The sequence below is a fragment of the Mesorhizobium japonicum MAFF 303099 genome (genome assembly GCF_000009625.1).
Taxonomy (GTDB): Bacteria; Pseudomonadota; Alphaproteobacteria; order Rhizobiales; family Rhizobiaceae; genus Mesorhizobium; species Mesorhizobium japonicum.
The window spans coordinates 6,106,621-6,161,496 of sequence record NC_002678.2; the positions used below are offsets into that span (position 1 = coordinate 6,106,621).

At 63.8% G+C, this 54,876-nt stretch carries 60 protein-coding genes (2 of these 60 cut by a window edge); 38 read left to right on the forward strand and 22 right to left on the reverse strand.

All coding sequences use genetic code 11. The features are described from left to right. The 5 genes from MAFF_RS30100 to MAFF_RS30120 form a co-directional block, all read left to right on the forward strand. On the forward strand, positions 1-205 hold the 3' end of the coding sequence (locus MAFF_RS30100; protein ID WP_080512125.1) for an ABC transporter permease. 680 nt of this gene lie to the left of the window's left edge; only the last 205 of its 885 coding nucleotides appear in the window; its start codon lies off the left edge, out of view; it ends in the stop codon at positions 203-205. Further along, positions 202-1,023, forward strand: coding sequence for an ABC transporter permease (locus MAFF_RS30105; protein WP_010914806.1), 822 nt, complete (start codon positions 202-204; stop codon positions 1,021-1,023). Before MAFF_RS30100 ends, MAFF_RS30105 begins: the two co-directional genes overlap by 4 nt. Positions 1,024-1,048: 25 nt before the next feature. Next, on the forward strand, positions 1,049-2,119 hold the full coding sequence (locus MAFF_RS30110) for an ABC transporter substrate-binding protein (RefSeq protein ID WP_010914807.1): 1,071 nt from the start codon (positions 1,049-1,051) through the stop codon (positions 2,117-2,119). A gap of 262 nt (positions 2,120-2,381) precedes the next feature. After that, the gene (locus MAFF_RS30115; RefSeq protein WP_044551511.1) at positions 2,382-2,990 is read left to right on the forward strand and encodes a cupin domain-containing protein; all 609 of its coding nucleotides are present in this window, start codon (positions 2,382-2,384) and stop codon (positions 2,988-2,990) included. Continuing rightward, a complete protein-coding gene (locus MAFF_RS30120; RefSeq protein WP_010914809.1) occupies positions 2,980-4,065 on the forward strand; it encodes an ABC transporter ATP-binding protein in 1,086 nt (361 codons plus the stop codon). The genes MAFF_RS30115 and MAFF_RS30120 overlap by 11 nt, the downstream gene beginning before the upstream one ends. A 462-nt stretch (positions 4,066-4,527) precedes the next feature. On the opposite strand, the gene MAFF_RS30130 is transcribed toward MAFF_RS30120, so the two are convergent. Beyond that, positions 4,528-5,232: an SOS response-associated peptidase gene (locus MAFF_RS30130; RefSeq protein ID WP_010914811.1), complete on the reverse strand. Its 705-nt coding sequence runs from the start codon at positions 5,230-5,232 to the stop codon at positions 4,528-4,530. Between the two features lie 162 nt (positions 5,233-5,394). On the opposite strand from MAFF_RS30130, the gene MAFF_RS30135 reads away from it, so the two are divergent. Continuing rightward, positions 5,395-5,748, forward strand: a complete 354-nt coding sequence (locus MAFF_RS30135) for a SnoaL-like domain-containing protein (RefSeq protein ID WP_010914812.1) — start codon at positions 5,395-5,397, stop codon at positions 5,746-5,748. Between the two features lie 285 nt (positions 5,749-6,033). Continuing rightward, positions 6,034-6,381, forward strand: coding sequence for an ArsC family reductase (locus MAFF_RS30140; protein WP_010914813.1), 348 nt, complete (start codon positions 6,034-6,036; stop codon positions 6,379-6,381). Positions 6,382-6,537: 156 nt separating this feature from the next. Here MAFF_RS30140 and MAFF_RS30145 read toward each other — a convergent pair whose 3' ends face one another. The 3 genes from MAFF_RS30145 to MAFF_RS30155 form a co-directional block, all read right to left on the reverse strand. Beyond that, positions 6,538-6,900 (reverse strand): DUF488 domain-containing protein, encoded by a 363-nt coding sequence (locus MAFF_RS30145; RefSeq protein WP_010914814.1) that lies wholly within the window; start codon positions 6,898-6,900, stop codon positions 6,538-6,540. Positions 6,901-6,922: 22 nt separating this feature from the next. Then, on the reverse strand, positions 6,923-8,179 hold the full coding sequence (locus MAFF_RS30150) for an aminopeptidase (RefSeq protein ID WP_044551513.1): 1,257 nt from the start codon (positions 8,177-8,179) through the stop codon (positions 6,923-6,925). Positions 8,180-8,264: 85 nt separating this feature from the next. Further along, the gene (locus MAFF_RS30155; protein WP_044549708.1) at positions 8,265-9,179 is read right to left on the reverse strand and encodes a LysR substrate-binding domain-containing protein; all 915 of its coding nucleotides are present in this window, start codon (positions 9,177-9,179) and stop codon (positions 8,265-8,267) included. A gap of 96 nt (positions 9,180-9,275) precedes the next feature. On the opposite strand from MAFF_RS30155, the gene MAFF_RS30160 reads away from it, so the two are divergent. The 3 genes from MAFF_RS30160 (at position 9,276) to sbmA (ending at position 12,152) form a co-directional block, all read left to right on the forward strand. Further along, entirely contained in the window at positions 9,276-9,497 is a 222-nt protein-coding gene (locus MAFF_RS30160; protein ID WP_032929336.1) for a hypothetical protein, read from the forward strand. 121 nt (positions 9,498-9,618) lie between these two features. Continuing rightward, entirely contained in the window at positions 9,619-10,779 is a 1,161-nt protein-coding gene (locus MAFF_RS30165; RefSeq protein ID WP_044549711.1) for a YbfB/YjiJ family MFS transporter, read from the forward strand. A 113-nt stretch (positions 10,780-10,892) separates the two neighbouring features. After that, positions 10,893-12,152 carry a peptide antibiotic transporter SbmA gene (sbmA, locus tag MAFF_RS30170; protein WP_010914818.1) on the forward strand — a complete coding sequence of 420 codons (1,260 nt, stop codon included), beginning with the start codon at positions 10,893-10,895 and terminating at the stop codon, positions 12,150-12,152. A 30-nt stretch (positions 12,153-12,182) separates the two neighbouring features. Here the strand turns inward: sbmA and MAFF_RS30175 are convergent, their stop codons facing one another. Then, entirely contained in the window at positions 12,183-13,190 is a 1,008-nt protein-coding gene (locus MAFF_RS30175; RefSeq protein WP_010914819.1) for a polysaccharide deacetylase family protein, read from the reverse strand. Between the two features lie 238 nt (positions 13,191-13,428). Between MAFF_RS30175 and MAFF_RS30180 the strand changes: the two genes are divergently transcribed. Both MAFF_RS30180 and der read left to right on the forward strand, forming a co-directional pair. Continuing rightward, positions 13,429-14,094 (forward strand): tetratricopeptide repeat protein, encoded by a 666-nt coding sequence (locus MAFF_RS30180; RefSeq protein WP_010914820.1) that lies wholly within the window; start codon positions 13,429-13,431, stop codon positions 14,092-14,094. 63 nt (positions 14,095-14,157) lie between these two features. Continuing rightward, on the forward strand, positions 14,158-15,597 hold the full coding sequence (gene der, locus MAFF_RS30185) for a ribosome biogenesis GTPase Der (protein WP_010914821.1): 1,440 nt from the start codon (positions 14,158-14,160) through the stop codon (positions 15,595-15,597). A gap of 18 nt (positions 15,598-15,615) precedes the next feature. Here der and MAFF_RS30190 read toward each other — a convergent pair whose 3' ends face one another. Next, the gene (locus MAFF_RS30190) at positions 15,616-16,533 is read right to left on the reverse strand and encodes a LysR substrate-binding domain-containing protein (RefSeq protein ID WP_010914822.1); all 918 of its coding nucleotides are present in this window, start codon (positions 16,531-16,533) and stop codon (positions 15,616-15,618) included. A 119-nt stretch (positions 16,534-16,652) separates the two neighbouring features. Here MAFF_RS30190 and MAFF_RS30195 point away from each other — a divergent pair, with 119 nt between their 5' ends. From MAFF_RS30195 to MAFF_RS30225, 7 genes are all read left to right on the forward strand, one after another. Next, positions 16,653-17,945 carry an MFS transporter gene (locus MAFF_RS30195; protein WP_010914823.1) on the forward strand — a complete coding sequence of 431 codons (1,293 nt, stop codon included), beginning with the start codon at positions 16,653-16,655 and terminating at the stop codon, positions 17,943-17,945. Positions 17,946-18,090: 145 nt separating this feature from the next. After that, positions 18,091-19,275: a cell wall hydrolase gene (locus tag MAFF_RS30200; protein WP_010914824.1), complete on the forward strand. Its 1,185-nt coding sequence runs from the start codon at positions 18,091-18,093 to the stop codon at positions 19,273-19,275. 256 nt (positions 19,276-19,531) lie between these two features. Further along, positions 19,532-19,939 carry an AtpZ/AtpI family protein gene (locus MAFF_RS30205; protein ID WP_010914825.1) on the forward strand — a complete coding sequence of 136 codons (408 nt, stop codon included), beginning with the start codon at positions 19,532-19,534 and terminating at the stop codon, positions 19,937-19,939. Positions 19,940-20,023: 84 nt separating this feature from the next. Beyond that, positions 20,024-20,782 (forward strand): F0F1 ATP synthase subunit A, encoded by a 759-nt coding sequence (locus MAFF_RS30210; protein ID WP_010914826.1) that lies wholly within the window; start codon positions 20,024-20,026, stop codon positions 20,780-20,782. Positions 20,783-20,846: 64 nt separating this feature from the next. Then, positions 20,847-21,071, forward strand: coding sequence for a F0F1 ATP synthase subunit C (locus MAFF_RS30215; RefSeq protein ID WP_010914827.1), 225 nt, complete (start codon positions 20,847-20,849; stop codon positions 21,069-21,071). A 62-nt stretch (positions 21,072-21,133) separates the two neighbouring features. Then, positions 21,134-21,715: a F0F1 ATP synthase subunit B gene (locus MAFF_RS30220; protein ID WP_010914828.1), complete on the forward strand. Its 582-nt coding sequence runs from the start codon at positions 21,134-21,136 to the stop codon at positions 21,713-21,715. Between the two features lie 10 nt (positions 21,716-21,725). After that, a complete protein-coding gene (locus tag MAFF_RS30225; protein ID WP_010914829.1) occupies positions 21,726-22,217 on the forward strand; it encodes a F0F1 ATP synthase subunit B in 492 nt (163 codons plus the stop codon). A 306-nt stretch (positions 22,218-22,523) separates the two neighbouring features. On the opposite strand, the gene MAFF_RS30230 is transcribed toward MAFF_RS30225, so the two are convergent. Beyond that, complete coding sequence (locus MAFF_RS30230) at positions 22,524-23,219, reverse strand: ribonuclease HII (protein ID WP_010914830.1); 696 nt, start codon at positions 23,217-23,219, stop codon at positions 22,524-22,526. A 150-nt stretch (positions 23,220-23,369) separates the two neighbouring features. Then, on the reverse strand, positions 23,370-24,524 hold the full coding sequence (locus MAFF_RS30235; RefSeq protein ID WP_044551515.1) for a PA0069 family radical SAM protein: 1,155 nt from the start codon (positions 24,522-24,524) through the stop codon (positions 23,370-23,372). Positions 24,525-24,674: 150 nt separating this feature from the next. Between MAFF_RS30235 and MAFF_RS30240 the strand changes: the two genes are divergently transcribed. Together MAFF_RS30240 and MAFF_RS30245 are read left to right on the forward strand one after the other, a co-directional pair. After that, positions 24,675-25,202, forward strand: coding sequence for a glycosyltransferase (locus MAFF_RS30240; protein WP_044549717.1), 528 nt, complete (start codon positions 24,675-24,677; stop codon positions 25,200-25,202). Positions 25,203-25,347: 145 nt separating this feature from the next. Then, complete coding sequence (locus MAFF_RS30245; protein ID WP_044551517.1) at positions 25,348-26,322, forward strand: hypothetical protein; 975 nt, start codon at positions 25,348-25,350, stop codon at positions 26,320-26,322. A gap of 31 nt (positions 26,323-26,353) precedes the next feature. On the opposite strand, the gene moaB is transcribed toward MAFF_RS30245, so the two are convergent. The 6 genes from moaB to MAFF_RS30275 form a co-directional block, all read right to left on the reverse strand. Continuing rightward, positions 26,354-26,899: a molybdenum cofactor biosynthesis protein B gene (moaB, locus tag MAFF_RS30250; RefSeq protein ID WP_010914833.1), complete on the reverse strand. Its 546-nt coding sequence runs from the start codon at positions 26,897-26,899 to the stop codon at positions 26,354-26,356. 1 nt (position 26,900) lies between these two features. Beyond that, positions 26,901-27,788 (reverse strand): 4-(cytidine 5'-diphospho)-2-C-methyl-D-erythritol kinase, encoded by an 888-nt coding sequence (locus MAFF_RS30255; RefSeq protein ID WP_010914834.1) that lies wholly within the window; start codon positions 27,786-27,788, stop codon positions 26,901-26,903. 26 nt (positions 27,789-27,814) lie between these two features. Further along, positions 27,815-28,000 carry a membrane protein gene (locus MAFF_RS30260; RefSeq protein WP_027041406.1) on the reverse strand — a complete coding sequence of 62 codons (186 nt, stop codon included), beginning with the start codon at positions 27,998-28,000 and terminating at the stop codon, positions 27,815-27,817. Positions 28,001-28,140: 140 nt separating this feature from the next. After that, complete coding sequence (locus MAFF_RS30265) at positions 28,141-29,001, reverse strand: S49 family peptidase (protein ID WP_010914836.1); 861 nt, start codon at positions 28,999-29,001, stop codon at positions 28,141-28,143. A gap of 79 nt (positions 29,002-29,080) precedes the next feature. Beyond that, positions 29,081-29,896 carry a tRNA1(Val) (adenine(37)-N6)-methyltransferase gene (locus MAFF_RS30270; protein WP_044549722.1) on the reverse strand — a complete coding sequence of 272 codons (816 nt, stop codon included), beginning with the start codon at positions 29,894-29,896 and terminating at the stop codon, positions 29,081-29,083. Then, positions 29,896-30,120, reverse strand: a complete 225-nt coding sequence (locus MAFF_RS30275; protein ID WP_027041409.1) for a DUF2007 domain-containing protein — start codon at positions 30,118-30,120, stop codon at positions 29,896-29,898. The genes MAFF_RS30270 and MAFF_RS30275 overlap by 1 nt, the downstream gene beginning before the upstream one ends. A 205-nt stretch (positions 30,121-30,325) precedes the next feature. Between MAFF_RS30275 and MAFF_RS30280 the strand changes: the two genes are divergently transcribed. The 5 genes from MAFF_RS30280 (at position 30,326) to MAFF_RS30300 (ending at position 35,294) form a co-directional block, all read left to right on the forward strand. Further along, a complete protein-coding gene (locus tag MAFF_RS30280; RefSeq protein WP_010914838.1) occupies positions 30,326-31,342 on the forward strand; it encodes a polyprenyl synthetase family protein in 1,017 nt (338 codons plus the stop codon). A gap of 109 nt (positions 31,343-31,451) precedes the next feature. After that, a complete protein-coding gene (locus tag MAFF_RS30285) occupies positions 31,452-32,120 on the forward strand; it encodes a GntR family transcriptional regulator (protein ID WP_010914839.1) in 669 nt (222 codons plus the stop codon). A 187-nt stretch (positions 32,121-32,307) separates the two neighbouring features. Next, positions 32,308-32,901 carry a biotin transporter BioY gene (locus MAFF_RS30290; protein WP_032929348.1) on the forward strand — a complete coding sequence of 198 codons (594 nt, stop codon included), beginning with the start codon at positions 32,308-32,310 and terminating at the stop codon, positions 32,899-32,901. Continuing rightward, the gene (locus tag MAFF_RS30295) at positions 32,898-33,335 is read left to right on the forward strand and encodes a DUF1284 domain-containing protein (protein WP_010914841.1); all 438 of its coding nucleotides are present in this window, start codon (positions 32,898-32,900) and stop codon (positions 33,333-33,335) included. Before MAFF_RS30290 ends, MAFF_RS30295 begins: the two co-directional genes overlap by 4 nt. A 183-nt stretch (positions 33,336-33,518) precedes the next feature. Continuing rightward, the gene (locus tag MAFF_RS30300; protein ID WP_044549725.1) at positions 33,519-35,294 is read left to right on the forward strand and encodes a tetratricopeptide repeat protein; all 1,776 of its coding nucleotides are present in this window, start codon (positions 33,519-33,521) and stop codon (positions 35,292-35,294) included. Between the two features lie 77 nt (positions 35,295-35,371). On the opposite strand, the gene MAFF_RS30305 is transcribed toward MAFF_RS30300, so the two are convergent. Further along, the gene (locus tag MAFF_RS30305) at positions 35,372-35,833 is read right to left on the reverse strand and encodes a GNAT family N-acetyltransferase (RefSeq protein WP_010914843.1); all 462 of its coding nucleotides are present in this window, start codon (positions 35,831-35,833) and stop codon (positions 35,372-35,374) included. A gap of 183 nt (positions 35,834-36,016) precedes the next feature. On the opposite strand from MAFF_RS30305, the gene MAFF_RS30310 reads away from it, so the two are divergent. From MAFF_RS30310 to MAFF_RS30320, 3 genes are all read left to right on the forward strand, one after another. Then, entirely contained in the window at positions 36,017-36,976 is a 960-nt protein-coding gene (locus MAFF_RS30310; protein ID WP_164986996.1) for a glycine--tRNA ligase subunit alpha, read from the forward strand. Between the two features lie 375 nt (positions 36,977-37,351). Further along, on the forward strand, positions 37,352-39,508 hold the full coding sequence (gene glyS / locus MAFF_RS30315; protein ID WP_010914845.1) for a glycine--tRNA ligase subunit beta: 2,157 nt from the start codon (positions 37,352-37,354) through the stop codon (positions 39,506-39,508). A 110-nt stretch (positions 39,509-39,618) separates the two neighbouring features. Then, positions 39,619-39,963, forward strand: coding sequence for a hypothetical protein (locus tag MAFF_RS30320; RefSeq protein ID WP_044549731.1), 345 nt, complete (start codon positions 39,619-39,621; stop codon positions 39,961-39,963). 72 nt (positions 39,964-40,035) lie between these two features. Here the strand turns inward: MAFF_RS30320 and MAFF_RS30325 are convergent, their stop codons facing one another. Then, a complete protein-coding gene (locus MAFF_RS30325) occupies positions 40,036-40,425 on the reverse strand; it encodes a hypothetical protein (RefSeq protein WP_027046609.1) in 390 nt (129 codons plus the stop codon). 182 nt (positions 40,426-40,607) lie between these two features. After that, positions 40,608-41,009 carry a hypothetical protein gene (locus MAFF_RS30330; RefSeq protein ID WP_044549736.1) on the reverse strand — a complete coding sequence of 134 codons (402 nt, stop codon included), beginning with the start codon at positions 41,007-41,009 and terminating at the stop codon, positions 40,608-40,610. A gap of 217 nt (positions 41,010-41,226) precedes the next feature. On the opposite strand from MAFF_RS30330, the gene MAFF_RS30335 reads away from it, so the two are divergent. From MAFF_RS30335 to MAFF_RS30345, 3 genes are all read left to right on the forward strand, one after another. Continuing rightward, positions 41,227-42,201, forward strand: a complete 975-nt coding sequence (locus MAFF_RS30335; protein ID WP_044551520.1) for an L-threonylcarbamoyladenylate synthase — start codon at positions 41,227-41,229, stop codon at positions 42,199-42,201. A gap of 9 nt (positions 42,202-42,210) precedes the next feature. After that, positions 42,211-43,641 (forward strand): FAD-binding oxidoreductase, encoded by a 1,431-nt coding sequence (locus MAFF_RS30340; protein ID WP_010914850.1) that lies wholly within the window; start codon positions 42,211-42,213, stop codon positions 43,639-43,641. A 184-nt stretch (positions 43,642-43,825) separates the two neighbouring features. Next, positions 43,826-44,392 carry a DUF6101 family protein gene (locus MAFF_RS30345; protein ID WP_010914851.1) on the forward strand — a complete coding sequence of 189 codons (567 nt, stop codon included), beginning with the start codon at positions 43,826-43,828 and terminating at the stop codon, positions 44,390-44,392. Between the two features lie 31 nt (positions 44,393-44,423). Here MAFF_RS30345 and ubiA read toward each other — a convergent pair whose 3' ends face one another. Continuing rightward, positions 44,424-45,407 carry a 4-hydroxybenzoate octaprenyltransferase gene (gene ubiA / locus MAFF_RS30350; protein ID WP_010914852.1) on the reverse strand — a complete coding sequence of 328 codons (984 nt, stop codon included), beginning with the start codon at positions 45,405-45,407 and terminating at the stop codon, positions 44,424-44,426. Between the two features lie 68 nt (positions 45,408-45,475). Continuing rightward, positions 45,476-46,387 carry a LysR family transcriptional regulator gene (locus MAFF_RS30355; RefSeq protein WP_010914853.1) on the reverse strand — a complete coding sequence of 304 codons (912 nt, stop codon included), beginning with the start codon at positions 46,385-46,387 and terminating at the stop codon, positions 45,476-45,478. 90 nt (positions 46,388-46,477) lie between these two features. Here MAFF_RS30355 and MAFF_RS30360 point away from each other — a divergent pair, with 90 nt between their 5' ends. Both MAFF_RS30360 and purD read left to right on the forward strand, forming a co-directional pair. Then, positions 46,478-47,299 carry a phytanoyl-CoA dioxygenase family protein gene (locus tag MAFF_RS30360; protein WP_010914854.1) on the forward strand — a complete coding sequence of 274 codons (822 nt, stop codon included), beginning with the start codon at positions 46,478-46,480 and terminating at the stop codon, positions 47,297-47,299. Positions 47,300-47,580: 281 nt separating this feature from the next. Then, complete coding sequence (gene purD, locus MAFF_RS30365; protein ID WP_010914855.1) at positions 47,581-48,858, forward strand: phosphoribosylamine--glycine ligase; 1,278 nt, start codon at positions 47,581-47,583, stop codon at positions 48,856-48,858. Between the two features lie 17 nt (positions 48,859-48,875). Here purD and MAFF_RS30370 read toward each other — a convergent pair whose 3' ends face one another. Then, complete coding sequence (locus MAFF_RS30370; RefSeq protein ID WP_010914856.1) at positions 48,876-49,988, reverse strand: glycoside hydrolase family 25 protein; 1,113 nt, start codon at positions 49,986-49,988, stop codon at positions 48,876-48,878. A gap of 131 nt (positions 49,989-50,119) precedes the next feature. Next, positions 50,120-50,356, reverse strand: coding sequence for a hypothetical protein (locus tag MAFF_RS30375; protein ID WP_010914857.1), 237 nt, complete (start codon positions 50,354-50,356; stop codon positions 50,120-50,122). 215 nt (positions 50,357-50,571) lie between these two features. Here MAFF_RS30375 and MAFF_RS30380 point away from each other — a divergent pair, with 215 nt between their 5' ends. After that, positions 50,572-52,341 (forward strand): acyl-CoA dehydrogenase, encoded by a 1,770-nt coding sequence (locus MAFF_RS30380; RefSeq protein ID WP_010914858.1) that lies wholly within the window; start codon positions 50,572-50,574, stop codon positions 52,339-52,341. 31 nt (positions 52,342-52,372) lie between these two features. Continuing rightward, positions 52,373-53,125 carry a crotonase/enoyl-CoA hydratase family protein gene (locus tag MAFF_RS30385; protein WP_044551531.1) on the forward strand — a complete coding sequence of 251 codons (753 nt, stop codon included), beginning with the start codon at positions 52,373-52,375 and terminating at the stop codon, positions 53,123-53,125. A gap of 12 nt (positions 53,126-53,137) precedes the next feature. On the opposite strand, the gene pdxH is transcribed toward MAFF_RS30385, so the two are convergent. Continuing rightward, a complete protein-coding gene (gene pdxH, locus MAFF_RS30390) occupies positions 53,138-53,755 on the reverse strand; it encodes a pyridoxamine 5'-phosphate oxidase (protein WP_010914860.1) in 618 nt (205 codons plus the stop codon). A 40-nt stretch (positions 53,756-53,795) separates the two neighbouring features. On the opposite strand from pdxH, the gene MAFF_RS30395 reads away from it, so the two are divergent. Then, positions 53,796-54,257 carry an RT0821/Lpp0805 family surface protein gene (locus MAFF_RS30395; protein ID WP_080511976.1) on the forward strand — a complete coding sequence of 154 codons (462 nt, stop codon included), beginning with the start codon at positions 53,796-53,798 and terminating at the stop codon, positions 54,255-54,257. 100 nt (positions 54,258-54,357) lie between these two features. After that, a protein-coding gene (locus tag MAFF_RS30400) for a DnaJ C-terminal domain-containing protein (protein WP_010914862.1) crosses the window boundary here: on the forward strand, positions 54,358-54,876 show its 5' portion. 411 nt of this gene lie beyond the right edge of the window; the window shows 519 of its 930 coding nt (coding positions 1-519); it begins with the start codon at positions 54,358-54,360; its stop codon lies beyond the right edge, outside the window.

Sequence of the window (54,876 nt, forward strand, 5' to 3'; positions counted from 1 at the left end):
CGTGCCGACGGTCGGCGACTATGTCACGCCGGCCATGGTCGGCGGCCCGGCCAGCACCATGATAGGCACGCTGATCCAGTCGCAGTTCGGCAAGGCCAATGACTGGCCGTTCGGCGCCGCACTTTCGGTCTGCGTCATGCTGGTCATCCTCGCCGTGGTGCTGGTCGCGCGCAGCGCGGACCGCAGATTTGGCAGCCGCACATGAAAGCCGAACGCGCCGGAACAAAACGCGATGGCCGCTGGCTCGGCCTCTACGTGCTTGCCTATCTGGTGTTTCTCTATCTGCCGGTCCTGCTGATCCCGCTGTTTTCCTTCAACGATTCCATCCAAGCGGCGTTTCCGCTGCAGGGCTTCACGCTGCAGTGGTACCAGACGCTCTACAGCAATCCGGCGCTGTCCGGCGCGCTCGTGAACAGTCTCGTCATCGCCACCGTCGCCGCTTCCGGTGCAACGCTGTGCGGCATCACCGTGTCCTATATGGACCTCTATGGCCGCTCGCCGTTGGCCGCCACGATCAGCGGCATCGCCCGGCTGCCGATCCTCATCCCGGGCGTCATCGTCGGCATATCGCTGCTGATCCTGATCAACCTGATCGGCCTCGGGCCATCGCGCGTCGCCATCGTGCTCGGCCACATATTGGTGGCATTGCCGACGACCGTGGTCGTCATGCGCAGCCGTTTCGCCGCCATCCCCCGGACCGTTCGCGAGGCGGCGCTCGACCTCGGCGCTTCCGACTGGACGACGTTCCGGCGCGTCATGCTGCCGCTCAGCCTGCCCGCCGTGCTGTCGGCCTTCATGCTGGCCTTCCTGATCTCCTTCGACGAATTCATCGTCGTCTTCTTCCTCGCCGGCACCGATCCGACCCTGCCGCTCTACATCTGGAGCCAGCTGCGCTTCCCCCGCTCGCTCCCGACCGTCATGGCGCTGGGGACGGTGATCCTGGCCACATCCTTCATCATCGCCGGCACCGCCGAAATCCTGCGCCATCGCGGGCTCGGCGCCGCGCGCCGCAATCCAGCCTGACCATAACAATGAGAGGAGAACGAAAATGACATTCCACCTGACATCGATAAGCGGACACAAGGCCCGCGCCGGCCTCGCCGTGCTGGCGCTCGCACTGTCTTCCACCGTGGCGCTTGCCGCCGAGAAGCTGCAATATTTCACCTGGTCGGGCTACGAACTGCCCGACTTCAACAAGAGCTTCCTCGCCGCGCACCCCGACGGCGTCGAGGCCTCGATCTTCGGCGATGACGACGATGCCTTCACCAAGGTCAAGGCCGGCTTCCGGCCCGACATCGCGCATCCCTGCTATGACAAGGTGGCGCGCTGGAACAAGGAAGGCCTGCTGCAGCCGATCGACACCAAGCGCATCAAGAACTGGGATTCGATCTTCCCGGTGTTCAAGAACCTGCCCGATCTGCAGGCCGGCGACGGCAAGGTGTGGATGGTGCCGTGGGATTGGGGCAACACTTCCATCCTCTACCGCACCGATCTGGTGAAGAACCCGGAAGCGAGCTGGAACCTGCTGTGGGACAAGCAATATGCAGGCCGCATGGCGACCATCGACGCAGTGCACGACACGCCGATCGTTGCCGCGCTTCTGGCCGGGGTGAACCCGTTCGATATGACCCCGGAGCAGATGGACAAGGTCGCGGCAAAACTGCGTGAACAGCGGCCGCTGCTGTCGAGCTACACCACCGACATGACCTCGGTCGAACAGGCGCTTGCCAGCGGCCAGCTGGTCGCCGCCATGACCTGGAATGCGTCGGCCACCTCGCTGAAGAAACAGGGCGTGCCGGTCGAGTTCATGAAGCCGAAAGAAGGCATGCTGACCTGGGCCTGCGGCTTCGTCATGCTGAAAGACGCCAAGAATGTCGATCTCGCCTATGATTTCATCAACAGCCGGCTCGACGCCGATTCGGGCAAATTCCTGATCCAGTCCTACGGCTATGGCAGTTCGCTGAGCACTGCCTTTGCTGGCGTGGCGAAGGACGAGCTGGAGAAACTGCAGCTGCCGTCCGATCCCGAGGTGATGCTGAAGAGCACCATCTTCACCGGGCCGATGAAGCAGAACGACGATGTGGCCAAGATGTTCGAGAAAGTGAAGGCTGGCGGGTGAGGCTCCCCTTCTCCCCTTGTGGGGTGAGCGGCCGGTTCGCGTAAGCGAATTCATCGTGCCAGTGGCACGATGAAAGGCCGGCGAACGCCGGGACGCTGCGATGCAGCGGGGACCCGGCAGGGTGGATCGGCTACCGCGCCCGGCCCTTCGCAGGCTCAGGGCGTTCGAAACTCGAAAAGCCAAGCAATTGGCTTTTCGTTCGCTGCGCGAACCGTTTCTCACCCCACAAGGGGAGAAGGAAGAAGCAAACGAGGACCGACGCATGGACATGCTTGATGAGGCCGCCGAAAAACCCAAGGACGACGCCGATGTTCGCGTCGGCCGACGCGTGCGGGCGCTGCGGCTGGAGCGCCGCCTGTCGCTGGCCGAACTGGCGGCAAAAGCCGGCGTGTCGATCGGTGCGCTGAGCCAGATCGAGCGCGGCATGTCCTCGCTGCGCGTCAAGGTGATCTGGCCGCTCGCCGCCGCCCTCGACATCGAGCCGTCTGCGCTGATCGCCGACGGCAATGATGCCGTCAACGATCTCTATTGCGTGCGCGCCGACAAGCGGCGCTCCATTCCCGTCAAGTCGGAAGGCATCGCCAAGGCGCTGCTGTCGCCGCCTGGCGCGACGCTGACCGGCATGCTGGTGGCGGTGGAAGCCGGCGGCGGCACGGCGGAAGCCTACGCCCATGCCGGCCATGAATTCGGCTATGTGCTGGCGGGCGAGGTCGAACTGGTGGTGGACTCGACAAAATACGGGCTGAAGACCGGCGACAGTTTTGCCTTCAAGAGCACGCTGCTGCATGCCTTCCGCAATCCCGGCGCCGAGCAGTGCCAGATCCTCTGGGTCAACACCACAAAACCCTCCGAGGTTCGCGATGGCGCCTGATCCACTGGTCCGGTTGCAGGCGGTCTCCAAGGTTTTTCCCGGCGGCATCGTCGGGCTCGATGCCGTCGATCTCGACATTGTCAGCGGCGAGTTCATCACGCTGCTCGGACCGTCGGGCTGCGGCAAGACCACCAGCCTGCGCGTCATCGCGGGCTTCGAAAGCCCGTCGAGCGGCAAGGTCTTGCTCGACGGCCGCGACATCACGGCGCTCCGGCCTTTCGACCGGCCGGTCAATACGGTGTTCCAGGATTACGCGCTGTTCCCGCATATGGACGTCGCCGAAAATGTCGGCTTCGGCCTGTCGCTACGAAAACTGTCGGGCGCCGAGCAGGCAAAGCGTGTCGGTGAAGCCCTCGACATGGTCGGTCTCGCCGACAAGCTTCGCGCCCGTGTCCCAGAACTCTCGGGCGGCCAGCGCCAGCGCGTGGCGCTCGCTCGCGCCATCGTCTGCGAGCCGCGCGTGCTCTTGCTCGACGAGCCGCTGTCGGCGCTCGATGCGCATCTGCGCGAACAGATGCAGGTCGAGTTGAAGCGGCTGCAATCGCGGCTCGGCACCACCTTCGTCATGGTCACCCACGACCAGACCGAGGCGCTGTCGATCTCCGATCGCATCGTCGTCATGAACAAGGGCCGCATCGAGCAGATCGCGCCGCCGGCGACGCTCTATGACCGGCCTGCGACGAAGTTCGTGGCGAGCTTCATCGGCACCATGAACCTGCTGCAGTCGCGCTTTGTCGGCCGCGATGGCGATCGTTTGCGTTTCACCGCCGGCACCTTGCCGCTGGAGGCTACCTCCGAAACCGGCCAGTCACCCGGCGAAGGCGAGGTGCGCACCATCGGCGTGCGTCCGGAGGATTTGCTGGCAGCCACCGAGGCGACCGAAGGAACCGCGCCGGCGCGGGTAAACAGCATAGTCTTCCACGGCCGTACCTTGCGGCTGCATGCTGAACTGGGGCAGGGATTGCCGGTGGTGATCGATGCGCCGCGCCAGGCCGAGGGGTTTCAATTCAGCATTGGCGACGTAGCGCATGTCAGCCTGCGCCGTGGCGCCAACTGCCCCATGCTGCCGAGCTAGCCTCATCCGCCTTCGCAAGGTTGTCGCACAGTCGCTGGCAGGGCAGGTCTGATCGACATGTGAACAAACGATCATGGAATTAAGTAGGAATTGACTAAGCTAGGAAGACATTCCTAAATTAGTTGATGCCGGAATTGAGCACCCGACCGCGCCGAAATGTGCAAACCCTATGCCTCGCGCACGAAGTGGGGCAACTCATTCGAGTCCGATGCCGGCACTGCAACATCACTCGGCACTATCTGCCCGGCGACCTTGCGAAACTTGTCGGTGACATTCCCTTTTGGGATGTCGAACGGCATATGCGGTGCGAGCGTTGCAAGCTTCGCGAGCTTGATGCCGACATAATTTTGCCGAGTGCTGCCGAGCGCTTGAAAATTCGTGTGAGACGCCTTGTCGAAATCCGCATGGTTCGCCGTGTGATATGGCGAGACGAGGAATGAGGAACGCGGCTATCCCTTCAGCCTAGAACAGAGACCCTTGGGCCGGTGCCTGCTGCGGAAACTTGATTTGTGTGGCTGGCTTCTCAACGATCACCAACGCGTTGTCTGGCGCTGTTCGCTGCAAATGCCGTGCTTCTGCCCAGGGTGCTGTCAGCCAGGCCTCGGTCTCTTCCGACGTGGTCAGGATTACCGGCATAGCCTTCTCATGGATCGGCGCGATGAGGGCGTTAGGCTTGGTTGTCATGAAGGCAAATAACTCGAAGTCGCCGGGTCCGTCCTTGACCTTTCGAACACCCTGCCAACGGGTCCAGAAGCCGGCGAAGAAGAACAGTGGCCGGCTTTCGTCACGGGCAAACCAGTAATTGCGCTGGATGCCTGTGTCTGGGTCCTTGTCGCTCGGTGTCGGGCTGGGTTCGGCAAAACTGGTGACCGGTACGACGCATCTGTGCTCGACCCCGACAAACTGTTGCCAGTGCGAATATTGTGGATTGCGAACGTTGGTCGTGCCGTAGTCGGCCTTACCCTTCATGCGCTCTGGTGGCGTCGGCAACCCCCAAAGCAGTTTCGCCAGCTCACGCTTCCCGTCTGCCGTGTTGCGGACGACCGGGCCGGGCTGATTGGGATAGATGTCAACGGAAGGTTCAAGGTTGCCGCTGAGATCGCGCAGCGCGCGCGTCCATTGGCGGACCGCCTCTTGCGTCGTGGTGATGTTGTAGAGGTTGCACATGCATCCAGCATTGCGGAATTGGCTTGCGTCTGCAACCGAGGCCGCTGCCCGCGCTCCTGCAATTCATCGTCCTGACACGCCTTGTCAGCTGTCATGTGGGAACAGGTGGCAGACGGGCGGGCTCTTCCCTAATTGCAGTGCGTCTGAACAGGAGGAACACAAATGACCATCGCGGAAATTGCCAAGGATTTCACCGAGCTCCTCAAGCAGGGTGACAACGCAGGTGCTGCTGAAAAGTACAATGCCGATGATATCGCCAGCTACGAAGCCATGGAGGGCCCGATGGCCGTCAGCCATGGCAAGGAGGCACTGAGGCAGAAGAGCCAGTGGTGGCAGGAAAACCATGAAGTGCATGGCGGCTCGGTCGAAGGTCCTTATGTCAATGGCGACCAGTTCGCGCTGCGCTTCAAGTTTGACGTCACGCCCAAGGCCACCGGCGAGCGTGTCACCATGGACGAGGTTGGCCTCTACACGGTCAAGAACGGCAAGATCACCGAAGAGCGCTTTTACTACTGAGGCCGGAAACTCCGGCTTGAGGCCGGAAACTCCGGCTTCGGAGTCGGCTCTTCGCTTCGAGAAACAAGCATGGCGGCAGGGACGGTGCCGCCATGTGGGAGGTTCAAACCGTCTTCACATACTCGGCAAGCTAATCGGCCACGGTGCCCCAGCCATCGAAAAAGCCCATCTCTTCATGGTTGTTGCCCGAAAATTCCGGCGATGCAGGCGTGTGCGCTGGCAAAGCGGGAAGGGCGGTTTTAGGCTGTGGGACGGATTCGACTGCCAGCCCAAGGGAAGCGCGCTTTGACGATTACGATCTATGGCATCACCACCTGCGACACGGTCAAGAAGGCGCGCGTCTGGCTGGAGAGCCATGACGTGGCCTATCGTTTTCACGATTTTCGTGCGGACGGGCTGGACGCCAAGCGGCTGGATGGCTGGGTCGGCAAGGTTGGCTGGGAAAAGCTGCTCAACAAGGGCAGTACCACATTCCGCGAACTGGCGGACAAGGACAAGCAAGACCTCGATGAGAAGAAGGCCAAGGCGCTGATGCTGGCCAAGCCGACGATGGTCAAGCGGCCGGTGCTTGAGCTCGGCGATCGGGTTCTGGTTGGCTTCAAGCCGGACGTTTATGAGCAGGCGGTGGAGTAGAGCGCCTTACCTCTCACTTCGTCATCCTATGGCGAAGCAAGGAGCGAAGCGACGCGGCGCAGACCATAGGATCCATGCCGTGACTTCTAAGCGTTGCAGCGGTGCAGGTTCTGCTCCGTCGCATCTAGGAGAGGCGTCACGGCATGGATCCTCGGGTCAAGCCCGAGGATGACGAAGCAGATACCCCGCCAGCGCCACCGCATTGTTGTGCGCCTCATCATGCGCGCCGTAGAGCAGCGTTACCTTGCCGTGACGAAGCAGGTCGCGCAGTTGCGCCACGGCCTCACCATTCCCGTCCAGCTCAGCCCCGTACCGCTCCCGAAATTCCGCCCAGCGCTGCGGCTCGTGCCCGAACCACTTCCGCAGCCCATCGCTCGGCGCGATCTCCTTCAGCCACAGCGCCAGCGCGGCATGTTCCTTGCTGACGCCGCGCGGCCAGATGCGATCGACCAGCACCCTTTGGCCGTCGGCGTTGTCGGGTGTTTCGTAGATACGCTTGACGGCGATATCGAAGGCCACCGGACCCTCCGCAACTCTGCCCTCAGGCCCACTCGCCCTTGCGCATGACCGGCACGCGGCTTCCGTCCTTGTGGACGCCGTCTATGTCGATCTTGTCCGAGCCGATCATCCAGTCGATGTGGATGAAACTCTTGTTGCCGCCGCGCGCGGCGATCTCGTCCTGGCTGAGCGAGGCGCCGTCGACGAAGCATTTCGAATAACACTGGCCGAGTGCAATGTGGCAGGCCGCGTTTTCGTCGAACAGCGTGTTGAAGAACAACAGGCCGCTGGCCGAGATCGGCGAGGAATGCGGCACCAGCGCCACTTCGCCGAGACGCCGCGATCCCTCGTCGGTGTCGAGCACCTTCTTCAGCACATCCTCGCCCTTCGACGCCTTGGCCTCGACGATCCTGCCTCCCTCGAACCGTACCGAAATCTCGTCGATCAGCGTGCCCTGGTAAGACAGCGGCTTGGTCGAGGAGACATGGCCCTCGACGCGCCTGGCATGGGGCGTGGTGAAGACCTCCTCGGTCGGGATGTTGGGATTGCAGGTGATGCCGTTTTTGGCGGTCGAGGCGCCGCCCATCCATTCATGGCCGTCCGCCAGCCCGACTGTCAGGTCGGTGCCCGGTCCGGTGAAGTGCAGGGCGTGGAAGTTATGGCCGTTGAGCCACTCGGTGCGGCCGCGCAGCGCCGCATTGTGCGCCTTCCAATTGCCGATCGGGTCTTCCACATCGACCCGCGACGCCGCGAAAATGGCATCGGCGAGCTTCGCCACTGCGACATCGTCGGCGTCATGGGGAAACACCTGCTTGGCCCAGGCGAGGTCAGGATAGGCGACAATGTTCCAGTTGATGTCGAAGCCGGTGATTTTTTCCAGTGCTGGCTGGTAGGCCATGGAATTGGCCTTGTTGGCGCGCGCCACTTTTGCCGGATCCTGCGCCGACAACAGCGACGGATCCTCGCCGCGCACGGCGAGCCGGGCAGCGTTGTTCGAGAAAGCCTTCGCCATGCCTTCATAGAGCCAGCTGGCGGCACGGTCGAAGCTGGCTTCGGCGCCGAAGCGGTAGCGCGCCAGCGTCATCTCGTCGTCGTTGAAGATCGGCGTCACCAGTCCGGCACCGGCCTTGTAGGCGTGCTCGACGATGCGCCTGGTCAGCGGCAGGGCGGCGATCGACGAGGTCAGCACCAGATCCTGTCCGGGCTGCAATTGCAGTCCGACCTTGATGGCGACCTCGGCCAGCCTGTCGAGCTTCACCGGGTCGATCGTTGCGGAAACGCCGCGCGAATGTGTGGTCATGATCCTGCCTGCCGTGATGTGGAAGTCTGCCCCATACATAGACCGCTGCCACGATCCTTTCCACCAGGTTTGCGGTGGACCAGGCTTAAGCGGCGCTGTCGAGCGTTCGGAACTGCGCCATTGTCGTCTCGATTTCTTCGCGGATCCAGGCTTTGAAATCGTGCACCTTGCGGCTTTCGGCCTTGGTCGCCGAGGTTACCATCCAGTAGCCCAGCCCGCTCTCGGCGCGCACGCCGAAAGGCGCCACCAGCCGGCCGTCGGTGAGAGCGTCGGCTGTCAGCAATTGCCAGGCGAGCATCACGCCATGGCCGGCGATCGCCGATTCCAGGCACAGCATCGGGTCGGTGAAGCGCGCGCCCTTGAGGAAGGTGACCGGCTCGACGCCCGCCGCTTTGAACCAGCTGTCCCAGCTGATCATCGACCGCTCGTCGGTGATCGCGCAGGTCTGCGCCAGATCCTCGATCGACCTGAGCTTGGCCGCGATCGACGGCGCGCAGACCGGGAAGACCTCCTGCGCCAGCAGCAGTTCCGCGCGCACGCCCGGCCATTCGCCGTCGCCAAGCCGGATGGCGATGTCGACGTCGGAATGATCGAGATTGGCCAGCCGCACCGACGCATCGATGCGCAGCAGCACATTGGGATGGCGGTCGAAGTGACGCGACAGTCTGGGCAGCAGCCATTTCGAAGCGAAGGCTGGCGCCACCGAGACGACCAATGTGCATTGGCTCGCCTCGTCGGCCAGCGCCACGGCCTGGGCAAGCTCGCGAAATCCAGCGCCGAGGCGGGTGGCGAAGGCCGCGCCGAACTCGGTCAGCACCAGGCCGCTCGCCGTGCGCTCGAACAGCGCTTGGCCGAGCTGCTTTTCGGTGCGGCTTATCTGCTGGCTGACGGCACTGACGGAAACGTTGAGCTCGCCGGCGGCCGCCGCCAGCGAGCCGAGACGGGCAACGGTTTCGACGGCGCGAAGGCCGTTGAGGTGGACGCGGTTCAGCATGGCCATTTGAGATTTTCTAAATTGATCCGGCTGAAATCTCAATTGAAAGACGCGAGGGAACGGCAGACTCTATCGATGGGAACCAGATCCGAGGAGCCGCAAATGTTAACGCTGTTGTCGTCGCTGAAGGTTCTGTTCGCCATGGGCACGCCGTCCGGGTCGCGCGCGCAAAGCGAAACGCAGGCATGGCTGACCGATCCGCTGTCGCATCCTGTGCTGAACACCATGTCGGAGCGTGAATTGGGCGACGTGCCGTTCAGGCTGACGGCGCGGCGAACGGTGCACGAGACCGCTTCATTGCAGGCCGGTTTCGGTAGGCTCTGACGAGCCGAGGACGTGCCTTCAGCTTAACTGGAAGTCGAACCCGTCGCGCCTCTCTACGCGCGCACTGGCCCAACGGATGGCGGATTGTTTCAGCGATCCCTGCATTTATATGTGCGCTGCAATGAGATCGGCCACCTCAACAGCGCTACGCTTTTCCGTCGCCGGCATGATCGCGATGGCGGTGGCCATGGGCATCGGCCGCTTCGTCTACACGCCGATCCTGCCCGGCATGATGGAAGAGCTGCATCTGTCGCCGGCCAATGCGGGATGGATCGCCTCGGCCAATTATCTCGGTTACCTCGTTGGCGCGTTTGCGGCGGCGGGCGGCTGGGCGCATGGGCGCGAGCGTCTGCTGATGCTGGGCGGTCTTGGCGCCAGCACCATCCTTGCCGCGCTGATGGGGCTGACCGACGCCATGGCCGCTTTTCTCCTCATCCGCTTTCTGGCCGGTCTGGCCAGCGCCTTCGTCATGGTGTTCATGGCCAGCATCGTTTTCAGCCATATCAATGCCGCCGGTCGCGGCGACCTGCAGGCCTGGCATTTCGGCGGCGTCGGCCTCGGCATCGCGATCTCCGCGGTGATGATGGCGGTGCTGGTCACCGAGCATGCCGGCTGGGCGGCGGGCTGGTTGTGGTCGGCGGCAATTTCGGCTTGTGGCTTCGTGGTCGTGGCGCTGCTAGCGAACGAAGGCCCGCTCGCAAACGGCCAAGCCGTCCGTGAACCGGCGCTGCCGAAAGACCGGTCTCTGACGAAGATCATCATTGCCTACGGCCTGTTTGGCTTTGGCTATGTCGTGACGGCGACGTTCCTGGTCGCCATCGTCCGCCAGGGCGGCGGCAGCCGCGTCTTCGAGGCCATGGTCTGGCTGGTCGCCGGTCTTGCCGGTTTTCCCTCGACCTGGTTGTGGCAGAAGATAGCCGGGCGGGTCGGGCTCAACGCCGCCTATGCGCTGGCATGTCTCATAGAAGTGATCGGCGTCACCGCCAGCGTGGCGCTCGGCGGATATTCGGGGCCGCTGCTTGGCGGTCTGCTGCTCGGCGGCACCTTCATCGCCATCACCGCGCTTGGCCTGCAGGCCGCGCGGCAGCAGGCGCCCCAGGCGCCCCGGCGCATCTTTGCCTTGATGACGGCGTCGTTCGGCCTTGGCCAGATCATCGGCCCGATCGCCGCCGGCCTTTTGGCGCAGATGTCAGGCGATTTCTTCCTCGCTTCGATCGTCGCCGCGGCCATGCTGGTGGTCTCCGGCGTCATCACATGGTCGGCCGCGCCAAAATCGCCATGATTGTGGGTTTGCTCTGCGCCGGGCATCGGGCAGGCATTTTCTTTCCCCCTAATGTGTGACTTTATGCCCGCCGAAGTCAGCTGATTTGCCCATCAAGCAAGGAATTCGCCACAGTGTTCGTATCCTTCTTCCCGCAGCCGAAGCTCTTCTTCTCTTCGGCCGCCATCTGGAGCCTTGCGGCGATCCTGTTCTGGTTTTTCGGTGGTGAGCAATTGGGCGCCGTTTTCGGCCTGCCAGCCGCCGCCGCTGACGCTCCGCCCATCATCGGCATCGCTGTTCTCGTGTCGAAGCCGTTCCTCTGGTTCTACATCTATTTCGTGGCCTGCGTGGCCATCTTCTACGCATTCTGGAGCTGGTATTCGCCGCATCCGTGGCAGCGCTGGTCGATCCTGATGACGGCGGTTATCCTGTTCTTCATCTATTTCAATGTGCAGGTCAGCGTCGCCGTCAACGCCTGGTACGGGCCCTTCTTCGACTATGTGCAGGGGCTGATGTCAGGGACCGGAAAATCGACCAACGGTGAATTTTATACCGGGCTGGCCGACTTTTCCTGGCTCGCGCTGGTCGGCATGAATGTGCAGGTGGTCAATGCCTTTATCGTCAGCCATTGGATCTTCCGCTGGCGCACGGCGATGAACAACTACTTCATCGAGAACTGGGCTAGGCTGCGCCATATCGAGGGTGCCTCGCAGCGCATCCAGGAAGACACGATGCGGTTTTCGCAGATCATGGAAGATCTCGGCTCCAGCTTCGTCCAGTCAATCATGACCTTGATCGCCTTCCTCCCGGTGATGATCCAGCTGCAGGCCCATATCAGCGAATTGCCGATCATCGGCGCGATCCCGCAGCCCCTAGTTGTCGCGGCGCTTGCCTGGTGTCTGTTCGGAACGATCTCGGTGATGATTGCCGGCCTGAAACTTCCGGGATTGCAGTTCCGCAACCAGCGCGTCGAAGCCGCCTACCGCAAGGAACTGGTTTACGGCGAGGATCATGTGGATCGTGCACAGCCTGCCACCACCGCCGAGCTGTTCGCCAATGTCCGGCACAATTATTTCAGGCTCTATTTCCACTACATCTATTTCAACGTCGTCCGGTACACCTACCTGCAGGCCGACAACATCTTCTCGCTGCTGATCCTGGGTCCGTCGCTGGTCGCGCACAAGATAACGTTCGGTGCGCTGAACCAGATCTCGAACGCCTTCGGCAAGGTGACGGGGTCGCTGCAATTCCTGCTCACCTCGTGGTCGACCATTGTCGAGCTGCAATCGGTCCACAAGCGTCTGCGCGCCTTCGAGGCGACGCTGCTTGGCGAACCGCTGCCCGATATCGATCAGCGCTATCTGGCAAGGCAGGGCGCCGAAGATCCGGCATAGTAAGGGTTTGATGTAAAACGGGTTGGCGGCTCAGCCGCCAACCGAGGCCTGCTTCTGGCCGGCAGCCTGCCGCGAAACGTAGTCGCGAAAACTGATGCATTCGACATCGGCCTTGACGCAGACCTCGCCGGCAAAGCGCTCCAGCGCGTTCCAGTAGGCGCCGTCATTCATCAGCGTGAAGTGGAAGCCGAGTTCCAGCGGAATGCGCTTGCCCTGATACTGCGCGTCGAAGGCGGCGCGAAAGGCATGATAGGTCCGGTTGGCGAACTCGTCCGCCATGCTCGGCCGCTCGAAACCGCCGGAATGCCTGACATAGAGATTGTAATCCATGGCGATAACCGGCCTGGATTTCGGTCCTTCCGGGATCTGCGGCAGTGAAAAGCGGGTGATGCCGTCGATGGTCGGCGGCTGGGCAGGCCCCTGCGAGACGCCGCTGGCGTCGAACTCGTAGCCGGCGGCGGGCAAGGCCTCGTAAAGCGCCTTGCTGGCCGACAGATAGGGCGCGCGGAAACCGATCACGGCATGCCGGGCCAAATCGCGCCAGCCAGCGGGTTCAGGCGCGATGCCGTTGATCGCATAGGCATTCTCGAGAATTTGTTCGAACGAGGCGAATTCCTTGAGCCAGTCGGCCTTGCTCCAGTCCTTGCCGTCGAAATGGCCGCAGGCGTGGCTGGCGATATCATGGCCTTCATGCGCGGCGAGGCCGATCTGCTCGAGCCGCTCGGCCACCTCCTGTTTGGAAGCGGCAAAGCCGATATTGGATTTGCCAGCCGTTTTGCCGGGTGCCGTGTATTCCTTGCGTGTCTCCGGCGACAGCAGGAAGACGCAGGAGAGAAAATAGGTGAAATGCGCGCCAGTGCGCTGCGCCAGCGCCCGGCTGCGCTTCCACTGCGAGACGTCACGGGCGCTGTCGAAGGAGATGATGACCACCTGCTTCGGCTTTGCCGGCATTGGCGGCGCGGGCGGATCGGCCAGGGCCGCGCCGGCAGAGGCGAGGGAGGCAAGCGCGAACGCGGCAACGCGAGACAAACTAGGCATCGGCAAACTTACTGGCTCCAGGCGATCACAAAGCCGGCTATCCCCGAAATGTGGCGTGGGTGCGATTGGGCTTTTTGCCGGTTTGCCCCGGGCAAACATCCGTTTCCCCCGGGGCAAACATCGGTTTGCCTCCGGGGAATAGGCGATTTTCCGGCCGAACCCCTTCCATGCCGACAAAATTTCGCTAAAACGCGGGCTCATGAACCGCCCCGGCCCGGGGCAAAAGTGGTTTTGATTGATGTCCGACGACAGTTTTATCCGTGAAGTCAACGACGAGATGCGTCGCGAGCAGGCGCAGAAGCTGTGGGACCGTTTCGGCCCGGCCTTGCTCGGCATTGCGATCCTCGTGGTGCTCGGCACCGCCGCCTTCGTCGGCTATCGCTATTGGGACGAGACGCGCGCCAACCGCTCCGGCGATGCCTTCTCGCAGGCCTTGAAACTGGCCAATGACGGCAAGAACGACGATGCGCTGGCCGCGCTCGACCAGCTGGAAAAGGATGGCTACGGCGCCTATCCGCTGCTTGCCCGCATGCGCGCCGCCACCGTCAAGGCGAGCAAGGGCGACACCGCCGCCGCCGTCAAGGATTTCGACGACGTCGCCGCCGACACCGCCATCCCCCAGGGCATTCGCGATATGGCGCGGCTCAGGGCAGCGCTCCTGCTCGTCGACCACGGCTCCTTCGCCGACGTGTCCAGCCGCGTCGAGGCGCTGACATCGGACACCAACACGCTGCGCCACACGGCGCGCGAGGCGCTCGGCCTTGCCGCCTGGAAGGAAGGCAAGACCCAGGACGCGTTGAAACTGTTCGACCAGATCGCCGCCGATGACGGCGCCCCGCGCAACACCCGCGAGCGGGCAACGCTGATGTCCGAGCTGATCCGCGGCTCAGGCAATGCCTCGTAAATGCATGTCGCCCAAAAGTGTGCAGCGGTTTTGGGACGTCGACATGCATGATTGTAGGACCGTATGACCTTCAAAGTCGCCATCATCGGCAGACCTAACGTCGGCAAATCGACCCTTTTCAATCGGCTGGTGGGAAGGAAGCTGGCGCTTGTCGACGACACGCCGGGCGTCACCCGCGACCGTCGCGTCCATGCCGCTAAGCTTTACGATCTGCATTTCGACGTCATCGACACAGCCGGTTTCGAGGATGCCGGCGCATCGACCTTGCCCGGCCGCATGCGCGCGCAGACCGAGATCGCCATCCACGAAGCCGACCTGATCTTCTTCACCATCGACGCCAAGTCCGGCCTGCTGCCGGATGACAGGACCTTCGCCGAGATCGTGCGCAAGTCCGGCAAGCCGGTGGTGCTGGTCGCCAACAAGGCCGAGGCCAAGGGCGCGCAGGGCGGCATGCTGGAGGCCTGGGAACTCGGGCTGGGAGAACCGATCCCAGTTTCCGCCGAACATGGCCAGGGCATGCCCGATCTGCGCGATGCGGTGATCGCGGCACTCGGCGAGGCGCGCGCTTTCGGTGAGGAGGAAGAGGGCGAGGACGACGAGATCGCTGCCACCGAGGTGCTGATCGGCGAGGATATTGCCGACCCTGACGCCGAGGATGCGCACACTTACGACAACACCAAGCCGATGCGCATCGCTGTCGTCGGCCGCCCGAACGCCGGCAAGTCGACGCTGATCAATGCGCTGATCGGCGAGGAGCGGCTGCTGACCGGACCGGAGGCCGGCATCACCCGCGATTCGATTTCCGTCGACTGGGATTGGCATGGCCGTCGGCTGAAGCTGTTCGACACGGCCGGCATGCGCCGCAAGGCGAGGATCCACGAAAAGCTCGAAGTGATGTCGGTGCAGGACGGCTTGCGCGCCATCCGCTTTGCCGAGATCGTCATCATCGTGCTCGACGCCACCATTCCCTTCGAGAAGCAGGATCTGCAGATCGCCGACCTGATCATTCGCGAGGGTCGCGCGCCGGTGATCGCCTTCAACAAATGGGACCTGATAGATCATCCGCAGGAGCTGCTGGCGGAATTGCGCGAGAAGACCGAGCGGCTGCTGCCGCAGGTGCGCGGCATCCAGGCAGTGCCGGTCTCGGCGGAGACCGGGCGCGGCCTCGACAAGCTGATGGATGCGGTGCTGCGGACCCACAAGGTCTGGAACAGCCGCGTCTCGACCGGCAAGCTCAACCGCTGGCTGGAAGCCATACTGGCGCATCATCCGCCGCCCGCCGTTGCCGGGCGCCGGCTCAAGGTCAAATATGTCACCCAGGCCAAGACGCGGCCGCCGGGTTTCGTGGTCCAGTGCTCGCGTCCGGATGCGATGCCGCAATCCTATGTGCGCTATCTCTCCAACAGCCTGCGCGAAGCCTTCGACATGCCGGGCGTGCCGATCCGCATCGCGTTGCGCACCTCCGACAATCCTTTCGCCGGTCGAGCCAAGAAACGCGGCTGAGCCTCGGTGCTCGTCCGATCAGGCGACCGCACGCAAGCCCGCAGTCCGCGCATTGCCCGGCAAGGCCTGCCGCGCCGCCTCCAGCAATATGTCGGCGAGGCGGGCTGCCACTGGCTCGGGTTCGGCATCCCGGCGGTGCAGGAACAACGCCATCTTGGGCAGCGCCGGTAGCCCGGCAATCTCCGGCGCCATCGCACTGACGCTGGCCGGCAGGCCGATATCGGTGCGGATCGTCAGCCCCAGCCCCGCCGCGACAGCCGCCCAGATGCCGCCAAGGCTCGGGCTGGAGAAGGCCATGCGCCAGGGCAGCCCGGCGCGGTCGAGCGTTTCCGTCGCCACCGTACGCAACAGGCATGGCGCCTCGAGCGCCACCAGCGGCAGCGGTTCGCCGTCGCGCAGGCTGGTCTCGATGCGCTTTGCCGGGCCGATCCAGCGCATGGGAACATCGGCGACATGCTCGCTGTAGGGCAGCGTCTGGCCGCTGTGCCAGGCGAGCGCGATGTCGAGGCTGCCTGACATCACCCTTTCGGCCAGCTCGTGGCTGCGCGCGATCCTGGCCTCGATCTTGACCTTGGGGTGAGCGCGGGCGAAGCGGCCGAGCACGTCCGGCAGCACCGCCTCGCCAAAATCCTCCTGCAGGCCGAGCCGCACCCAGCCTTCCAGTTCGACATCGTGGATCGCCGCTGCCGCCTCGTCATTCAGCTCGAGCAGCCGCCGCGCATAGCCGAGCATGGTTTCGCCGGCCTCCGTCAAGGCCAGCCCACGCCCCGCTTTGCGGAAGATCGGCGTGGCCGCCTGATCTTCCAGTTTCTTCAATTGCGCGCTCACCGCCGAGGTCGACCGGCCCAGCCGGTCGGCGGCCTTGGCAAAGCTGCCCAGCTCCATGCCGGTGACGAAACTGCGGAGAACATCGAGGTCGAAGGTGACGCGTTGCATGGAAACGTCCTGTTTTTCGGGATTGATAGTCAAAAACTTCCTGATTTTAAGGATCAACCTATGGCGCTAGAGAAATGCCGTCAAGGTCCAGGGGACTGGGCCGTCACGGGAATGAAATCATGTCCGCCATCCTCGACTGCACCGACCAAGACACGCAGAAACTCTTGGGAGGCAGCGCTGCCGCCCCTGCCGGAAGGGTGTTCAGCCCAGGGCACCGCTGGAAGGTCCTGGGCATTGGCGTCGCCGCCAACGCCAGCTTCTCGGCCACCTTCTCCGGCATACCGGCAACGGCGGTCGTGCTGCGTCAGGGCTATCACCTAAGCAATGCCGAACTTGGCCTGGCACTCGGCGTCCTCGGCCTGGGGGTTGCGCTCAGCGAATTGCCCTGGGGCTTGCTCACCGATCGGTGGGGCGACCGCCGCGTGCTGCTGATCGGGCTTGGCGCCACGGCCGCCTGGCTCCTTGCCATGGCCATGCTCGTCGTGCCGACAAGGTCAGGCGTTCCCGATGTCATGCTCCTGTCGGCAAGCCTGCTCTTCACCGGACTGCTCGGCGGCAGTGTCAACGGCTCGAGCGGCCGCGCCATCATGGGCTGGTTCAGGGAAAACGAACGCGGCTTCGCCATGAGCATAAGGCAGACAGCGGTGCCACTCGGCGGCGGTCTCGGCGCGCTTGTCCTGCCGTCGCTTGCGCTTGCTTTCGGCTTTTCCGCGGTATTCACGCTGCTGGCCGGCGCGTCCGCTCTTTCCGCTCTGTTTGCCTGGCGTTGGCTGCACGAACCGCCAGCAGCAGCGCACGTCGCTGCGTCTGCCGCTGCTGGACCGGCGCCGCTGCGCAACATCGAGGTCTGGCGCATCGCGACCGCCATCGGCCTGCTTTGCTTCCCGCAGGTGGCCGTGCTCACCTTCGCATCGGTGTTCCTGCACGACTTCGTCGGGCTGGGAACAGTGGCGATCAGTGCGAGCCTCGCCGCAGTGCAGATTGGCGCCATGGTCATGCGCGTCTGGAGCGGCCGCTTCACCGACCGCCATGGCAACCGTCGCCAGTTTCTGCGCTCATGCAGTGCGCTCAGCGGGTTGGCTTTCTCTGTGCTTTGGCTGATGGTCCTGGCCGGCTCCGCAGTGCCGGGCGGCCAGTCCTTCCTGATCGCCGTCCTTCCCTTTGTGCTTATTGTCGCGGGCATCTCGGTTTCAGCTTGGCACGGCGTTGCCTATACCGAGCTTGCAACGCTTGCCGGCGCCGGCCATGTCGGAACTGCGCTCAGCCTGGCCAACACCTTCGTCTTCGTTGGCTTCTTCCTGGTGCCGGTGGCCATTCCCGGCCTGCTGCACCTGTGGTCATGGCCCGGCGTCTGGCTGTCGGCGTCCCTCTGCGCGCTGATCGCCTGGCCGATCTTCCTGCGGCCGGCCTGAACGCTCCGGCCGCAAAACCGCCCGACTTCCAAACCACGACCTTGAGCCGACTGAGAAAACCCGACCGATCCCGTTAACGTCCCATCAAGGTTAATGCATCATTTTGCTCTCCAGTGGGGTCAGTAGCGTTCCTGGAGAGAGTTCCGTGCATCGACGCGTCTTGAAGCGGCTTGTTGCCGCCGCCGGTGAGAAGAAACGCAATTTTGTGTCTCCTTTCATCATCGGCCTCGGCATCTGGATCGGCTTCCCGACCGTCGCCGCCTATCAGGACATGACCAGCCTCGTTTCAGGTCTCGAATCGCCGACCGCGCGCTGGAATTCCTATGTCGAAAGATCCGTCGCCGGTTCGACCCATGCCGCCGAGATGCCCTTCGTCGATTCCGACGTCACCGGCTCGATCTCCGGATCGGGCATTCACCTGGCTGGCGTCGGCAACGTGTCGTTTCGCGGCAAGGGCGGCAAGGTCAGCGGCTCCCCGGACGAGGATCGCGTGGTGCGCGCCGACAAGAAGGGCCGCATCGTCCAGGTGTCTCCCGTTGCGCCGCCGAAAAACTTCAACGCCGGTTCGATCTTCCAGCGGACCTCCTCCCTGATGCGGCCGAGCATGGACGGCGGCCTGAAGATGGCTTTCGCCAAGCCTCAGATCAAAGGCAAGGAAATCCAGATCGCCGCGGAATTCCATGCGCGTGAGGACAAGAAGCCGGATCCCGGCGTGCCGGCCATGCTTGCCGCCCTGGTCAACAACGATCATCCCGATGTTCTGGCGACGGCCTATGCGCAATCCGAGCCCGACTATGCCAAGGCCTCGCCCTTCGAAGCCCTGCTTCAGGATGAGCAGCCTAACAGCGGCCGCTTCATTCCGCCGATGGCCAAGGGCGACCATTCGTGGATCCAGAACCCGCTTCCGGCCAGCGTCTTCTCCAAGAAGGAACAGGCATGCCTGGCCAATGGCATCTATTTCGAGGCCAGGAGCGAATCCGTTCGCGGCCAGGCCGCCGTTGCCCAGGTCATCCTCAACCGCGTCCGCAACCCCGCCTATCCCAATTCGATCTGCGGCGTCGTCTACCAGAACGACAGCTGGTTCAACCGCTGCCAGTTCTCCTTCGCCTGCGACGGCCGGAAGAAGCGCATCGAAAGCCCGGCCGCCTACAAGACCGCGCAGGACATCGCCATGGCCGTCACCGCCGGCAAGATATTCATTCCCGAGGTCGGATCGTCGACCCACTACTATGCCCAATATGTCCATCCGGGCTGGGCGCGCACCATGCAGAAGATGACCAAGATCGGCCTGCATATCTTCTACCGCACCTATGGCGGCGGCTGGAGCTGAAGGCTCGCCAGCCGATGGTCTTTTCCATCGGCCACAGGCTCGATCAGGCAGCCATTGCCGGGAGGATTCGCGCAGCACGCCCCCATCATCGCGACGGGCACGATGTCGCACCTCACTAATTAATTGATTTTATTGCTTAAAATACATGGCAATGATCTTCCGCCCGTGGCTTGACGGGCGCAAACCCTCTAACTATGTTGCCGGCGACTTTAGAAGCGGACGGACGGTGACGGTCTGACCGGGCAGGGGGGTTGCGATGGCCGATAAAAGCAGGCCAGACGGAACCGGAGAAACCGGCCGCGGCAAGCAGCATGAACCTGACATCCGCGACGACGATCTTGAGCGACGTCGGCGTGAACTTGAAGCATCGCTTGCGACAAGGCTGCCGAACCGGCTCGAGGGGAAAGACGACGCGAAAGCGGGCAGTGCGGCCGGATATGGCCAGGCGGTCAAACTCTCCAGTGAATTTATCGCTGGCGTGGTGGTGGGCGCCGGCATCGGCTGGATCATCGACCGAATGGCGGGGACATCGCCGTGGGGTCTGATCGTTTTCCTGCTGCTTGGTTTTGGCGCCGGCGTGCTCAATGTCATGCGTTCAGCGGGCGTTGTGGCAGAATTCGGACAGGGCGATAAATCGCGCTCTGGCCGGGACGACAGCAAATGACCGCCCTTCAGGCGGCATTCGGAAATAGCCGCCCTCACGCGGCAATGGTAATTTGGCCGTACGCGGCATTGACGGGGTTAGAACGTGGCAGCTGACAAGGTCGATCCGATCCACCAGTTCCATATCATCAAGCTGGTTCCGATTAACATCGGCGGCTACGACCTGTCCTTTACGAATTCGGCATTGTTCATGGTCGCGACCGTGGTGGTCGCCGCCGCATTCCTGTTCCTCACGACGTCGAGCCGAAGCCTGGTTCCCGGCCGGTTGCAGTCGATCTCCGAGATGGCCTACGAATTCGTCGCAAACATGTTGCGTGACGCCGCCGGCACGCAGGGCATGAAGTTCTTCCCGCTTGTGTTCTCGCTGTTCATGTTCGTGCTGGTCGCCAATCTGCTCGGCCTATTCCCCTATTTCTTCACCGTCACCAGCCACATCATCGTCACCTTCGGTCTGGCCATCCTGGTGATCGGCACCGTCATCGTCTACGGTTTCATGAAGCATGGGCTGGGCTTCCTGAAGCTGTTCGTGCCGAAGGGCGTGCCTCTCGTGATGATGGTGCTTGTCGTTCCGATCGAGGTGATTTCCTTCGTCTCGCGCCCGATCAGCCTCTCGGTTCGTCTGTTCGCCAACATGTTGGCCGGCCACATCACACTGAAGGTGTTTTCGGGCTTCGTCGTCAGCCTCTCAGCGCTGGGCGCGGTCGGCGTCGCGGGCTCGATCCTGCCGCTGGCCATGGCGGTAGCGCTGACAGCGCTGGAACTGCTCGTTGCCTTCCTGCAGGCCTACGTCTTTGCGGTGTTGACCTGCATGTACCTCAACGACGCCCTACACCCCAGCCACTAAATTTCACCGGCGCATGACGCCAACTACAATCTGCAACGACAAACGGAACCACAAGGAGTTTGACATGGAAGTAAATGCAGCAGCTGCAATCGGCGCCGGCATCGCTTGCCTGGGCATGGGTGGCGCGGGCATCGGCCTGGGCAACATCTTCGGCAGCTATCTCTCGGGCGCGCTGCGCAATCCGTCGGCTGCCGATGGCCAGTTCGGCCGCCTGATTTTCGGCTTCGCCGTGACCGAAGCTCTGGGCATCTTCTCGCTCCTGATCGCGCTCCTCCTGGTGTTCAAGTAAGAAACACAGGCTGACGAAGGGGGGCGCATGGTGCGACCTTACCTTATGGACAGGGGAATGAGATGTTCGTGACATCTGCCTTTGCGGAAGAGACCGCGCCCGCCGTGACGGGAGGCGACACGCATTCCGGCACAGGCGTGCCTGCCGAAGCGCACGGCACGTTCCCGCCATTCGATCCTGCGACATTTCCGTCGCAGCTTCTGTGGCTGGCGATCACCTTTGGGCTGTTCTACCTCTTCTTGAAGAAGGTAGCGATGCCGCGCATTGGCGGCATCATCGATGTCCGCAACGATCGCATCAGCCAGGACCTCGATCAGGCGAGCAAGCTGAAGGGCGAGGCCGACGCCGCTGTTGCCGCTTACGAGCAGGAACTGGCGGAAGCCAAGAAGAACGCCAGTTCGATCGGCCAGCAGGCCGCCGATGCGGCCAAGGCGGAAGCCGAGACCGCACGCAAGAAGATCGAGGCCGCGCTCGACGAGAAGCTTGGCGAGGCCGAGGCGCGCATTTCCTCCATCAAGGCCAACGCCATGAAGGAAGTCGGCAGCATCGCCGAGGACACCGCTTCGGCGATCGTCGAGGCCCTGGTCGGCGGCAAGGCCAGCAAGGCCGAGATCGCGGCCGCGGTCAAATCCGTGGCCCGGTGAGGAGCGCATCATGGACGCTACATCTCTCGCAACGCTTTGGGCCACGATTGCCCTGATCATCTTCCTGGGCGTCGCCATCTACATCAAGGTGCCTGGGCTGATCGCCAAGGCGCTCGACGCCCGCGCCGCCAGGATCAGCAGCGAGCTGGACGAGGCACGCAAGCTACGCGACGAGGCCCAGCAACTGCTTGGCCAGTACAAGAAGAAGCGCAAGGAAGCCGAGCAGGAGGCTGCCGACATCGTCGCGGCCGCCAAGCGCGAAGCCGAAATGCTCGCCACCGAAGCGCACAAGAAGACCGAAGACTATGTTATCAGGCGCACGGCACTTGCCGAGCAGAAGATCGGTCAGGCCGAGCGTGATGCGGTCGCCGAAGTGCGCGCCAGCGCCGTCGACATCGCCGTCGAAGCCGCGCGCGCGCTGCTCGCCGCCAAGGTCGACGTCAAGGCCGGAGCCGACCTGTTCAAGGCGTCGCTCGCGGATGTGAAGGCCAAGCTGAACTGAGCTGACAGCATTTGATATCAAAAAGCCGCCCGGGCAACCTGGCGGCTTTTTTGTTGGGCGCTGAAGTCGACGCTGCCGATCCCCTCATGGGGGATATGCCCGGCAGGGCAGAGGGGGCGTGAAGGGATGCCGGCGCTTGATATTCATCCGCCTCGGTCGGGTGCGCATATACGACGGGCCTGCGCGCAAATGGCGGATATGCCGGCGGGACAGCGCCCACCTCTGTCCTGCCGGACATTTCCCCACAGGGGGGAGATCGGCTGTCACCGCCGCCTGCGTCAATCTCCGAGAGATAATCAGTCCGGCTCAGTCAAGCCCGGCCAAACTTTCTTCTTCCACCACCTCAGTCCCGCCCAGCCTGAACGGCGCGAACGAAACGCGGTGCAGCCGTGCCACCGGGCCATGCGTCTCGATCGCCGTGCGGTGGCGGGCGGTGGCGTAGCCCATATGAACCTCGAACCCGTAGCGGTCGTGGTGGCTGCCGCAGCCGCACATCATGCGGTCGCGCATAACCTTGGCGACGATGGAAGCGGCGGCGATCGACTGCGAGCGCTGATCGCCCTTGATCAGCGCGCGGCCATCGCAGGGCAATCCGGGCGGCACGTCGCGTCCGTCGGCAAGCGCGAGCTTCGGCCGAACCGACAGGCCGACCAAAGCGCGGCGCATCGCCTCCAGGCTCGCCTTGAGGATATTGCTGCCGTCGATGCCCTCGGCGCTGATCGAGGCCATCGAGACGGCCTGTGCCGAGCCAAGGATGCGCAGGAACAACGCTTCGCGCTGAAAATGGCTGAGCCGTTTGGAATCGTCGAGGCCTTCGGGAATGTTGGCTGGGTCGAGCACCACCGCCGCCGCGACCACCGGTCCAGCCAGAGGGCCGCGGCCGGCCTCGTCCATCCCGGCCACCGGCCACAGGCCGTCAGCCATCGCCTTCGTCTCGAAGGAGAAATCGGGTTTCTCGACGATTTCGAAGAGAAGCGGAGAATCGGAACGCGCGCGAGCCATGTTGCGGCGAGGTTCGCATCGGCTCCGATTCTCCGCAAGTCCCTCCGGGTCGGGTGGGGCGCCGGACCGGGAGGGCACCGTCTGCAGGCCGGGGCAGGCCGGACGGGATTCCTGCCGTGGCAGCTCAAACCGCCGCGGCGAATTGCAGTCTTAGAGCAGCATCAGCTGTTCCTGGTCCTTTCCGGCGGCGACGAACTGGTCGGTGCGCAGCGTGCGCCGTTCGATATTGAGGCCAAGCCGCTTGGCGGTGATTTCGAATCGCCGGCCGATCTGCCAGGCGTAGGGCCCGGCGCCCTTCATGCGCTTGCCCCATTCCGAATCGTAATCCTTGCCGTCGCGCATCGACCGGATCAGCGACATCACGTGGCGATAGCGGTCGGGATAGTGGCGCAGCAGCCAGTCCTTGAAGATCGGGCTGACCTCCAGCGGCAGGCGCAGCACGACGTAACCCGCCTCGCGCGCACCGGCGGCGTAGGCCGAATCGAGGATCCGCTCCATCTCCTGGTCGGTGAGGCCGGGGATGATCGGCGCCACCATGACCGAAGTCGGAATGCCGGCATCCGAAAGCTGCCGGATCGCCTCGAGCCGCTTGGTCGGCGTCGACGCGCGGGGCTCCATCGTCCTGGCCAGCATGCGGTCCAATGTCGTCACCGACAGCGCCACCTTGGCCAGTCCGCGTTCGGCCATGCGCGACAAGATGTCGATGTCGCGCGTCACCAGGGCGGATTTGGTGACGATGCCGACCGGATGGCCGCGCGCTTCCAGCACTTCGAGGATCTCGCGCATGATCCGGTACTGTTTCTCGATCGGCTGGTAGGGATCGGTGTTGGTGCCGATGGCGATGGTGCGCGGCTGGTAGCCCTCCTTGGACAGTTCCTTGTCGAGCAGCCGCGCCGCATCCGGCTTGGCGAACAGCTTGGTTTCGAAATCCAACCCCGGCGACAGGCCCATGAACGCATGCGTCGGCCGAGCGAAGCAATAGACGCAGCCATGTTCGCAGCCGCGATAGGGGTTGATCGACCGGTCGAAAGAGATGTCGGGCGATTCGTTGCGGGTGATGATGGTGCGCGGCTTTTCCACCTGCACTTCGGTCTTGAACGGCGGCAGTTCCTCCAGCGAACTCCAGCCATCGTCGAAGACATGCCGGCTGACCGGTTCGAAGCGGCCGGACGGATTGATCCCTGCCGACCGGCCGCGGTTGCGGTCTGGACGGATACGCATGCCGCTCTGCTCGATCATCGCATTGGCCATTTCGGCTCGTCCTGCCCCGAAGGCTGCAATGTCGGCACGCACGATCGGTTCCATCTTGGCCCGCTCCCAGGGACTGTCCATGTTGTTTCGAATCGCTCTGTTCATGAAATTATTCCTATTTTGCCGATGAGAACAAAGCAAGAACTTTTTATGTTGCGCCGCAAAAACTGGCGCTGTGCGCGGCTTTCCGCTATTCGGCTAAATATGCTCAGTGTTCTCATCGAAACCCGCAATGACGAGGAGGCTCTAGCCCGCACGCTCGGCTCGCTGATTGGCGGCGCGGTCGAGGGCGTGGTGCGCGACGTCATCGTCTGCGACACCGGCTCCACAGACCAGACGCATCATGTCGCCGAGCATGCCGGCTGCCACTATGTGGCAAGCGGCGGTATCGCCGCCGGGATAAGGCAGGCCAAGGGTGATTGGCTGTTGCTGCTGGAGCCGGGCGCACGGCTGGTGGAGGGCTGGATCGACGCAGTCGTCGCCCACACGGCGAGGCAAACCATGGCGGCGCGGTTTTCTCGCGCGCGCGGCAGCCGCACGCCGTTCCTCGCCCGGGTCTTTTCGGGAAACCGAGCGCTCGCCGACGGGCTGGTGATCAGCAAGCGCCAGGCCGCATCCCTGTCAAAGAGCGCCGGCAGCGCCGAGGCGCTGGCGCGGGGCCTGGCGACAAAGAAGCTCGAGGCCGAGATCTGGGTGGCGCCGCCGAAGCAGCAACACCGCTCGCCGAAGTGATTTTTTTGCATCTGCTCTGTTCATTGTGCATTGCACAAAATCTGACGCCCGGTTAGCCTTTCCCGAGGTGGGTGAAGTGGGTTTGGGTCATGCGAGTGGTGGGCTCCGATGCGGCATCGGTGTCACCCTCATGGACGAGGACCCGATGACGCTTTCAACGCCTGACAAATCCGGAGCCGCCAGTCTCGAGGCCATTGCGCGCAATGGCAGCCTGCTGCGGCGCATCGCGGTGCGCATTCCGACCTATCTCACGGACCTGCGCGAAAACCCTGCCTGGTTGCCGATGTTCATGCTGGCGCGCACCATGCCTGGGCGCCGGATGCATTGGCTGGGCGCAAAACGCGCCCGTCCTGCCGGCAATGTCGGGGATACGATGTTTTCCGGTGTCGAGCGGGCCGCGGTGGTCGATGCTTTGCGTTCCGACGGCCTGTTTTTGGGCCTGGTCCTGCCGCCGGAGATCCATGAAGAGATCGCGGATTTCGCGGGGCGCACGCCTTGCTTCGGCAATTTCGACCGCCGCCTCGAGTTCATGCCGGCCGACCATGCGCAAGCCGAGAAACACCTGGGCCGCTCTCTGCTCAGCGGGCACTATTTCGAGCGCATCCTCGACTGCCCGGCCGCACTGGCCATACAGCGCGATCCGCTGCTTCTCGACGTTGCCGCGCACTATCTCGGCGCTCAGGCGAAACTGATCACGACGCGCGTCTGGTGGAGCTTTCCGACCGGCGAAGCCTCGGATGCCGACAAGAACCTTGCCTCGCTCGGCAAGTATCACTTCGACCTCGACGATTGGCGCATGCTGAAGTTCTTCTTCTACCTCAAGCCCGTCGATGCCGACACCGGTCCGCATGTCTATGTCAGGGGCAGCCACAGACGCCGCGCCATCAAGCACCAGCTCACCCTGTTGGTCGGCCATCCCGCCCAGGAGGTGCTGGACGTCTATGGCGAGCAAAGTCCGGTGACGCTCACCGGCGAAGCCGGCCTCGGCTTCGTCGAGGATCCGTTCGGCTTCCACATGGGCACCGTGCCGGCGCGCACGCCTCGGCTGATGATGGAAGTCGGCTTCGGCGTTTCGCGCCCCTCGCGCCGGCGCTTTCATGGCGAACCGGTGATCCGCTGAAGGCGGACTGTTGGAAGCGCAGTTCTGCGTGTTACTTTCCGCGCCGCAGATGCTCGTCCAGGCGCGGCATGATCTCGACGAAGTTGCAGGGCATGTGGCGATAGTCGAGCTGCGCCTTGAGGATACCGTCCCAGGCGTCCTTGCAGGCGCCGGGCGAGCCCGGCAGCACGAAGACGAAAGTGGCGTTGACGACGCCGCCGGTCGCCCGGCTCTGGATCGTCGACGTACCGATCTTGTCGTAGGAGATGCGGTGGAACACTTCCGAAAAGCCATCCATGCGCTTTTCAAAGATCGGCTCCAGCGCCTCTGGTGTCACGTCGCGCCCGGTGAAGCCGGTGCCGCCGGTGGTGATGACGACATCGATGGCCTTGTCGCGCGACCACGCCAGGACCGTGTCGCGGATCTTGTCGCGGTCGTCGGTGACGATATCGCGGGCTGCCAGTATGTGACCGGCCTCGGTGATGCGGTCGGCCAGCGTCTGGCCGGATTTGTCGTCGGCAAGGCTGCGCGTGTCCGAAACCGTCAGCACCGCGATACGGACCGGAACGAACGAACGGCCCTCGTTAATCCCAGCCATTTCACTCAGCCTCTGATGACATGCTGCGCGTCGCCGCGACGAACCAGTCGGGCTGGCGGCTGCGGATTTCGGCCGCCGCGCGCTTGGCGACATTGCCGGTCTCGAACAGGCCGAAACAAGTCGCGCCCGATCCCGACATGCGTGAAAATCCCGATCCGGCCTTATTGAGCCATGATAGCGCCCTGCCTATGGCGGGCTGCAGCGCAAGGGCTGCAGGCTCCAGATCATTGCGGGTGACCTCCAGCCAGTTGCGCAGGCTGTGGAAATCGATGCTGCGCGGCAGCGGCGGCAGGGGCTCGTTGTCGCGGCGGGACAGGGCCGCGAAGACATCCGCCGTCGAGACCGGCGTGCCTGGATTGACCAGGACCAGCCCCAGCGCTGAAAAGTCCGGTACCATCGACAGCTCGTCACCAATGCCGCGCGCCACCAGCGGCTTTGCCGCAAGGCACATCGGCACGTCGGCGCCAAGCGAGAGACCGATCCGCGCCAGCCCGGCGTCGTCGATGTCCAGGGCCCATGTCTGTGCCAGTCCGCGCAACACGGCCGCTGCATCGCTCGACCCGCCGCCAACGCCGGAGGCGATCGGCAGGTTCTTTTCCAGCTTTATCGAGACCGGCGGGGTGCGCCCGGAGCCGGCCTCCCGCCGCAAGGCATCGCGCGCCTTGAGCACAAGATTGCCGGCGTCGAGCGGAACCGCCGGGGCATAACGGCCGGATACGGTGAAATCGTCGCTGTCGGCGAGGGCGATCTCGACCCTGTCGCCGAAGCGCGTGAACACCGCCAGGCTGTCGATCAGATGGTAGCCGTCAGCACGCCTGCCGGTGACGTGCAGCGCCAGATTGATCTTGGCATGCGCGTGCCAGGTGCGCGAACCGATGTCGGTGTCCACGGCGTCAGTCGTATAGGGGATGATGCTCAGTCCTTGGCCAGCCGGTATTCGCCGGTCTTCGGGTCCTTGACCAGTGTTCCCATCGCGCCGTTGGCCGCCTGCTTTTCGGTGCGCCGCACCTTGGCGGTCACGCGCTCGGCTTCGCGCACGAAGGTGCGGTAACCGAAATAGGCGGCGACGCCAACCACGGCGAAGAAGATGATCTGCGGCATGTCACAACTCCTACCACGCTGGGCCGGCGAAGGCGGCCGGTCGGGTCGGTTGATGCATGTCGCCCAAAACTGTGTCCGGTTTTTGGAAAGCGGCATGCACAGGACTTCAAGCCTTCATGCTAGACGGTTTTGCGCGGTTTTCAAAGCCCGAAGCGAGCCCACAGAGCGCGCTCTTCCGCCGCATCGATGACGCCGCTGGCGGCAGCAGCGGCGATATCGGGCGCTGAAAAGCCCTTGCTTGAGCCGAACAGGCCGAAACGGCCGAGGAAACCGCGCGGCGCAGTGATCAGCCTGAGCTGGGTTTTGGCGCCAAACCGGGTCTTCAGCACCGTGCGCATGTCGCCGAGCGCATCGACGAGGCCGAGTTCCAGACCCTTTTTGCCGGTCCAGAACAGGCCGGTGAACAGATCCGGATCGTCCTTCAGCTTGGTGCCGCGCCGCTCCTTGACCAGGTCGATGAAGGTTTCGTGCACCTCGAGCTGCAGCGCCTTCAGCCGCTCGACGTCCTCCTTCTTCTCGGGCTTGAACGGATCGAGCACCGCCTTGTTCTGGCCGGCGGTGTGGACACGGCGCTCGACGCCGATCTTCTTCATCAGTTCGGGAAAGCCGAACGAGGCCGAGACCACGCCGATGGAGCCGACGATGGACGACGGGTCGGCAAAAATCTCGTCGCCGGCGACCGCGATCATGTAGCCGCCCGAGGCCGCGACATCCTCGACGAAGACCAGCACCTTCTTGTTCTTTTCGGCCGCCAGGTCGCGGATGCGCCTGAAGATCAGCCGCGACTGCACCGGCGAGCCGCCGGGCGAATTGATCGAGATGGCAACCGCCGGCGCATCGAAGGAAAACGCCTTCTCGATAAGGCCGGCGGTGGAGGCCAGCGACAGATTCTGCCGGAACTGGCCGCCGGCCATGATCGTGCCATGCAGCCGGATGACCGGAATGGTGACGACGGTGGAGCGCCAGGATTTCGGCAGCAGGCGGTTGAAAAGGCGTTTCACGAGGGCGTGGTCTCCGGTCGATGGGTTGCAGGCATGTAGGGATTTCCCGGCCAACGGCAATGCGGCGGCCAGGAATAGCTCAATCTCCAAACAGCGAGGCGAGACCGTTGGTAATCATTTCGCTGCGCTCGTCGGGGCCGTTGCCCGCTTGCGCGTGAAGCATCAAAGGCGGGCGGATGGCGAGTTTTCCGCGCGCGCCGAGCGCTGCCCGCACGATGATGCGGATCGCCGCCGCGTCGGGGCGAGGGTGCACGGCCAGCATCTCGGCATCGCCGAAACGGCCCGACATCGCGTCGAGAATGGCGCCGAGCTGTTCGGGACGCGCAATGACGGCAAGCCCGCCGCGCGGCCTGACCACCGCCGCCGCACTGCGGATCCAGCTTTCGAACAGCCCGTCCTCCATGACATGGGCTTCCTTTCGCAGCCGGTCCGGCGTGGCGCGGTCCCTGGCTGCGTTGAAGGGCGGGTTCATGATGACGTAGTCGAAGTCGTTGTCGGCCAGACCGGCCGCCACCCGGGCCTGGCCTGAAACCGTGACGTCGGCGACGAGCACGGATGCGCGATCGCTGAGATGCGCATTGCCGGGATGAGCAAGGGTCGCCGATGCGAAGGCGGCCATTTCCGGCGCGCGTTCGACCAGAACGGCCCGGGCAGCCGGACAGCGCGACAGCACCGCCAGGCCGGCAGCGCCGGCGCCAGCGCCGAAATCGGCGAGACGTCCGCCGAAGACGGACGGCACCGACGCCGCCAGCATCATCGCATCCATGCCGGCCCGGTGGCCGCCATGCTTGGGCTGCACCAGCCAGAACCGGCCGCGATGGAAGGCATCGACCGTATGGGCCGGCGTGTCCGGGCCAAGGGCGTCAAGGGCAGGGGCGGCTGGCGCGGCCGACATTATTTTGTGCGGATCTCGTTGGCGATGCCCGCATCCCTGAGGATGCGACGAGCGGCATCGGCCTGGTCGGCGTCGACCATGACGCGCTTCTGCAAAAGACCGATCGACCCTTCGAGAATGCTCATGTTCTGATCGGCGACAAAGCAGGCGATACCGGCGTCGCGCATCAGCGATTCGACGAAGGAGATGATGACGGCATCGTTGGTACGGACAAGTTCTATCATCATGTGAAACTCGCAGTTTGCGCCATTGATGTAAACGGGCAGGGGATTTCCGTGGCGGAGCCTCGCTCCCTCCCGTGCCGGTTGACAGGCTGTCGCCGGCGCCGCGCCAATTCGCCACTTGCCGTGGCCGTGTCCGCCGCCCTAGAGTCTGGATCGGGATTAAGGGTGCCGTCGCACGCGTTATAACAAGACGGGAGTGATTGTCGTGGGTGTCGTTCTCAACATCGAAAACGGGAAGCGGGAGCCCGCCTCCATCAAGGATCTGATCGATCTGACGGCGGCCGATATGGGACGCGTCAACGAATTGATCCTGTCCAAGGCCGGCTCCGACGTCGAGATGATTCCGGAGGTCGCCAACCATCTGATCTCGTCCGGCGGCAAGCGGCTCAGGCCGATGCTGACGCTCGCCGCCGCGCAGATGTTCGGCTATGCCGGCGAAGGCCACGTCAAGCTCGCCACCTCGGTGGAATTCATGCACACCGCGACGCTGCTGCACGACGACGTCGTCGACGAGAGCGGCATGCGCCGCGGCAAGAAGACCGCCCGCATGATCTGGGGCAACCAGGCGAGCGTGCTGGTTGGCGATTTCCTGCTTGGCCAGGCCTTCCGTATGATGGTCGATGTCGGCTCGCTCGAAGCGCTCGACATCCTGTCGAGCGCCGCCTCGATCATCGCCGAGGGCGAGGTCATGCAGCTCGCCGCCGCCAAGAACCTCGAAACCACCGAAGACGAGCACTTCGCCGTCATCAAGGCCAAGACCGCAGCACTTTTTTCGGCGGCCGCCGAAGTTGGACCGGTCATCGCCCAGGCGACCCGCAATGATCGCGCAGCACTGCGCTCCTACGGCATGAATCTCGGGCTTGCCTTCCAGCTCATCGACGATGCGCTGGACTATGGCGGCACCAGCAAGGATCTGGGCAAGAATGTCGGCGACGATTTCCGCGAGGGCAAGGTGACCTTGCCGGTCATCCTCGCCTATCGGCGCGGCACCAAGGCCGAGCGCACCTTCTGGAAGCGCGCCATCGAGGACAATGTCGTTGACGATGCGGGCCTGGAAAAGGCGATCGGCCTGATGACCCGGCACGGCGCCATCGCCGACACGATCGGCCGTGCCCGGCATTTCGGCGAGATCGCCCGCGACGCGCTCGCGCCGCTCGAAGAAACGCGTCAGAAATCGGCGCTGATCGACGTCATCGATTTCTGCATCAGCCGGGTGAACTGAGAAGGCCGACTTTTCGCCGAATTTCCCCTCGCTTTGTACTGGGGAGAACCTTGGCGAACACAGCCTCGCCGTCTCGACAAGCGGCCTTGCGGCAAATTATCTATAAAACATGGCAAAGGGCACGGACGACACCATCGCGGTGCGCATCAGCAAGGTGCTGGCGGACCGTATCATCTCGGGCGCGATCGAGCCGGGGGCTAGGCTGCGGCAGGATCATGTCGCCGAGGAATTCAACACCAGCCATGTTCCGGTGCGCGAGGCCTTCCGCCGTCTGGAGGCGCAAGGCCTGGCCGTCAGCGAACCGCGCCGTGGCGTGCGCGTCGCGGCTTTTGATCTCGGCGAAGTCAAGGAAGTCGCCGAAATGCGGGCCGCGCTCGAAGTGCTGGCGCTGCGCCATGCCGCGCCGCATCTGACGTCAGCCATTCTCGATCTCGCCGAAGAGGCGACCAAGGCCGGCGACAAATCCCGCGACGTTCGGTCCTGGGAAGAAGCCAACCGCGCCTTCCACCGGCTGATCCTGGCGCCATGCGGCATGCCACGCCTGCTCGCCACCATCGACGATCTGCATGCGGCCAGCGCCCGCTTCCTGTTTGCGGCATGGCGCTCGGAGTGGGAGGCGCGCACCGACCAGGACCATCGGGCGATCCTGACTGCCTTGCGGCAAGGAAATACCGAATCGGCCGCGGCGACGCTGGGGCGGCATGTCCAATGGATTGGCCGCAAGCCGGTCCGGACGGCCTCCGGCGCGACGCGTGAGGCCTTCGCGATCGTTGGTTGATGCCTGTCACCCAAAAATGGCCCCCAATTTGGGGCGACATCCAAAAAACAACGGTCTGAAGCGCATCGCGGCGCAGTTCAGACGGTGTTTGTCGTGGGAAGGCTTGCTATGTCGCGAGAAATGTGGATTCGATAATAGATCGAAAACAGAAATTATCTATAATTTCAAATCGACCGAAGGGATCCCCATGACTGACATCGCATTCACGTCCAGCAAGCCGTCCTTCAGCCCGCTCCGGCTCCAGGATCGCTCGCTCGCCTGGCAAGTCGGCGCCGTGGTGCTCGGCACGCTGTTCCTGGCGCTGTCCTCCTACATCGAGGTGCCGATGGTCCCGGTTCCCGTGACCATGCAGACCTTCGCGGTGACGCTGATCGGTGCGCTCTATGGCTGGCGGCTTGGCGCGGTCACCATCGCTGCATGGCTGGTCGAGGGGGCTGCCGGCTTTCCGGTGCTGGCTGGAGGCGCTGCCGGCGTCGCGCATTTCGTCGGGCCGACGGGCGGTTATCTCTTCGCTTTCCCGATCACCGGCGCCCTTGTCGGCTGGCTGGCCGAACGCGGCTGGAACGGCAACAGGGTGGTGCTCGCCTTCGCCGCCATGCTGCTCGGCAATCTTGCCTGCCTGGTGCTCGGCACGGCATGGCTCGCTGTCATGATCGGCACTGAGAAGGCCATTACTTTCGGCTTCCTGCCCTTCATCGTCGGCGGCTTGCTGAAGTCGGCGCTTGGTGCCGCGACACTCATGGCGCTCCCCCATGGCAAGGCGAAGCCGGCCAATCCGTGACGATCAGGCTGCGCGCTCATCACCTCCTTTGCCTGCTCACCTATGTGGGCAAGGGATACAGCCCCGCCTTCACCGTCAACTATGATGCGATCGCGGAGCGCCTGAGCCGGGGCGAGGACATTCTCCTCGTTTCCGGTCCTGACGACATCTGCGCGCCTTTGCTCGACGGGGCGGACCCGCATTGTCGCAACGAGAGCGTCGTCGAGCGGGACCGGCTTGCCGCATGCGATGTCGGGGATTTTCTGGCCCTGCCAATCCAGCCCGGCGTCCGCCTCGATCTCGATGCGGCAATCCTGGCTCGGATGCGACAGGCGTTCTCCGTTGGTGGCGTGCGCAAGGCTTGCGGCGGTTGCGAATGGAGCGAACTGTGCGGCGCGATTGCGGCTGGCGGCTTTGCCGAGACGAAGGTGCAGCGATCCGTCCTGCAGGACTGACCTTGACGCCGGCTTTTCCACGGTCGAAAATCCCCTCCAGCCATGGTTTGTTAATCGGCTGGCCCGATTGTGAATTTCAGGCGGATTGAAGCGCGACCCCAAAAAGGCCATGCTTTGCCCGGAAAGATCGAGTCTACGTCGATCCCGCTGACGCGGAGATGGCGCCTGGCTGAAAGGGATACGATGGAGCAAGGACGTGCGCGCTGGCTGACAAGGCTGGCAATTGTGACGGGCATGGCGATTTCGGCTTTGCCGGCCTATGCCAAGCAATCCACCGAACCGGTCAAGATCTCGTCGTTCTCGGGCGCCTATCTGGCAGCCCGGATCGCCGAAGGCGACAACGACCTCGACAGCGCCATCGCCTATTACAAGCAGGCCCTGGCCTTCGATCCGAGCGACACCGGCCTGCAGCAGAGCCTGATGTTGTCGCTGATCGCGCAAGGTCGCTTCGACGAATCCCTGGTCTATGCCGACAAGCTCAAGGAAGTGCCCGATGTCGAGCGCTTCTCGCGCCTGGCGCTGGCCGTCGATTCTTTCCACAAGAAGGATTTCACCAAGGCCCAGTACTGGCTGAAGCTGTCACTCGAATCCGACCTTGACCGGCTGATTTCCGGCGTCATGTCCGGCTGGGCCGAACAGGGTGCTGGCCAAGCCGGCGACGCGATGGCTTCGATCGACAAGCTTCAGGGCCCGGACTGGTTCGGCCTGTTCAAATCCTTCCACCGCGCCCTGATCGCTGATGCCTCCAACATGCCCGAAAAGGCCGAGGCGATATACGCCGCGACGATGCAGGATACCGCCGCCGGCGGTGCCGCGCCCGAAACCTGGATGCGCAACGCGCAGGCCTATGCCTCGTTCCTGGCCCGCAAGGGCGACAAGGCCAAGGCGATCTCGGTGCTCGACCAGGCCGAGGCGTTTTCGCCGGGTAAGCTCGAAATCGTCGCCTTGCGGGACAGGATTAGCAAGGGCGACAAGATCGCGCCCTTCGTTTCCGGTCCGTCCGACGGTGCTTCCGAAATCCTGCTCGACCTCGCCACCGCGCTCAACCGGGGCGGCGGCGAGCCGTTCGTTCGCCTCTATCTGCAATATGCGCTCGCCCTGCGGCCTGACAGCGACGCGGCTCTCGTGCAGCTCGCCGCCGTCGCCGAACAGCTGAAGGACGGCGAGGGCGCCATCGCGCTCTATCGGCGGATCCCCGATTCTTCGCCGCTGAAGGAGCTTTCGGACCTGCAGCTTGGCCTCAACCTTGCCGATCTCGACCGCCATGACGAGGCGATCACCCATCTGAAGGCCTTCGTCGACGCTCATCCCAACGACATGCGCGCCTATCTGGCGCTTGGTGGGGTCTATTCCTCGAAGGAGGATTTCCGCTCGGCCGCCAGCCTCTACGACAAGGCCGTCGAGGCGCTGAAGACGCCGACCGCTGCCAACTGGAACATCTTCTACCAGCGCGGCATCGCCTATGAGCGGCTGAAGGAATGGCCGAAGGCCGAGCCGAATTTCCGCAAGGCGCTGGAACTGCAGCCGGACCAGCCGCAGGTGCTGAACTATCTCGGCTATTCCTGGGTCGACATGAACACCAACCTGAAGGAAGGCCTGGCGATGATCCAGAAGGCCGTCGACCTCAGGCCGAGCGACGGTTACATCGTTGATTCGCTGGGCTGGGCCTATTTCCGCCTCGGCCGCTTCGATGACGCGGTGCGCGAGATGGAACGCGCCGTATCGCTGAAGCCGGAAGATCCGGTTCTCAACGACCATCTCGGCGACGCCTACTGGCGCGTCGGCCGCAAGCTGGAAGCCACCTTCCAGTGGAACCAGGCGCGTGACCTGAAGCCCGATCCCGACGTGCTGGCCACCTTGCAGCAGAAGCTGATGAAGGGCCTGCCGCCGATCGAATCCAACACGGCGCAGGAGACCCCCAAGGTCAAGCCCGAGCCGGTGCCTGTTCCGAAGGGGTGAGACCGGCTATTTGAATGCGAACGGGGCTCTTTTCAGGGCCCCGTTTTCGTTTTGGAGGGTGTCGATGCACAGCTCGCTCAGAAGAGCTTCCGGTAGACGACGAAGCCGGAGCGTTCGCCGACCTTGTCATAAAGCTTCATCGCGGTCTGATTGGTTTCGTGCGTCAGCCAGTACACCCGGCCCGAGCCGGCGGCTTGCGCGCGCTCATAGACGCCTTCGATCAGCGCCCGGCCGACGCCTTTGCCGCGCGAAGCCTCTGTGGTGAAAAGGTCCTGCAGATAACAGTTCGGTGCGATCGCCGTCGTGCTGCGGTGGAAGAGATAGTGCACGAGGCCGAGGAGCTGTCCCTGGCTTTCGGCCACCAGCGCATGGACCGGTTCATAGGCATCGAAGAAGCGCGACCATGTCATCGCCGTGATCTCGCTTGCCAGCGCCGTCTCGCCGGAGCGGCCATAAAATGCGTTGTAGCCGTCCCACAGCGGCAGCCACCGATCGAAATCCTGTCGCGTGACCGGGCGGACGATGATGGAACTCGGCATGGCTGGACCTGTCGTCGTTGCTGTAGGAACGAACAGACCTCAGGCCCCCGAGGTCGGCAATGGGCCAGCCCTCGGCAAAACCTTCAACACCGGGCGGCATACCCATAGAGGCTCGCATCCGGCGTGCCCTTGCTTGACGCTTCGCCGCCGTGTCTCTAGGACGTGCCGGCAAGCTAGCCTTTGATGTCGAGGCCACCCGTGACGATTGAAATCCCTGCCCATATGCACCCCAGCCGCTCGTTCCAGGGGCTGATCCTGACCTTGCACAATTACTGGGCGGCCTATGGTTGCGTCATCCTCCAGCCCTACGACATGGAGGTCGGCGCCGGCACGTTTCATCCGGCAACGACGCTGCGCGCGCTCGGGCCGAAGCGCTGGAACGCCGCCTATGTCCAGCCCTCGCGCCGCCCCAAGGATGGCCGCTATGGCGAGAACCCGAACCGGCTGCAGCATTATTACCAGTACCAGGTGATCCTGAAGCCGAACCCGCCGAACCTGCAGGAGCTCTATCTCGGCTCACTGGCGGCGATCGGCGTCGACCCGCTGCTGCATGACATCCGCTTCGTCGAGGACGACTGGGAAAGCCCGACGCTCGGCGCTTGGGGGCTTGGCTGGGAATGCTGGTGCGACGGCATGGAAGTCTCGCAGTTCACCTATTTCCAGCAGGTCTGCGGCATCGAATGCGCGCCGGTGGCGGGCGAACTAACCTACGGGCTGGAGCGGCTGGCTATGTATGTGCAGGGCGTCGACAATGTCTACGACCTCAACTTCAACGGTCGCGAGGGCGCCGACAAGGTGACCTATGGCGACGTCTTCCTGCAGGCCGAGCAGGAATATTCGCGCCACAATTTCGAATACGCCGACACGGCGATGCTGCTCAGGCATTTCGAAGACGCCGAGGCCGAGTGCAAGGCTCTGCTCGATGCCGGCGCACCGGCGTCGAACGACAATCTGCCGATGCACAAGATGGTCTTTCCGGCCTACGACCAGTGCATCAAGGCCAGCCATGTCTTCAACCTGCTCGACGCGCGCGGCGTGATCTCGGTCACCGAGCGGCAGAGTTACATCCTGCGCGTGCGCAATCTGGCGAAGGCCTGCGGCGAGGCGTTTTTGAAGACCCAGGCCGGTGGGTTGGCTGCCTGAGCTTCAGGCAGACCTCATCGTCTCGAGGGAAGCGTTGATCGGTGACAGGATCTGGCCGCTCGGGCCAGCCATTGTCCTTAACGCCTGCCTCACACCCGGCATCGAGAAAGCGCCGTGGACCTGCGCGGTGAAACAGGCGCTGAGCGCGAGGATCTGCAGAAGTCTGGATGCCGTTTTCATGGTCGTTCAGCCAATAGTTTCCTGCCTGAGCGTGGGTCGCTTCAGCGCTGCGTTCGGTTCATGGAAATCTTTGATCCAAGGACGGACTGGGGCGCCGCGTCCCGACAGGGCAGCCAAAATTTCCGGAAAGGGTGACAGCGGCCAGCCGAGTTGCTATGCCCCGCCCGGACCACTCTCCCGCATGAGCTGACCCCAATGCCTGACCTGCTTCTAGAACTTCGCTCCGAGGAAATCCCCGCGCGCATGCAGCGCAAGGCGGCGGGTGATCTCAAGAAGATGCTGACCGACGGTCTGGTCGAGGCGGGGCTGACCTACGAAGCGGCGCGCGAATACTGGACGCCGCGGCGTCTGACGCTCGACATCAGGGGCCTGACGGCGCGCTCGAAGGACATTCGTGAAGAGATCAAGGGGCCGTCGACGACGGCGCCTGAGCAGGCGGTCCAAGGGTTCCTGCGCAAGGCAGGGCTGTCCTCGGTCGCCGACGCGCATGTCCATTCCGACCCGAAGAAGGGCGATTTCTATGTCGCCCACATTTCGAAGCCGGGCAGGGCGGCCGAAGAGATCATCGCCCAACTGGTGCCGGGCATCATCCGCAACTTTCCTTGGCCGAAGTCGATGCGCTGGGGACCCGCCTCGGCCAAGCCGGGGTCGCTGCGCTGGGTGCGGCCGCTGCAATCGGTCCTGTGCACCTTCGGCCCGGAAACCGAAGAACCCGTCGTGGTCGATTTCGAGATCGACGGCATCCGCTCCGGCAACATCACCTACGGCCACCGCTTCCTGGCACCGGGCGAAATCACCGTGCGCCGCTTCGACGATTATGTAAGCAAGCTGGAAGCGGCGAAGGTCGTGCTCGACGCCGACCGGCGCAAGGAGATCATCCTTGCCGACGCCCGCAACCTTGCCTTCGCCAATGGGCTCGACCTGGTCGAGGACGAAGGCTTGCTTGAAGAGGTGTCCGGGCTGGTCGAATGGCCCGTGGTGCTGATGGGGGAGTTCGAAGAGGCTTTTCTCGCCATTCCGGCCGAGGTGATCCGGTTGACCATCCGCGCCAACCAGAAGTGCTTTGTCACGCGCCCGCAAGGCGAGGGCGAGGCTCTGTCCAACCGCTTCATCCTCACCTCCAATATCGAGGCCAGGGACGGCGGCAAGGAGATCGCGCACGGCAACGGCAAGGTAGTGCGCGCCCGCCTGTCCGACGCGCTCTATTTCTGGACGACCGACCAGGGCGATCTGCCTGACCTCGGCCAGCTCGAAGCCTCGGCGGAAAAGTTTGGGCTCGATCTGAACAAGCCGCTCGACCAGCGCATGGCACGGCTCGATCATCTCAATGTGACCTTCCATGCCAAGCTCGGGACCCAGGGCGAGCGGGTGGAGCGGATCAGGCGGCTCGCCGAAGAACTGGCGCCGACCGTCGGTGCTGACCCGGTGCTCGCCGCTCGCGCAGCCGTTCTGGCCAAGGCCGACCTGCAGACCGAGGTGGTCGGCGAGTTCCCGGAATTGCAGGGCGCCATGGGTCGCAAATATGCGCTGCTGCAGGGCGAACACCCGTCCGTGGCCGCGGCCATCGAGGAACATTACAAGCCGCAAGGCCCGTCCGACTACGTTCCGAGCGACCCGGTGTCGGTCGCTGTCGCGCTTGCCGACAAGCTCGATACGCTGGTCGGCTTCTGGGCCATCGATGAAAAGCCGACAGGGTCGAAGGACCCATATGCGTTGCGTCGCGCAGCGCTGGGCGTGGTGAGAATTCTGGTTGAGGACCGAATTCAATTGCGGCTGTCTTCCATCTTCGCGAGCGCCGGCGCGTGCTACGCGGGCAGTGGTGCGGACCAGACACGAGACCTCCTGGCCTTCTTCCACGACCGCCTGAAGGTCTACCTCCGCGACCAGGGCGCCCGCCACGATTTGATAGATGCCGTCATCACCCCGCAGTCCGACGACCTCTTGCAGATCGTCCGCCGCGTCGAAGCGCTCGGCTCCTTCCTCGACACCGAGGATGGCAAGAATCTGCTCGCCGGCACCAAGCGCGCGGCCAACATCCTGGCCGCCGAGGAGAAGAAGAAAACGGCGGTCGCCAAGACCGTTGAGCCGGCTCTGTTCAAGGAGAATGCCGAGAAGTCGCTGTTTGCGGCGGTGAATCAGGCCGAGAAGCAAGCCGGCGAAGCGATTCAAAACGAAGACTTTTCCGCCGCCATGCTGGCGCTTAGCGCGTTGCGCGAACCCGTTGATTCATTCTTTGAAGGTGTTCTAGTGAATGATGAAGACCTGGAGGTGCGAGCCAATCGTCTGGCGCTCCTCACACGCATCCGCGCGGCCACGGGTCAGGTCGCGGATTTCTCGAAAATCGCCGGCTGAGCGCCCAGGAAAAATATCTCCCAGCCGGCCGTTCGAGCCGGCTTACAGTCATATGACGATGATCTCTCCGTGGCAAAAGGGACATGTTCCCCAACCCAACGGAGGCTTCCATGAATTCCGATCACGACATCGAAGTGACTGAAGAAACCTCGGCCGCCGCCGAGGCGCTTGAAGCCGCTTCCGAAACCGCCCTCGATCATGCCGCTGCTGCCACGGTCGAAGCCGCCGATCACTCTGACGACGAGGACGGCGACGAAGAAGAAGGCGACGACGAAGAAGGCGAAGAGTCTGACGAAGACGGTGCTGAAGCCGCCACGCTCTCGGGCGACGAAGACGAAGATGAGGAAGAAGAAGACGCCGATGACGCCGTGAAGGCCGAAGGCGACGAGGGCGAAGAAGAATCCGAAGACGGCGAGTCCGAAGAGGACGACGACGACAAGGAAGAAGCGGCCTGAGATTTCAATCCGGCTCGGTCGAGAAGTGTGGGCGGCGCATCAGCGCCGCCTTTTTTTGTTCCCGGATGCTTGTCAGTTCTCCAGGATGCTGACGCGCACGCTGTCTTCGTAGACGTCGACCTGGATCAGCGGTTCGCCATTGACGATGGCGCGCTTGGTCGACGAACTCATGGCGCCGGGACGCTCCAGCATGCGCTGCAGATCGGCGCGCTGGTCGTTGGTCCTGAACCAGGCATCACCCTCATCGTCGCTGTCGCGGCGATGGAATTTGTGCCAGTTGGCGCGGTCCTGCCGCACCATCTGCGCGGCGCTGTCCAGCGCATAGCCGTCGCTCGCCTGATGATCGCGATCGGAAATGCGCGCGACATAGGATCCCAGCATGTCATCGGCTTGCGCTGTACCGGCGCCCAGCAGTGATGCCAGCAGAAGCCCGGCCACGGTAACGGTCTTGGATAGTCTCATGATCAACCCCCTTTGAAACGACGAGGCTCGTCTGCCAGAGCCACCCCTTTTCCTGAATCGCTTGACCAAATTCAGGCGGCGGCTTCGAGCAGCCAGATATGCCGGCACGAACTCGCGCGGCAATGGTGCGCAGGGCGCCGTCAACCTGTCAACGAACTGGCCAGTCCAGCAATTCGTGGCCGCTACTTGACCTTGCCGACCCCGGGAACGGGCTTCGGTGCGGCTGCCGGTGCGGCCGGCTTCTTCTGCGTGCCCGACGCCGGAGCCGCCGAGGCGGTCGCCTGGGCTGGGGCAGGAGCCGCGGCGGTGGTCGCGGCTGGTGCCTTGGCTTGCGTCGGCGTCGAGAAATCGCCGCCGACGATGCCGCCGCGGATAATCATCGGGCTTGGCATGAAGCCGTGCCGTGCCTCGGGCGCGTTGGGGATCGCCGCCACCTTCTCATAGGTGACGTCGGGCTCGCCGAGCGCGACGACGGACACCACATCGCTTGCCTTGATGTCGGCCGCCTTCAGGGTCAGGATGGAGGGCGTCGTGGCCGGTACGCCGGGAAAGACCAGGGACGAGGCCTGAGCTCCGCTGGCCATCGTGGCCAGAGTTATTCCCAGCAATACGCGCACAGACACTGATATAGCTCCCCTTGCCCAGAAGCTGCTCAATAGCAGGCCGGAATTGATGCCGGCTTTCGCACAAACATAGCATTTTAGGGATTGATAAATCGCCAAGCCCCTCTCGTGCCGAACAGCCGGCTTGCCCAACAGCCGCCATCCGTACTACGCAGCCGGCATCTGCGAGGTGACGAGAGTGGCTGAGATACTTGCCGTCGGCGAGGCGTTGGAGCGGGCGCTGGCTTTGCTTGGGGATGGCGATGTCGTCGCCATTCCGACGGAAACCGTCTACGGGCTAGCCGGCGACGCCACCAACGGCATCGGCGTGGCGCGCATCTTCGAGGCCAAGGGGCGGCCGCGCTTCAATCCGCTGATCGCCCATGTCGCCGACATGGCGATGGCCGAGCGCATCGCGGTGTTCGATCCGCTGTCGAAGAAACTCGCGCAGGCGTTCTGGCCGGGCCCGCTGACCCTGGTGCTGCCGCAGCGGCCTGGCAACGGCATCCATCCGCTGGTCACGGCCGGGCTCGACACGATCGCCTTGCGCATGCCGAGGGGCTTTGGCGGCGACCTCATCGCAAAGCTCGGCCGGCCGCTTGCCGCGCCCAGCGCCAATTCCTCCGGCAGGATCAGCGCGACGACGGCACAAGCGGTGGCGGCCGATCTCGGCGCCCGCATCAAACTGGTGGTCGATGGCGGCGCGACGCCGGTCGGGCTGGAATCGACCATCGTCAAGGCCGAAGGGGCAGGAGTGCGCCTGCTCCGGCCTGGTGGCATCGCCGCCGAGGAGATCGAGGCGGCCATCGGCATGGAGCTGTTGCGCGGCGGAGGGGCGGGCATCGAGGCGCCAGGCATGCTCGCCTCGCACTATGCGCCAGGTGCTGCCATGCGGCTCAATGCCGGAATGGTCGGTGAGGGCGAAGCGTTGCTCGGCTTCGGCGGCAACCGGGCTGAAGGCTGGCGCAATGCCACAGCCTTCCTCAACCTGTCAGCATCAGGTGACCTGCGCGAAGCGGCGAGCAATCTTTTCGCCTATATGCAGGAACTCGATCGCAGCGGTGCGCGCACCATCGCGGTGGAGACGATCCCCTTCGATGGGCTCGGCGAGGCCATCAACGACCGGCTCGCTCGCGCGGCCGCCCCTCGTGACAATGCACAGCCCACAACATAGTTTTCCCGCATGACCGAAATTTTGCAAAAACTCGATCCCGCTCTCATCGACCGCTTCGCGGCGATCGTCGGTGACAAATACGCGCTGCGCGATGAGCAGGACATCGCGCCCTATCTCATCGAGCGGCGCGGGCTCTGGCATGGCGCAACATCGCTGGTGCTGCGGCCGGGCAGTGTCGACGAGGTCAGCCGCATCATGCGGCTGGCGACCGAGACGGGAACGCCCATCGTGCCGCAAAGCGGCAACACCGGGCTGGTCGGTGCCCAGGTGCCCGACAAATCCGGCCGCGAGATCATCCTTTCGCTGTCGCGGCTGAACCGCATCCGCGAGATCGACATCCTGTCCAACACCGTGACGGCGGAGGCTGGCGTCATCCTGCAGACGCTGCAGGAGGCGGCCGACGCCGCCGACCGGCTGTTTCCGCTGTCGCTGGCAGCCCAGGGCTCCTGCCAGATCGGCGGCAATCTTTCTTCCAACGCCGGCGGCACCGGTGTGCTGGCCTACGGCAATGCGCGTGAACTCTGTCTCGGCGTCGAGGTGGTACTGCCGACGGGCGAGGTCTTCGACGATCTGCGCAAATTGAAGAAGGACAACACCGGCTACGATCTGAAGGACCTGTTCGTCGGCGCCGAAGGCACGCTGGGAATCATCACCGCCGCTGTGCTGAAGCTGTTCCCGAACCCGAAGGGGCGTGAGGTCGCATTCGCCGGCCTGTCGTCGCCCGAGGCGGCGCTATCTTTGTTCAGCCTGGCGATGGACCGCGCCGGCGCTTCGCTCACGGCCTTCGAACTGATCGGCAAGAGACCTTACGATTTCACGCTCAAGCATGGTCAAGGTGTCGTGCGGCCGCTGGCCGATGATTGGCCCTGGTATGTCTTGATGCAGATTTCTTCCGGCCGCTCGGAAGCCGATGGACGGGCGCTGATAGAAGAGGTGCTGGCGGATGGTCTCCAGCAAGGCATCGTTGGCGATGCGGTGGTCGCGGCAAGCCTCGCCCAGGGCGACGCTTTCTGGAACTTCCGCGAGACGCTACCCGAATGCCAGAAGCCGGAGGGCGCCTCGATCAAGCACGATATTTCGGTGCCGATCGCCTCAATCCCACGCTTCATCGCAGAGGCCGCAGGCGCGGTGGCGTCAGTCAGTGCCGGCGCCCGCGTGGTCTGCTTCGGCCATATGGGGGATGGCAATCTTCATTATAACATCTCGCGGCCCATCGATGGCGACGATGAGGCCTTTCTCGCCCTCTACCATCCCATGAACAAAGCCGTGCACGATGTCGTGCGCTCCTTCCACGGTTCGATCTCGGCCGAGCACGGCATCGGCCAGTTGAAGCGCGACGAACTGATCGCCACGGCGCCGCCGATGGCCATTGATCTGATGCGCCGAGTGAAGGCTGCCTTCGATCCGGCCGGCATCATGAATCCCGGTAAGGTTATCTGATCCTTTCAACATCTTGTGGTCGGTGGCATTCCGATAACCATCCCTGAGATCAGCAAAATTTAACCGACTTTCTTAAGCGCGGCGGTAAGGAGCCCGCGCTACTGTTTCCCCATAACGAGGCCGGGAAAACTGGCCCGGAGAGAACCGGACACCGGCTCTCAGGAGACAGACAGGAAGGCACTCTATGAACACCGGACTGAAGCCAGTCTGGGCGGGACGCAACATGCGCCTCGACCCATTCCGACTGCCCCAGATGGTCAGCTACGCCACGCGCGACGATTATGGCGACGTGACGTTCACCATCGACCACCGTGGCGCCGTGATACGCCGCATGCTCGAGATGAGCGGCGTGCCGGCGATCATCGCCCTGCCGGCCAATGCGTTCCGCGGCGTCGCCGCCCGCGCAATGGAGGATCCGGAAGGCAATGTCACGGTGACCCTGGAACTCCTGCACAATGATCCGATGCTGTCGGTGCCTCTGCTGGTGGCCGACGATCTCGACGATGTCGCCGCCGACTGGCGCGCCTGGGCCGATGCCTACCGGCTGCCGATGCTGTTGATCGAATCGGACGGCGTCGCCCGCACCCTGGAAGAATCGCTCGGCGCCGCCATCAAGACGCTGCCGCCGCAGGATCGCCGCAAGGGCCGCGTTTCCAACACGCGCCGCCCGCGCTTCCTTGCCCGCCGCAGGGCCGGCAACCTCGGTCTCAGGCTGGTCATCGACGGCCAGGAGATCATTTCGCGCGACTGAACACCCCGATCGCGGGAGTTGCCTGAAGCCGCTATACCAGCGGCTTCAGCGCCACCCACAGCGCGCCGCCGATCAGGCCGAGGAAGATCAGCCAGCCGACCTGGTTGTTCGACCGGAACAGCCGCAGGCATTGGTCCGGATCGTTGATATCCAGAACCGCGATCTGCCGTGCCATATGGGCGCCGGCGGCGATCAGTCCGGCGAGCGCCACCACCGGCGCCTGCGCCGAGGCGAAGGCGATGGCGAAACAAATCAGCGTGCCGCCGTAAAGCCCGGCCAGCCACGACTTGGTGTTGTCGCCGAACAGCCGCGCCGTCGAGCGCACGCCGACAATGGCGTCGTCTTCCTTGTCCTGGTGCGCATAGATCGTGTCGTAGCCGATCACCCACAGGATCGAGCCGATATAGAGCATGATGGCGGGGCCATCGAGATCGCCGAACTCGACCGCCCATCCCATCAGCGCACCCCAGGAAAAGGCAAGGCCGAGAAACAATTGCGGCCAGTTGGTTATACGCTTCATGAATGGATAGATGGCGACGATCGCCAGCGAGCAGATGCCGAGCAGAATGGCGAAGCTGTTAAACTGCAGGAGCACGGCAAGGCCGACCAGGGCCTGCAGCACAAGAAACAGCCAGGCCCGCCGGCGCGTGGTCTGGCCCGACGGCAGCGGACGCGAGCGAGTGCGATCGACCTGGTTGTCGATGTTCTCGTCGACGATGTCGTTGTAGGTGCAGCCGGCGCCGCGCATGGCAATGGCGCCGACCAGGAACAGCACGAGATACAACGGCGCAGGCAGCAGTGAGAGCAGCGGGTCGCCGGGGCGCGGATAGGCGCTTGCCGCGAGCGCCGCCGACCACCAGCATGGCCACAAAAGCAACTGCCAGCCGATCGGCCTGTCCCATCGCGCGAGCTGCGCGTAGGGCCAAACCGAGCGCGGCAGGACGCGGTAGACCCAATGGCCGTTCGGTGCATCGGCAACACGGCCCTGGGCGGCTTTCGACTGGATAGGTTCCATGTCCATGGAGTGGCAGCAGCCGCGGAAACCGTCAAGCGGCAAGCGGATGAGCAGCGACCGTCAGCCCGTCACGACGCGAAGATGTCGCGCGTGGAAAACCAGGCTTTCGCCGTCTCGACGAATGCCAGTGCCGCATTCGACACGCGTTGGTGCGTGTCATAGGTGAGGATGATGCGCTGCATCGGCAGCGGATCCGACAGCGGCTTGCAGATCAAGGGCAGTCCATCATAGCTACGGTCGCCTTGCGGGCGGGTGTAGCTGATGGCGACACCAAAACCGTTCGCCACCATGCTCCGCTGGAGTTCGAACGAACTTGTCGCCCTGTCGGCTACCGGCGACAGGCCACGGCTGCGGAACAGATCGAGCATGTGCTGCCAGCTGTGCGGCTGGTCCGTCGTGATCAGCGGATAGGCGGCCATGTCCGCCAGGCTGACCTCGGCGTGGTCCGCCAGCGCATGGCCTGCCGGCAGCAATGCATGCGGCCGCAACTCGTGCAGCAGGATGCGGGCGAAATGCGAGGGCAGGCCAAGATCATAGCTAAGGCCGAGATCGATGGCGGCGTCAGCGAGACGCCGTCCGAGCGTCTCGAACGTTTCGTCGCGAACGATGACGGCGACATCTGGATGGCGTTCGGAAAAAGCGCGGATCAGACCCGGCGCGAAATAGGGCGCCAGATCCTCGAAACATCCAAGCACCAGCTCGCCGCCGACGGCTGAATTGCCCGAGCTCAGGCTCATCAGTTCGTCCGCCTCGGCAAGAACCTGTTTCGCCTTCGCCACGACGGCACGGCCGAAGGAGGTCAGCGAAACGCCGCTGCCGCGCTGGCGCACGAACAGTTTCTGGCCGAAATCCTTTTCGATCGCGTCGATCGCCACCGAAATCGAGGGCTGCGAAATGTTCAGCGTCCTGGCCGCGCCGGTGACGCTGCCATGGCGGGCGACGGCGACCAGATAACGCAATTGGGTGAGGCTGGGGCTCATAGTCTTGTTCTATGTGTCAGATGAGAAGTTATTATTTTACTGCATGAGTGTGGGTTGCGATAGTCGTCCCGATCCTGAAAGGAGGACACCATGGCTTCCCAGACAGCTGCCCGCGCCATCGACACCGGCCTGATCGAGGCGGAGACGATTGCCGACTACCAGCGTGACGGCGCGGTTTGTATCCGCGGCGCTTTCAAGGGCTGGGTCGATACGATTGCCGCCGGCATCGAGCGCAACATGCAAAACCGCAGCGCCACCGCGTCCGACATCGCCAATGGCCGCGGCAGTTTCTTCGACGATTACTGCAACTGGGAGCGCATTCCTGAATTCGTGGAGCTGGTGCGGAAATCGCCGGCCGCCGAACTGGCGGCGGCGGTGATGCAGTCGCGCACCGCGCAGTTCTTCCACGATCACGTTCTGGTCAAGGAGCCCGGCACGCAGAAGCCGACGCCCTGGCATCAGGATATTCCGTACTACTTCGTCGACGGCCGACAGACGGTGAGCTTCTGGATCCCCATCGATCCGGTGAAGGAGGCGACGCTGCGCCTGATCGCCGGCTCGCACAAATGGGACAAGATGATCCTGCCGGTGCGCTGGCTCGACGACAGCAATTTTTACGCCGGCGAGGGCGACTATCTGCCGGTGCCGGATCCCGACAAGGATCCGTCGATGAAAGTGCTCGAATGGGAGATGGAGCCGGGCGACGCCATTCTGTTCGACTTCCGCACCGCGCATGGCGCGCGCGGCAATTTGACCTCGGCACGGCGCCGGGCGCTGTCGCTGCGTTGGGTTGGCGACGATGCCCATTATGTCGAGCGGCCGGGTCGCACCTCGCCGCCCTATCACGGCCATGGCATGCAGCCCGGCCAGAGGCTGCGCGAGGATTGGTTCCCGGTCGTCTTCCCCGCCTAAATCGAATTGCCACAAAATCGACGGCGATGGCCGCCGCCGATTTCGGTCGGGGATAACGTTCCCGTGCGCAATTTCGATCAAAACATCCTGATGCCTTGACCCGTCGCCCGGAGAGCAATAGCGGGTGCTCCAAGAGACTGTTTCGAAATTCGCTCCGGCGAGTCATATGGCGGTGGTTTCGAGAACCGTAGCGCAGCGGACATCTAGTCCGTGAGCAACGGAAGCGCAGAAAACGCCATCAGATGGCCGCCAGAGCGGATTTTCGGCATCAAGAGGTGGCCATGAACGTTCTTCTTCTGGGCTCCGGCGGCCGCGAACATGCGCTTGCCTGGAAGATTGCCGCCTCGCCGCTGCTGACCAAACTGTACGCGGCCCCCGGCAATCCGGGCATAGGTGCTGAGGCTGAGCTGGTGAAGCTTGATATCACCGACCACGCCGCCGTGACCGCCTTCTGCCAGGAGAAGAAAATCGACCTCGTCGTGGTTGGTCCGGAAGGGCCGCTTGTCGCCGGTATCGCGGACGATTTGCGCGCCGAAAACATCCGCGTCTTCGGGCCTTCGAAGGCCGCCGCGCGGCTGGAGGGTTCGAAGGGTTTCACCAAGGACCTCTGCGCCCGATACAACATTCCGACCGCCGCCTATGGCCGTTTCAACGATCTGGCCTCAGCCAAGGCCTATGTCGACCAGACCGGCGCGCCGATCGTCATCAAGGCCGATGGGCTCGCCGCCGGCAAGGGCGTCACTGTCGCCATGACGTCGGATGAAGCACGGGCGGCGCTCGATGCCTGCTTCGAAGGATCCTTCGGCGCTGCCGGAGCGGAGGTGGTGGTCGAGGAATTCATGACCGGCGAGGAGGCGAGCTTCTTCTGCCTCTGCGACGGTACGACCGCGCTGCCCTTCGGCACGGCGCAGGACCACAAGCGTGTCGGCGATGGCGATGTCGGCCCCAACACCGGCGGCATGGGCGCCTATTCGCCGGCGCCGGTGATGACGCCGGAAATGATCGAGCGTACCATGCGAGAGATCATCGAGCCGACGATGCGCGGCATGGCCGAGCTTGGCGCGCCCTTCGCCGGCATTCTCTTCGCCGGGCTGATGATCACGGACAAGGGGCCTAAGCTGATCGAATACAACACCCGCTTCGGCGACCCGGAATGCCAGGTGCTGATGATGCGGTTGAAGGACGACCTGCTGGTGCTGCTCAACGCCGCCGTCGACGGTCAGCTGGCGCACACGTCCATACGCTGGCGCGACGAGGCGGCGCTCACCGTGGTGATGGCGGCGCGGGGCTATCCCGGCACACCGGAAAAAGGCTCGGTTATCCGCGGCGTCGAGCAGGCGGCGGGCGAAGGCGTCCAGATCTTCCACGCCGGCACCGCCATCAATGGCGGCGCGCTGGTCGCCAATGGCGGCCGCGTCCTCAATGTCACGGCGAGCGGCGCCACGGTCGGCGAGGCCCAGAAGCGGGCCTATGCCGCGCTCGACCGGATCGATTGGCCGGACGGCTTCTGCCGCCGCGACATTGGCTGGCAGGCCGTGGCGCGCGAGCGGGCGAGCTGAGATTTCGGAGCGGGGGCTTACGGCCGGCCGCGATCGATTTCGGTCGAACCGGTGCTGACGGGGTCGGCCGCGGCGAAGGCGGCGTCCAGCTGCTCTGGCGAACGCTGCCCGATTCGCTTCCAGGCGACATATTGCACGATGCCGAAGCCTGGCCGTCGCGGCACCGTCTTCACGACGGGCATGCGGAACCCGTCGCGGAATTTGGACCAGCGTGAACCGAGCACTGCGACCATTTCCTCGAAGGTCGGCGGCGTTGCCACATCGGCGTAGATGAGGGTGGTCTTGCCGGCGAGCGCTGCTTCGCGCGAGAGCGGCACCGGCACGCTGGCAAGGTAGTCGGATGGCACGTCGATCAGTCCGCCAAAAGGCCATTGCTGGCGCAGCGTGGCGGCGTCCGTCGGCACGACGTTGACGTCGATGTTATTGGGCGTGCCGGCTACCCTGTAGGGGCAACGGAAGCGGCCGCAATTGGCCTGCGCAGAAAACTGCCAGAGCGCGTAGCCTTGCCAGTTACCCATGGGAAAATGCACATCGATGTCAGGCTTGTAGCGTGCGTACCAAAGCGGCAGCCGCGACAGCAGCCGGTATTTGTAGCGGTTGTCGGCGATATACTGCGCGGTCTTGCCGTTGGTGTAGAGCACCGGGAAGCGGCCGACGCGCCGATGCACCTGGCGTACGAACTCCTCGGCATCGTCGAGCGACATCCATTGCGAGGGATCGATGCCCTCGATGTCGAGCGCCATGAGATCGTCCGGCGCGGGATCGGCGAAATCGAGGAAATTGTTGGCCTGCTCGACCGGATTGCCAGGGCGGGCAAGGTGATAGGCGCCCCATTTCATGCCGAGTGCCTTGGCGACGACCCGGCGCGTCTGGAACAGTTCGCGCGTCACCGCATGGCGTTTCCACAACGCCTTGCAAAGCTTCACGTCGTTGTCGCTGCCGAAACAGAAATAGGGCGGGGGCATGCCGTCGGAGGCCTTGTTGATGAAGGCGGCGATGCGCTTGTCGGTGGCGAGCTGCCCCCAGTCGATGGAATTGTATTCGTAGGCGTCGACGACCAGCGCGCGGTCGGCACTCTTCCACGGCTCGGAGAAATCCGAAGCCTTTGCCGCCGACATCAGCGCCATCATCGCCGCGAGAGCGATCGCTGAGCGGCGAAGACGATGCGCCGGCGTTTTCAAACAGGGGGTCCCCGTTGTTCAAACACCGATGGTGAACCGCTATGGTTAAGGAATGCTTCTCGAAGCAGGGCCGTGGCGAGCTAGCGCCGGTTGAACGGTTGAAATTCAAACGGGTCGGGCGCGGGCTCTTGCCGCAGCGTGCCTTCGGCGGCGCGCTTGCGGTGGTGGGTGAGCGAACATTGCGGCGAGCACAATAGACCGCGATCCGACCAGTAGGCGGCGCCATGTTCCAACTGGCCGCCATGATGCCAGAACCCCGTTGCGCGGTAGGGCATGCCGCATTCGATGCAGCGGTAGGCGTCGGGTCTGGCGAGCATGGGCTAGGTTCCGGTCGGCTGGTTCTGGTCTGTCGCCGGGTCGGCTTGTGCGGCGTCGATCGAATTTAATACAGGCCGGCGCGATTGCAAAATCCACGTGACAAAGTTTGACGTTTACGTAAAAAGACACTGGGAGACCGCCCAAAGGCGGATGGTTTTGCAGCAGCACCGGCTCTAGGGTCGGCGAGGCCGATGCATCAGGAGGGTCGAGCGGCATGTATCGGGCACCGGTCGAGGATATCGCGTTCACGCTGAAGCATGTTGCGGGCATGAAATCCGCCCTTGATGCCGGTAGGTTCGGCGATCTCGGCGAGGACCTGGTCGACGCCGTCCTTGGCGAGGCCGGCCGTTTCGCCACCGAGGAGGTGGCACCGCTCTATAAGATCGGCGACGAACACGGTGCGGTGCTCAGGGATGCCGCCGTCACCATGCCGCCCGGCTGGAAGGAGCTTTATCGCCGCTGGATCGATGGCGGCTGGAACGCGCTGTCGGGGCCTGAAGACTATGGCGGCCAGGCGCTGCCGACCATGCTGGGCGTCGCCGCGCTCGAAATGTGGAACTCGGCCGCCATGGCCTTCGGCATCGGCCCGACGCTGACCATGGGCGCGGTCGAAGCGCTCGACAAGCATGCCTCCGAAGCGCTCAAGGCGAAGTATCTCGCCAAGCTGGTGTCCGGCGAATGGATGGGCACGATGAATCTGACCGAGCCGCAGGCGGGCTCCGATCTCGCCGCCTTGCGCGCCCGCGCCGAGCCCGCTGGCGACGGCACCTACCGCATCTTCGGCCAGAAGATCTTCATCACCTATGGCGAGCACGATTTCACCGACAACATCATCCATCTGGTGCTGGCGCGGCTGCCCGACGCGCCGGCCGGCACGCGCGGCATCTCGCTGTTCCTGGTGCCGAAGTTTTTCGTCAACGACGATGGCTCGCTTGGCGCCCGCAACGACGTCTTCTGTTCCGGCCTCGAGCACAAGCTCGGCATCCATGCTTCGCCGACCTGCACTATGATTTATGGCGACGGTTTCCGGGGCGCCACGCCCGGCGCCATCGGCTGGCTGATCGGCGAGGAAAACAAGGGCCTCGCCTGCATGTTCACCATGATGAACAATGCCCGCCTCGCCGTCGGCATGCAGGGTGTCGCGGTCGCGGAAGCCGCCACCCAGAAGGCGATCGCCTATGCCAATGAGCGCCGCCAGGGCAAGGCGGCTGATTACGCCGGCGCCGGCATGGCGCCGATCGTCCATCACCCTGACGTGCAGCGCAATCTCCTGACCATGAAGGCGCTGACGCAGACGGCGCGGGCGATCAGCTATTCCTGCGCCCACGCCATCGACATGGCACGCGTCTCGGATGGCGATCAGGCGGCGCATTGGCGCGACCGCGCGAACCTGCTCACGCCGCTGGCCAAGGCCTTTTCGACCGATGTCGGCGTCGAAGTCGCTTCGCTCGGCGTGCAGGTGCATGGCGGCATGGGCTTCATCGAGGAAACGGGTGCCGCAGCCTTCTACCGCGATGCGCGCATCGCGCCGATCTACGAGGGCACCAACGGCATCCAGGCGATCGATCTGGTCACCCGCAAGCTGCCGCTCGGCGGCGGCGAGCATGTGCATGGCTTCATCGGCGAACTCGCCGGGGCCGCCAATGCCGTGCGCACCTCGAACCTGCAAGGTTTCGGCCGCACCGCCGATGCGCTCGACGCAGCACTTGGCGACCTGACGCAAGCGACGCGCTTCCTGCAGAAACTGTCGGCCGACGGCCGGATGGAAGAGGCGCTGGCGGGAGCGACGCCGTATCTCAGGCTGATCTCGCTTGCCGCTGGCGGCGCCTACCTGGCGCGCGGCGCTCTTGCCGATCAGGATCGCATCGCGCTGTGCCGCTTCTTCGCCGAGAACTTGCTCGGCGAGGCACGCGCCTTGAGGGAACGCGTCATCGACGGCGCGGAGAGCCTCGCTGCCGCCGGCAAGACGTTGATATCAGCTTGAATTCTCACAGCGCTCACCAGGGAAGATGACCGTGACAGACCATATCCTCGTCGAGCGCCAGGGCGCCATCCAGATCATCCGCATGAACCGCCCGGACAAGAAGAACGCGCTGACGCGTGCCATGTACGCGAAAATGTCGGCGGCGCTTGCCGAAGGCGATGCCGATCCGGGGATCCGCGTCCACGTCTTCCTAGGCGTGCCAGGCGCCTTCTCCTCCGGCAACGACCTTGCCGATTTCATGGTTGTCGCCAGCGGCGGTGACGGCGGCACGGAGGTCTGGGATTTCCTGATGGCGCTGGCCAGGGTCGAAAAAGCCATCGTCTCCGGCGTCGACGGCATCGCGGTCGGCATCGGCACGACGCTCAACCTGCATTGCGACCTGACCTTCGCCACGCCGCGCACCGTGTTCAGGACGCCTTTCGTCGATCTTGGCCTGGTGCCCGAGGCCGGCTCCAGTCTGCTGGCGCCGCGCATCCTGGGTCAGCAGGGCGCTTTTGCGCTGCTCGGCCTTGGCGAAGGTTTTTCCGCCGAGCGCGCGAAGGCCGCCGGCCTGATCTACGATGTGGTCGAGGAGGCCGCGCTGGAGGCCTCGGTCCTTGCAGCCGCCAGCCAGATCGCCGCCAAGCCGCCGCAGGCGCTGAAAATCGCGCGCGATCTCATGCGCGGCTCGCGTGACGATCTCGTCGCCCGCATCGGCGAGGAAAGCGAACATTTTCGCGAGCGGCTGAAGTCGGATGAGGCCCGCGCGGCGCTCACCGCGTTCATGACCAGGAAGAAGGGCTGAGGCCTTGCCCTTTCAGGGATAGAGCCGCGCCTTGTCCCAATCGCCTTTCGCGTTGCGGGAAAAAACCACCCGGTCATGCAGCCGGAATGGGCGGTCGTGCCAGAACTCGATCGTCTTCGGCACGATGCGGAACCCAGACCAGTGCTTCGGGCGCGGAATCTCGCCGATGGCGTAGCGCGCCGTGTATTCGGCGACAGCTTTCTCCAGCGCGAAGCGGCTTTCCAGCGGCCGTGACTGCTTCGACGCCCAGGCGCCGATGCGGCTGCCGCGTGGGCGCGTCGCGTAATAGGCGTCGGCCTCGGCATCGCTGACGATCTCCACCGGGCCGCGAATGCGCACCTGCCGGCGTAGCGATTTCCAGTGGAAACACATCGCCGCCTTCATGCTGCCAAGAATCTCCTGGCCCTTCGCGCTTTCGAAATTCGTGTAGAAGACAAAGCCGCCTTCATCGAACCCCTTCAGCAGCACCATCCGCACATCCGGCATGCCTTCGGCGTCGACGGTCGCCAGCGCCACGCCATTGGCATCGTTGATTTCGCTCTTGGTGGCGTCGTCCAGCCATGCGGCAAAGAGGCGAAACGGCTCGGCCGCTTCGGTAAAGTCACTGGTTGTTAACTCTGTGTCACTCATAGTTTTTCTCAAATTGTCACGAAATCAGGGAGGTTGCCGATTGTCGCGTATCGCGCAAGCTTTTGACAGCAGGCAATGGGGCGTTATCGCTTCGGCCAGCGCGAAAGCGGCGATCGTGGCGGCCGCTTTGCCGCTTGCCGCCTGCGGCGCGGGTGGCTTCAGCCTGGAAAAGGCCGAAGTCGACCGCTCGATCCTGACCAGCAGCACGTCGTCTTCACCAATGCCTGCCGATTCGGAGCGCGACTCAGACCAGACGACGATTGGCAACGCGGTGTCCTCCGCCGACATCGAGCAGCTCGGCGGCCAGGCCGTGCCGTGGGCCAATACCGGCACCGGCTCACGCGGCTCCATCACCGAACTGGCGGAATTGAAGGACAGGGGCCAGACCTGCCGCCGCTTCAAGGCCTCGCGCGAAAGCTTTGACGGCGTTGCCATGTTCGAGGGCGAACTCTGCCTTGCAAGTGCCGGCGGCTGGCGTATGCAAGGCTTCAAGGCGCTCTGATTTTCCGCCTCCGATATGGTGACCTGCTACTGGAATTTCTTCCTATGCGAGCGCATATAGGGGGCAAGTATGGACTCAACTCATTTCCAGGGCAGGAAGCATGCGCGACCCGTATGAGGTCCTGGGCGTTGCAAAGAACGCATCGGCCAAGGACATAAAATCGGCGTACCGGAAACTCGCCAAGAAACATCATCCGGACCAGAATCCGAATGATCCCAAGGCGAAGGACCGTTTTGCCGCGGCCAACCAGGCCTATGAGATCGTCGGCGACGAGAAGAACCGTGCCGCTTTCGATCGCGGCGAGATCGACGCCGACGGCAAGCCGCGCTTCCAGGGTTTTGAGGGTGCCGCCGGTGGCGGCGACCCCTTTGCCGGGTTTCGCCGCCAGCAAGGCGCCGGCGGTTCGCGATTCGAATTCCGATCGGGGCGCCCGGGCGGCGATCCGTTCGACGGCAACAGCGATATTTTCAGCCAGATTTTCGGCGACGCCTTTTCCGGCGCACGCGGTGCCGGCATGGGCGACCGCCGCCAGCCCGCGACGGCGGCCGATCTGAACGTCACGCTCGACGTCACCATCGAGGAAGCCGCGACCGCCGAAAAGGTGACGGCGATGTTCCCG

Coding starts and splice junctions, on each gene's coding strand:
- MAFF_RS30305 (WP_010914843.1), bottom strand. CDS start 35,833: ATGCCGAGTTCCATCATCGTCCGCCCGGTCACGCGACAGGATTTCGAT.
- MAFF_RS30115 (WP_044551511.1), top strand. CDS start 2,382: ATGGACATGCTTGATGAGGCCGCCGAAAAACCCAAGGACGACGCCGAT.
- MAFF_RS30360 (WP_010914854.1), top strand. CDS start 46,478: ATGGCTTCCCAGACAGCTGCCCGCGCCATCGACACCGGCCTGATCGAG.
- ubiA (WP_010914852.1), bottom strand. CDS start 45,407: ATGGAACCTATCCAGTCGAAAGCCGCCCAGGGCCGTGTTGCCGATGCA.
- MAFF_RS30340 (WP_010914850.1), top strand. CDS start 42,211: ATGACCGAAATTTTGCAAAAACTCGATCCCGCTCTCATCGACCGCTTC.
- MAFF_RS30380 (WP_010914858.1), top strand. CDS start 50,572: ATGTATCGGGCACCGGTCGAGGATATCGCGTTCACGCTGAAGCATGTT.
- MAFF_RS30120 (WP_010914809.1), top strand. CDS start 2,980: ATGGCGCCTGATCCACTGGTCCGGTTGCAGGCGGTCTCCAAGGTTTTT.
- MAFF_RS30370 (WP_010914856.1), bottom strand. CDS start 49,988: ATGATGGCGCTGATGTCGGCGGCAAAGGCTTCGGATTTCTCCGAGCCG.
- MAFF_RS30205 (WP_010914825.1), top strand. CDS start 19,532: ATGGCCGATAAAAGCAGGCCAGACGGAACCGGAGAAACCGGCCGCGGC.
- MAFF_RS30375 (WP_010914857.1), bottom strand. CDS start 50,356: ATGCTCGCCAGACCCGACGCCTACCGCTGCATCGAATGCGGCATGCCC.
- MAFF_RS30220 (WP_010914828.1), top strand. CDS start 21,134: ATGTTCGTGACATCTGCCTTTGCGGAAGAGACCGCGCCCGCCGTGACG.
- MAFF_RS30130 (WP_010914811.1), bottom strand. CDS start 5,232: ATGTGCAACCTCTACAACATCACCACGACGCAAGAGGCGGTCCGCCAA.
- MAFF_RS30180 (WP_010914820.1), top strand. CDS start 13,429: ATGTCCGACGACAGTTTTATCCGTGAAGTCAACGACGAGATGCGTCGC.
- MAFF_RS30310 (WP_164986996.1), top strand. CDS start 36,017: ATGTCGAGGCCACCCGTGACGATTGAAATCCCTGCCCATATGCACCCC.
- glyS (WP_010914845.1), top strand. CDS start 37,352: ATGCCTGACCTGCTTCTAGAACTTCGCTCCGAGGAAATCCCCGCGCGC.
- purD (WP_010914855.1), top strand. CDS start 47,581: ATGAACGTTCTTCTTCTGGGCTCCGGCGGCCGCGAACATGCGCTTGCC.
- MAFF_RS30240 (WP_044549717.1), top strand. CDS start 24,675: ATGCTCAGTGTTCTCATCGAAACCCGCAATGACGAGGAGGCTCTAGCC.
- MAFF_RS30195 (WP_010914823.1), top strand. CDS start 16,653: ATGTCCGCCATCCTCGACTGCACCGACCAAGACACGCAGAAACTCTTG.
- MAFF_RS30320 (WP_044549731.1), top strand. CDS start 39,619: ATGAATTCCGATCACGACATCGAAGTGACTGAAGAAACCTCGGCCGCC.
- MAFF_RS30260 (WP_027041406.1), bottom strand. CDS start 28,000: ATGCCGCAGATCATCTTCTTCGCCGTGGTTGGCGTCGCCGCCTATTTC.
- der (WP_010914821.1), top strand. CDS start 14,158: ATGACCTTCAAAGTCGCCATCATCGGCAGACCTAACGTCGGCAAATCG.
- MAFF_RS30135 (WP_010914812.1), top strand. CDS start 5,395: ATGACCATCGCGGAAATTGCCAAGGATTTCACCGAGCTCCTCAAGCAG.
- MAFF_RS30290 (WP_032929348.1), top strand. CDS start 32,308: ATGACTGACATCGCATTCACGTCCAGCAAGCCGTCCTTCAGCCCGCTC.
- MAFF_RS30150 (WP_044551513.1), bottom strand. CDS start 8,179: ATGACCACACATTCGCGCGGCGTTTCCGCAACGATCGACCCGGTGAAG.
- MAFF_RS30330 (WP_044549736.1), bottom strand. CDS start 41,009: ATGGCCAGCGGAGCTCAGGCCTCGTCCCTGGTCTTTCCCGGCGTACCG.
- MAFF_RS30355 (WP_010914853.1), bottom strand. CDS start 46,387: ATGAGCCCCAGCCTCACCCAATTGCGTTATCTGGTCGCCGTCGCCCGC.
- MAFF_RS30235 (WP_044551515.1), bottom strand. CDS start 24,524: ATGGAACCGATCGTGCGTGCCGACATTGCAGCCTTCGGGGCAGGACGA.
- MAFF_RS30110 (WP_010914807.1), top strand. CDS start 1,049: ATGACATTCCACCTGACATCGATAAGCGGACACAAGGCCCGCGCCGGC.
- MAFF_RS30225 (WP_010914829.1), top strand. CDS start 21,726: ATGGACGCTACATCTCTCGCAACGCTTTGGGCCACGATTGCCCTGATC.
- MAFF_RS30155 (WP_044549708.1), bottom strand. CDS start 9,179: ATGGCCATGCTGAACCGCGTCCACCTCAACGGCCTTCGCGCCGTCGAA.
- MAFF_RS30215 (WP_010914827.1), top strand. CDS start 20,847: ATGGAAGTAAATGCAGCAGCTGCAATCGGCGCCGGCATCGCTTGCCTG.
- moaB (WP_010914833.1), bottom strand. CDS start 26,899: ATGGCTGGGATTAACGAGGGCCGTTCGTTCGTTCCGGTCCGTATCGCG.
- MAFF_RS30245 (WP_044551517.1), top strand. CDS start 25,348: ATGACGCTTTCAACGCCTGACAAATCCGGAGCCGCCAGTCTCGAGGCC.
- MAFF_RS30230 (WP_010914830.1), bottom strand. CDS start 23,219: ATGGCTCGCGCGCGTTCCGATTCTCCGCTTCTCTTCGAAATCGTCGAG.
- MAFF_RS30325 (WP_027046609.1), bottom strand. CDS start 40,425: ATGAGACTATCCAAGACCGTTACCGTGGCCGGGCTTCTGCTGGCATCA.
- MAFF_RS30275 (WP_027041409.1), bottom strand. CDS start 30,120: ATGATAGAACTTGTCCGTACCAACGATGCCGTCATCATCTCCTTCGTC.
- pdxH (WP_010914860.1), bottom strand. CDS start 53,755: ATGAGTGACACAGAGTTAACAACCAGTGACTTTACCGAAGCGGCCGAG.
- MAFF_RS30270 (WP_044549722.1), bottom strand. CDS start 29,896: ATGTCGGCCGCGCCAGCCGCCCCTGCCCTTGACGCCCTTGGCCCGGAC.
- MAFF_RS30165 (WP_044549711.1), top strand. CDS start 9,619: ATGAGATCGGCCACCTCAACAGCGCTACGCTTTTCCGTCGCCGGCATG.
- MAFF_RS30345 (WP_010914851.1), top strand. CDS start 43,826: ATGAACACCGGACTGAAGCCAGTCTGGGCGGGACGCAACATGCGCCTC.
- MAFF_RS30175 (WP_010914819.1), bottom strand. CDS start 13,190: ATGCCTAGTTTGTCTCGCGTTGCCGCGTTCGCGCTTGCCTCCCTCGCC.
- MAFF_RS30105 (WP_010914806.1), top strand. CDS start 202: ATGAAAGCCGAACGCGCCGGAACAAAACGCGATGGCCGCTGGCTCGGC.
- MAFF_RS30300 (WP_044549725.1), top strand. CDS start 33,519: ATGGAGCAAGGACGTGCGCGCTGGCTGACAAGGCTGGCAATTGTGACG.
- MAFF_RS30285 (WP_010914839.1), top strand. CDS start 31,452: ATGGCAAAGGGCACGGACGACACCATCGCGGTGCGCATCAGCAAGGTG.
- MAFF_RS30160 (WP_032929336.1), top strand. CDS start 9,276: ATGTTAACGCTGTTGTCGTCGCTGAAGGTTCTGTTCGCCATGGGCACG.
- MAFF_RS30190 (WP_010914822.1), bottom strand. CDS start 16,533: ATGCAACGCGTCACCTTCGACCTCGATGTTCTCCGCAGTTTCGTCACC.